General features: G+C 46.7%; 52 protein-coding genes and 1 other annotated feature (1 of these 53 running past the window's edge). Of the genes, 31 read left to right on the top strand and 21 right to left on the bottom strand.

Annotation, left to right across the window (positions count from 1 at the left end; genetic code table 11):
- Positions 1–1,030, bottom strand: the 5' portion of a protein-coding gene (locus tag L4C42_RS03360; RefSeq protein WP_353496462.1) for a PfkB family carbohydrate kinase. The gene continues 92 nt to the left of window position 1, outside the view; 1,030 of the gene's 1,122 nt are visible here — the first part of the coding sequence; it begins with the start codon at positions 1,028–1,030; its stop codon lies beyond the left edge, outside the window.
- Between the two features lie 227 nt (positions 1,031–1,257).
- Between L4C42_RS03360 and L4C42_RS03355 the strand changes: the two genes are divergently transcribed.
- Positions 1,258–2,403 carry an HD-GYP domain-containing protein gene (locus L4C42_RS03355; protein ID WP_418642134.1) on the top strand — a complete coding sequence of 382 codons (1,146 nt, stop codon included), beginning with the start codon at positions 1,258–1,260 and terminating at the stop codon, positions 2,401–2,403.
- Positions 2,404–2,409: 6 nt separating this feature from the next.
- Here L4C42_RS03355 and L4C42_RS03350 read toward each other — a convergent pair whose 3' ends face one another.
- Positions 2,410–3,159, bottom strand: coding sequence for a DeoR/GlpR family DNA-binding transcription regulator (locus L4C42_RS03350; RefSeq protein WP_429759331.1), 750 nt, complete (start codon positions 3,157–3,159; stop codon positions 2,410–2,412).
- Positions 3,160–3,189: 30 nt separating this feature from the next.
- A complete protein-coding gene (locus tag L4C42_RS03345; protein WP_353496465.1) occupies positions 3,190–3,942 on the bottom strand; it encodes a glycerophosphoryl diester phosphodiesterase in 753 nt (250 codons plus the stop codon).
- A 244-nt stretch (positions 3,943–4,186) separates the two neighbouring features.
- Between L4C42_RS03345 and ugpB the strand changes: the two genes are divergently transcribed.
- Genes ugpB through L4C42_RS03320 form a run of 5 tightly spaced genes read left to right on the top strand, consistent with a single transcriptional unit; the run spans position 4,187 to position 9,181 of the window.
- On the top strand, positions 4,187–5,494 hold the full coding sequence (gene ugpB, locus L4C42_RS03340) for a sn-glycerol-3-phosphate ABC transporter substrate-binding protein UgpB (protein WP_353496466.1): 1,308 nt from the start codon (positions 4,187–4,189) through the stop codon (positions 5,492–5,494).
- A gap of 57 nt (positions 5,495–5,551) precedes the next feature.
- Complete coding sequence (gene ugpA / locus L4C42_RS03335; protein WP_353496467.1) at positions 5,552–6,433, top strand: sn-glycerol-3-phosphate ABC transporter permease UgpA; 882 nt, start codon at positions 5,552–5,554, stop codon at positions 6,431–6,433.
- On the top strand, positions 6,433–7,281 hold the full coding sequence (gene ugpE, locus L4C42_RS03330) for a sn-glycerol-3-phosphate ABC transporter permease UgpE (protein ID WP_353496468.1): 849 nt from the start codon (positions 6,433–6,435) through the stop codon (positions 7,279–7,281). Before ugpA ends, ugpE begins: the two co-directional genes overlap by 1 nt.
- Positions 7,282–8,385 (top strand): sn-glycerol-3-phosphate import ATP-binding protein UgpC, encoded by a 1,104-nt coding sequence (locus L4C42_RS03325; RefSeq protein ID WP_353496469.1) that lies wholly within the window; start codon positions 7,282–7,284, stop codon positions 8,383–8,385.
- Positions 8,378–9,181 (top strand): HAD-IIB family hydrolase, encoded by an 804-nt coding sequence (locus tag L4C42_RS03320; protein WP_353496470.1) that lies wholly within the window; start codon positions 8,378–8,380, stop codon positions 9,179–9,181. The genes L4C42_RS03325 and L4C42_RS03320 overlap by 8 nt, the downstream gene beginning before the upstream one ends.
- 42 nt (positions 9,182–9,223) lie before the next feature.
- Here the strand turns inward: L4C42_RS03320 and L4C42_RS03315 are convergent, their stop codons facing one another.
- The gene (locus L4C42_RS03315; protein WP_353496471.1) at positions 9,224–10,597 is read right to left on the bottom strand and encodes a nucleobase:cation symporter-2 family protein; all 1,374 of its coding nucleotides are present in this window, start codon (positions 10,595–10,597) and stop codon (positions 9,224–9,226) included.
- Positions 10,598–10,848: 251 nt separating this feature from the next.
- Here L4C42_RS03315 and L4C42_RS03310 point away from each other — a divergent pair, with 251 nt between their 5' ends.
- Entirely contained in the window at positions 10,849–11,988 is a 1,140-nt protein-coding gene (locus tag L4C42_RS03310) for an acyl-CoA desaturase (protein WP_429759327.1), read from the top strand.
- 105 nt (positions 11,989–12,093) lie between these two features.
- The gene (locus L4C42_RS03305; RefSeq protein ID WP_429759325.1) at positions 12,094–13,296 is read left to right on the top strand and encodes an MFS transporter; all 1,203 of its coding nucleotides are present in this window, start codon (positions 12,094–12,096) and stop codon (positions 13,294–13,296) included.
- Positions 13,297–13,351: 55 nt separating this feature from the next.
- Here L4C42_RS03305 and L4C42_RS03300 read toward each other — a convergent pair whose 3' ends face one another.
- The 7 genes from L4C42_RS03300 to L4C42_RS03270 form a co-directional block, all read right to left on the bottom strand.
- A complete protein-coding gene (locus L4C42_RS03300; RefSeq protein WP_429759323.1) occupies positions 13,352–14,305 on the bottom strand; it encodes a sensor domain-containing diguanylate cyclase in 954 nt (317 codons plus the stop codon).
- Positions 14,302–15,264 carry a response regulator gene (locus L4C42_RS03295; RefSeq protein ID WP_353496475.1) on the bottom strand — a complete coding sequence of 321 codons (963 nt, stop codon included), beginning with the start codon at positions 15,262–15,264 and terminating at the stop codon, positions 14,302–14,304. Before L4C42_RS03295 ends, L4C42_RS03300 begins: the two co-directional genes overlap by 4 nt.
- Positions 15,265–15,601: 337 nt before the next feature.
- Complete coding sequence (locus L4C42_RS03290; protein WP_353496476.1) at positions 15,602–18,703, bottom strand: efflux RND transporter permease subunit; 3,102 nt, start codon at positions 18,701–18,703, stop codon at positions 15,602–15,604.
- On the bottom strand, positions 18,703–19,779 hold the full coding sequence (locus tag L4C42_RS03285) for an efflux RND transporter periplasmic adaptor subunit (protein WP_353496477.1): 1,077 nt from the start codon (positions 19,777–19,779) through the stop codon (positions 18,703–18,705). The genes L4C42_RS03290 and L4C42_RS03285 overlap by 1 nt, the downstream gene beginning before the upstream one ends.
- A gap of 1 nt (position 19,780) precedes the next feature.
- Positions 19,781–20,815, bottom strand: a complete 1,035-nt coding sequence (locus L4C42_RS03280; RefSeq protein WP_353496478.1) for an efflux RND transporter periplasmic adaptor subunit — start codon at positions 20,813–20,815, stop codon at positions 19,781–19,783.
- A gap of 140 nt (positions 20,816–20,955) precedes the next feature.
- On the bottom strand, positions 20,956–21,729 hold the full coding sequence (locus L4C42_RS03275; protein WP_353496479.1) for a carbohydrate deacetylase: 774 nt from the start codon (positions 21,727–21,729) through the stop codon (positions 20,956–20,958).
- Positions 21,730–21,740: 11 nt separating this feature from the next.
- Positions 21,741–23,072 (bottom strand): 6-phospho-beta-glucosidase, encoded by a 1,332-nt coding sequence (locus L4C42_RS03270; protein WP_429759320.1) that lies wholly within the window; start codon positions 23,070–23,072, stop codon positions 21,741–21,743.
- A 101-nt stretch (positions 23,073–23,173) separates the two neighbouring features.
- On the opposite strand from L4C42_RS03270, the gene L4C42_RS03265 reads away from it, so the two are divergent.
- Entirely contained in the window at positions 23,174–24,079 is a 906-nt protein-coding gene (locus L4C42_RS03265) for a LysR substrate-binding domain-containing protein (protein ID WP_429759568.1), read from the top strand.
- A 109-nt stretch (positions 24,080–24,188) separates the two neighbouring features.
- On the opposite strand, the gene pspC is transcribed toward L4C42_RS03265, so the two are convergent.
- Genes pspC through pspA form a run of 3 tightly spaced genes read right to left on the bottom strand, consistent with a single transcriptional unit; the run spans position 24,189 to position 25,493 of the window.
- Positions 24,189–24,608 (bottom strand): envelope stress response membrane protein PspC, encoded by a 420-nt coding sequence (gene pspC, locus L4C42_RS03260; RefSeq protein ID WP_353496481.1) that lies wholly within the window; start codon positions 24,606–24,608, stop codon positions 24,189–24,191.
- On the bottom strand, positions 24,568–24,804 hold the full coding sequence (gene pspB / locus L4C42_RS03255) for an envelope stress response membrane protein PspB (protein WP_042499466.1): 237 nt from the start codon (positions 24,802–24,804) through the stop codon (positions 24,568–24,570). The genes pspC and pspB overlap by 41 nt, the downstream gene beginning before the upstream one ends.
- A 20-nt stretch (positions 24,805–24,824) precedes the next feature.
- Positions 24,825–25,493 (bottom strand): phage shock protein PspA, encoded by a 669-nt coding sequence (gene pspA / locus L4C42_RS03250; RefSeq protein ID WP_353496482.1) that lies wholly within the window; start codon positions 25,491–25,493, stop codon positions 24,825–24,827.
- A 191-nt stretch (positions 25,494–25,684) separates the two neighbouring features.
- On the opposite strand from pspA, the gene pspF reads away from it, so the two are divergent.
- The 6 genes from pspF to L4C42_RS03220 all read left to right on the top strand — a co-directional run bounded on the left by pspF (position 25,685) and on the right by L4C42_RS03220 (position 32,091).
- A complete protein-coding gene (gene pspF / locus L4C42_RS03245) occupies positions 25,685–26,719 on the top strand; it encodes a phage shock protein operon transcriptional activator (RefSeq protein ID WP_418642131.1) in 1,035 nt (344 codons plus the stop codon).
- A gap of 138 nt (positions 26,720–26,857) precedes the next feature.
- Positions 26,858–28,477 carry an ABC transporter substrate-binding protein gene (locus L4C42_RS03240; protein ID WP_418642130.1) on the top strand — a complete coding sequence of 540 codons (1,620 nt, stop codon included), beginning with the start codon at positions 26,858–26,860 and terminating at the stop codon, positions 28,475–28,477.
- On the top strand, positions 28,478–29,440 hold the full coding sequence (locus L4C42_RS03235; RefSeq protein WP_353496484.1) for an ABC transporter permease: 963 nt from the start codon (positions 28,478–28,480) through the stop codon (positions 29,438–29,440).
- The gene (gene sapC, locus L4C42_RS03230; protein WP_353496485.1) at positions 29,427–30,314 is read left to right on the top strand and encodes a putrescine export ABC transporter permease SapC; all 888 of its coding nucleotides are present in this window, start codon (positions 29,427–29,429) and stop codon (positions 30,312–30,314) included. Before L4C42_RS03235 ends, sapC begins: the two co-directional genes overlap by 14 nt.
- Positions 30,314–31,309, top strand: coding sequence for a peptide ABC transporter ATP-binding protein (locus tag L4C42_RS03225; protein WP_353496486.1), 996 nt, complete (start codon positions 30,314–30,316; stop codon positions 31,307–31,309). Before sapC ends, L4C42_RS03225 begins: the two co-directional genes overlap by 1 nt.
- A complete protein-coding gene (locus L4C42_RS03220; protein WP_353496487.1) occupies positions 31,306–32,091 on the top strand; it encodes a peptide ABC transporter ATP-binding protein in 786 nt (261 codons plus the stop codon). The genes L4C42_RS03225 and L4C42_RS03220 overlap by 4 nt, the downstream gene beginning before the upstream one ends.
- Before the next feature lie 86 nt (positions 32,092–32,177).
- Here the strand turns inward: L4C42_RS03220 and rluB are convergent, their stop codons facing one another.
- The 3 genes from rluB to rnm form a co-directional block, all read right to left on the bottom strand.
- Positions 32,178–33,113, bottom strand: a complete 936-nt coding sequence (gene rluB / locus L4C42_RS03215) for a 23S rRNA pseudouridine(2605) synthase RluB (RefSeq protein WP_353496488.1) — start codon at positions 33,111–33,113, stop codon at positions 32,178–32,180.
- 138 nt (positions 33,114–33,251) lie between these two features.
- Positions 33,252–33,872: an L-threonylcarbamoyladenylate synthase gene (locus L4C42_RS03210; RefSeq protein WP_353496489.1), complete on the bottom strand. Its 621-nt coding sequence runs from the start codon at positions 33,870–33,872 to the stop codon at positions 33,252–33,254.
- A 190-nt stretch (positions 33,873–34,062) separates the two neighbouring features.
- Complete coding sequence (gene rnm, locus L4C42_RS03205; protein WP_429759315.1) at positions 34,063–34,959, bottom strand: RNase RNM; 897 nt, start codon at positions 34,957–34,959, stop codon at positions 34,063–34,065.
- A 79-nt stretch (positions 34,960–35,038) separates the two neighbouring features.
- Between rnm and trpL2 the strand changes: the two genes are divergently transcribed.
- The 8 genes from trpL2 to L4C42_RS03170 all read left to right on the top strand — a co-directional run bounded on the left by trpL2 (position 35,039) and on the right by L4C42_RS03170 (position 43,687).
- On the top strand, positions 35,039–35,149 hold the full coding sequence (trpL2, locus tag L4C42_RS23495; protein WP_478207876.1) for a tryptophan operon leader peptide: 111 nt from the start codon (positions 35,039–35,041) through the stop codon (positions 35,147–35,149).
- Positions 35,096–35,198, top strand: a sequence feature (Trp leader region). (Overlaps the previous gene by 54 nt.)
- Positions 35,199–35,351: 153 nt before the next feature.
- Entirely contained in the window at positions 35,352–36,917 is a 1,566-nt protein-coding gene (locus tag L4C42_RS03200; RefSeq protein WP_353496491.1) for an anthranilate synthase component 1, read from the top strand.
- 5 nt (positions 36,918–36,922) lie between these two features.
- Positions 36,923–37,558, top strand: coding sequence for an aminodeoxychorismate/anthranilate synthase component II (locus tag L4C42_RS03195; RefSeq protein WP_353496492.1), 636 nt, complete (start codon positions 36,923–36,925; stop codon positions 37,556–37,558).
- Between the two features lie 28 nt (positions 37,559–37,586).
- Entirely contained in the window at positions 37,587–38,588 is a 1,002-nt protein-coding gene (trpD, locus tag L4C42_RS03190) for an anthranilate phosphoribosyltransferase (RefSeq protein ID WP_418642128.1), read from the top strand.
- Positions 38,589–38,613: 25 nt separating this feature from the next.
- Positions 38,614–39,978 (top strand): bifunctional indole-3-glycerol-phosphate synthase TrpC/phosphoribosylanthranilate isomerase TrpF, encoded by a 1,365-nt coding sequence (gene trpCF, locus L4C42_RS03185; RefSeq protein WP_418642127.1) that lies wholly within the window; start codon positions 38,614–38,616, stop codon positions 39,976–39,978.
- Positions 39,979–40,098: 120 nt separating this feature from the next.
- Positions 40,099–41,289, top strand: coding sequence for a tryptophan synthase subunit beta (gene trpB / locus L4C42_RS03180; protein ID WP_418642126.1), 1,191 nt, complete (start codon positions 40,099–40,101; stop codon positions 41,287–41,289).
- A complete protein-coding gene (gene trpA / locus L4C42_RS03175) occupies positions 41,289–42,107 on the top strand; it encodes a tryptophan synthase subunit alpha (RefSeq protein WP_353496496.1) in 819 nt (272 codons plus the stop codon). The genes trpB and trpA overlap by 1 nt, the downstream gene beginning before the upstream one ends.
- A 341-nt stretch (positions 42,108–42,448) precedes the next feature.
- Positions 42,449–43,687, top strand: coding sequence for a dicarboxylate/amino acid:cation symporter (locus tag L4C42_RS03170; RefSeq protein ID WP_353496497.1), 1,239 nt, complete (start codon positions 42,449–42,451; stop codon positions 43,685–43,687).
- A gap of 91 nt (positions 43,688–43,778) precedes the next feature.
- Here the strand turns inward: L4C42_RS03170 and L4C42_RS03165 are convergent, their stop codons facing one another.
- The gene (locus tag L4C42_RS03165; RefSeq protein ID WP_429759310.1) at positions 43,779–45,608 is read right to left on the bottom strand and encodes a M4 family metallopeptidase; all 1,830 of its coding nucleotides are present in this window, start codon (positions 45,606–45,608) and stop codon (positions 43,779–43,781) included.
- Between the two features lie 313 nt (positions 45,609–45,921).
- On the opposite strand from L4C42_RS03165, the gene L4C42_RS03160 reads away from it, so the two are divergent.
- The 4 genes from L4C42_RS03160 to L4C42_RS03145 all read left to right on the top strand — a co-directional run bounded on the left by L4C42_RS03160 (position 45,922) and on the right by L4C42_RS03145 (position 47,799).
- Positions 45,922–46,506: a septation protein A gene (locus tag L4C42_RS03160; protein ID WP_353496498.1), complete on the top strand. Its 585-nt coding sequence runs from the start codon at positions 45,922–45,924 to the stop codon at positions 46,504–46,506.
- Positions 46,507–46,592: 86 nt separating this feature from the next.
- Entirely contained in the window at positions 46,593–46,994 is a 402-nt protein-coding gene (gene yciA / locus L4C42_RS03155; RefSeq protein ID WP_112461011.1) for an acyl-CoA thioester hydrolase YciA, read from the top strand.
- 83 nt (positions 46,995–47,077) lie between these two features.
- Entirely contained in the window at positions 47,078–47,374 is a 297-nt protein-coding gene (locus L4C42_RS03150; protein ID WP_112461010.1) for a YciI family protein, read from the top strand.
- Between the two features lie 17 nt (positions 47,375–47,391).
- A complete protein-coding gene (locus L4C42_RS03145) occupies positions 47,392–47,799 on the top strand; it encodes a GspS/AspS pilotin family protein (RefSeq protein WP_418642124.1) in 408 nt (135 codons plus the stop codon).
- A gap of 83 nt (positions 47,800–47,882) precedes the next feature.
- On the opposite strand, the gene metE is transcribed toward L4C42_RS03145, so the two are convergent.
- The gene (gene metE / locus L4C42_RS03140) at positions 47,883–50,162 is read right to left on the bottom strand and encodes a 5-methyltetrahydropteroyltriglutamate--homocysteine S-methyltransferase (protein WP_418642123.1); all 2,280 of its coding nucleotides are present in this window, start codon (positions 50,160–50,162) and stop codon (positions 47,883–47,885) included.
- A 199-nt stretch (positions 50,163–50,361) separates the two neighbouring features.
- On the opposite strand from metE, the gene metR reads away from it, so the two are divergent.
- Complete coding sequence (metR, locus tag L4C42_RS03135; RefSeq protein ID WP_353496501.1) at positions 50,362–51,273, top strand: HTH-type transcriptional regulator MetR; 912 nt, start codon at positions 50,362–50,364, stop codon at positions 51,271–51,273.
- Positions 51,274–51,489: 216 nt separating this feature from the next.
- On the opposite strand, the gene L4C42_RS03130 is transcribed toward metR, so the two are convergent.
- Both L4C42_RS03130 and L4C42_RS03125 read right to left on the bottom strand, forming a co-directional pair.
- Positions 51,490–52,986 carry an ArnT family glycosyltransferase gene (locus tag L4C42_RS03130; RefSeq protein WP_418642122.1) on the bottom strand — a complete coding sequence of 499 codons (1,497 nt, stop codon included), beginning with the start codon at positions 52,984–52,986 and terminating at the stop codon, positions 51,490–51,492.
- A gap of 263 nt (positions 52,987–53,249) precedes the next feature.
- Positions 53,250–53,948 (bottom strand): GntR family transcriptional regulator, encoded by a 699-nt coding sequence (locus L4C42_RS03125; protein ID WP_353496503.1) that lies wholly within the window; start codon positions 53,946–53,948, stop codon positions 53,250–53,252.
- Positions 53,949–54,226: 278 nt separating this feature from the next.
- On the opposite strand from L4C42_RS03125, the gene L4C42_RS03120 reads away from it, so the two are divergent.
- The 3 genes from L4C42_RS03120 to L4C42_RS03110 all read left to right on the top strand — a co-directional run.
- A complete protein-coding gene (locus L4C42_RS03120; RefSeq protein ID WP_353496504.1) occupies positions 54,227–55,843 on the top strand; it encodes an alpha-glucoside-specific PTS transporter subunit IIBC in 1,617 nt (538 codons plus the stop codon).
- Between the two features lie 124 nt (positions 55,844–55,967).
- Positions 55,968–57,305, top strand: a complete 1,338-nt coding sequence (locus L4C42_RS03115) for a 6-phospho-alpha-glucosidase (RefSeq protein WP_353496505.1) — start codon at positions 55,968–55,970, stop codon at positions 57,303–57,305.
- A gap of 157 nt (positions 57,306–57,462) precedes the next feature.
- Positions 57,463–57,671: helix-turn-helix domain-containing protein (locus tag L4C42_RS03110; protein ID WP_429759304.1), on the top strand; the 209-nt coding region annotated here is incomplete at its 3' end.

Below are 57,671 nucleotides of genomic sequence, written 5' to 3'. Positions count from 1 at the left end.
CATGTTCACTGTTCGATGCAATGCCCGCTGCAACCATTCCAAATTCGACACTACGTTGCCAATTCGCACTTTGTAAGTAGCCATGTACTAACCCGGCTAACAGCCCTTCTTGTCCGTCGGTTTTAAGGCTCAAACTAGAGTCACTGCGATTGTGAAAGTGTCCCTTTTTTTCCTGACTTGAGTACACGCCCTGCGCACCAAGATTTATTACCAGTTGCTTAACTCCCATCTCATGTAACTTGTGGGCAATTTGGGGCAGTCGAATTCGCTTGGAAGAATCTACGCCTGCTAGCAGTTCCGCCTCAGCCAGTTCCAACTTCAACGTATGTATGCACGATAAGTAAGGCTTAATTTTTTCTGCTTTCAATACCGAAACAGGATCGACAAAAATAGGCTTCGAAGCTTGAGTTTGAAATAGATATTCCAACGCGGAATCACTTAAATTTGCATCGATAGCAATGACAGTAGCACGGTTTAGCAACGGTGCTCGCTTTGCTAGTTGCTGAGCATTGAGTTCGTTAAACAGCGACATATCGTTGAGAGCAAGCTGCAACGTGCCATCTGGCCCGTGAATTGAAAGATAGGTACTGGTAGCTTGGTTCGATGTCACCAAACAGTGTTCTATCCCTACATCCGCATCACGACAGGAGTCTAGTAGCTGTTCACCCCACGAATCATCGCCCACGGCACTGACAAACTCGACTTTAGTTCCGAGTTGCGCAAGACTTTCGGCTATGTTCCTTCCAATGCCTCCTGCACTGGCAGTAAGAGCCCCCGGATTAGAGCTGCCCATCACCAAATCCGAGGTAGCGCGGCCACATAAATCCATATTCGCGCCACCAATTACAACAGCAAAACGATCAGGGGCAATCAAATACCCTTTACCTTGTATGAACCCTTTTCTCGTCAAGTTCATGATATGCCCTGCTACGGCACTTCGACTGATGTTGAGCATATCAGCTAAGGTACTCTGAGCGATCATGGGATCAAGCTTGATTAATTCTAGTATTTGTTGTTCGCGCTCAGTCATTAGACACACGTCCGATTATATAAACATTTATTTGCATATTATTACTCTCGAACACAAACGGAATCAACGCCTTACTTATAAATAGGCAATCTTTTCCCATTGGGTATTGCATCAATACCACAGATATTCACGCAATTGCATCCATAGCTGTGAAACCGATCACTTGTGGGAATCCACTCACACTCGCTACTATTGAGTAACCATATTAAAACTAATGATAATAATGTATGGACTATATAGATTGTATTGCCAGCACGAACAGAGCATTGAGTTGCCGCAACGGTATTGATGATCTGTTTCACACCCTAAGAACCAAGTACCCGCATCTATCGAGATTGTGTCTCTCAGTGACGTCTGCGGATCACCTAGAGAACTTCCACGTCATCGACTTTCAAGATGATTCCGACAAGTTCGACGTTATCTCAATGCATTCGGAGCGCTGCGCTCCTTTGATTAAAATAATCAAGAATCAGGAAATTAGGGTGGTCGACGATCTTTATGAGCTAAAGCCAAACACCCAAAATAAACGCCTTATCGAACTTGGTCACCGAAGCAGTTTTACCATGGGGTTAAACATAGAGAGCGGATTCGGTGCAGTACTCTTTCTAAATTCAACCCAAGTAGATTACTTCAGCGATGGCGCTTTGCACTCAGACCTTTTGTTTATTCGAGAGGTCATCATAAGCCTGCTTTGCCACGACCGTTACAAGCACCAAATGTTCGTCCAAGCTTTGAAGCTAGCATTAAAGATAAGCCACAAACGTGATCCAGAAACAGCGGATCACCTGCAGCGGATGAGCCAGTACAGCAAGCTTCTCGCCGAACTTCTCGCTCACAAGCTGCCCGTCGATCATCGATTTATCCAATGGATAGAGCTTTACTCACCTTTTCACGATATCGGCAAATACCGGATCCCTGACCATATTCTGTTTAGCCCCAACCGCTACACGCCAGATGAGCGTGCCATCATGAACAAACATGTTGATTACGGGGTAGACATTATCGACGAGGTCATCGAAAACATTGACGTGGTCAGTGCGTCCAGTGCTGAGGTCTCTTTCTTGAAGAACATTATCTATTTCCATCATGAACGCTTTGACGGAGTGGGTTATCCCACCAAGATTGGCGGGATTGATATTCCGTTAGAGGCTAGGATCATCACCATTGCCGATGTGTTTGATGCCCTGCTGAGCAAACGCACCTATAAGCAGGCATGGAGCCTTGAAGACACCCAGCATTATCTTGCTGAACAAGCGGGCACCGCGTTTGATCCATTGTTGGTAGAAACACTGCTTAGCAACCTAGAGCGATTCAAGGCGATCTATCATACGTTTCCACCGCAGCCAGAGTCAGAAGCTCATCTGGCTAAGTAAGTCATGCTACCCGGCAGGGCGACCATACACTCGGTCAAAAAAGGATAAAGGGGCAACGCGAGCGCTCGCTTTGCTTTGCCACTTTGTGCTGTTAGCAACCAGCCACCTTTGCTGCGAACCTGCCAAAATCGCTTGACTGATCGCCGCCTCGCGAAGCTCATGCTCCAAAGCAAACTCTTCTTTTTGAGGCTCCAAAACCGGTTGCTCCGTAACGCTCGACGCAAGATTCACCGCCGCGCAGCATACAATTCCAATATCAGCAGAGAACTGCCCGAAAAAGTTGGCAACATGCTCCCCGACCACATCGCCATCATTGGTGCGCATTCGTCCACCAGCAATCCAGGTTTCCACCTGTTCAAACTGCGCCAAGATATGCGCAGCCTGATAGTTATTGGTGACAACGCGAAGATGCTTGTGGCCACTTAAATGCTCTGCAATCGCTGCTATCGTAGTACCGATGCCTAAAAACAGCGTGCAGCCATCAGGGATATTGGTAACTACCTGTTTGGCAATCTGCTGTTTTTCCGTCAAGTTGGTTGCACTACGTGAGGTAAAGCTGCGATTGCTTAGCGTGGTCGGCAAACCTACTCCACCATGATGACGACGAGCAAGGCCGAGGCTGCAAAGTTCATTAATATCACGACGAATAGTCTGAGTCGTAACATCAAAGTGGCTCGAAAGCGCCTCTATGGTGCAATATTCTTGAGTATGTATCAGGTCAATAATACTTTTTTGTCGCAAACTGAGATGGTGCATGATGGTCGTTACCTACTCCTCTATTTCAAATTAGGCATCAACTAAATCTTGCGGTTTTGATGCTGATGACTGTCTTTGATAATCCTGAGGCACGTCGCTTATCATCATATCCACGCCCCACCCCCAAAATGACTCAACCAACACCGGATGATTCGGCGTGTAACAATAGAGCTGGTAGCCCGCCGATTTTATCCATCGAGCCGTTTTCTCATCGAGAAAGTGAAAGTCGCAATGTACGCTGTAAGCATCTAATTTATCGAGAATAGCTAGCGCGTTGTCCGGTATTTGTTGCCACAGTTGCCCACGGCGTATGGACGGCATAATGCGCTGCATAACCGTCAGTGCCTGCGTACTAAAACTAGAGAATAGAACCTGCTCCGTGGCAACACCTAGCTCGGTCATAACCAACTTAACTTGCTGACACAAAAGCTCAATATCATCACCTTCATAATGCTTTAGCTCAACATTGACCGTCAAACCATGTCTTTGAGCCAACATTAGGGTCTCAGCTAATGTTGGAATGCTCTCACCTTCATAGGCATCACCAAACCATAGGCCAGCATCTAAGGCTTTTAACGCCTGAACACTCATATCGGCGACGCGACCACGACCATTAGTGCAGCGGTTTACGGTACGATCATGAATAACGACTGGCACCTTATCTTGACTAAGCTGAACATCAATCTCAATCCATTCTAGTCCTAACAGAGCCGCCTGTTCAAAAGCGGCTAACGTATTTTCTGGTGCGAGGCTAGAGACGCCACGATGCGCTGTGATTTTCATTGATTCCTTTACCATTTTCATTTGCATTCAAATGAAAGGATTGCAACTCTCCGTGACACTATTATTGCCGTTTTATTGCGTTTCCATGGCCATAAAATGTTTCAAATAAGTTCATTTAACTGTCACCCAATCGTCATTTGCTCAGTTTAACTTTCACTTGAACATTTTAAAGCAGTGGCTCTACACCAAGTGAACGTCTGCTTTTGAACTGAAAACCAACATTTTCACATTTAAGGGAAACAATATGTCTATTAAACACCTCACAGGAATGGCGGTGGCAGTGGCGCTAATGAGCACAGGAGCTCAAGCGAAAACTGAGGTTGAGTGGTGGCACGCTATGGGCGGCGCTCTGGGTCAAAAAGTCAATGATATTGCTGCGGATTTCAATGCAAGCCAAGACGAATACGAGATCAAACCGGTTTACAAAGGTAGCTACGCAGAAACCATGACCAGCGCTATCGCTGCTTTCCGAGCAAAAGAGCAACCAGCCATTGTTCAGGTGTTTGAAGTGGGTACAGCGACCATGATGGGTGCGAAACAGGCAATCTACCCAGTTTACGAACTGATGGAAGATACCAAAGAACCGTTTAACCCAGACAACTACCTGTCCGCTGTGACAGGCTATTACACCACCAATGACGGTCAGATGCTGTCAATGCCGTTTAATAGCTCAACACCTGTGATGTACTACAACAAAGATATGTTCGCAAAAGCAGGGATCACCTCAGCGCCAAAAACCTGGAAAGAGATGGAGCAAGTGTCACGCAAGCTGCTTGAATCCGGCGCGCAATGTGGTTTCACGACAACGTGGCAATCGTGGACTCAAATCGAAAACTTTGGCGCTCGCAACAACATCCCAGTCGCAACACAAAACAACGGTTTTGGCGGTTTTGATACTGAATTTAAGTTCAATGCAGCGCCTTATGTGAAACACATTGAGAAGCTCGGTGAGTGGTCAAAAGAAGGCATCTACAAGTACGGCGGTCGCCAATCTGATGGCATGCCACTTTTCTACACCCAAGAGTGTGCGATGACCATGGGATCATCCGCAGGCCTAGCGGGTATTCAAGAAAACATGAAAGGCATCGAGGTCGGTGTTGCCCAGCTTCCATACGATGATGAGCTGATTGCCAAACCACAAAACACCATCATTGGTGGTGCGTCACTGTGGGTACTCCGTGGCCATTCTTCTGAAGAATACAAGGGCGTAGCGAAGTTCTTTAGCTACCTTTCAAGTGCAGAAGTTCAGGCTGATTGGCACCAGTTTACCGGCTACCTACCTATCACCCAACAAGCTTATGAACTGACGAAGCAGCAAGGTTTCTACACAGCGAACCCTGGCACGGACACGGCTGTAGTGCAAATGACCTCGACTGAACCAACAGCCAACTCGAAAGGCATTCGCTTTGGTAACTTCCTGCAAACTCGTGACATCATCAACGAAGAGCTAGAAGCGGTTTGGGCAGGCAAAGCCACGGCAAAATCGGCACTTAACAACGCGGTTCGTCGTGGTGACGAGCAACTACGTCGCTTCGAGCGCACACAGAAATAACCCGTTGTCTTTTTTACGCCGCCACTTCATTTAAGTGGCGGCATGTCGGTATTGTTTATGTCTTCACAAGTAATTTTTAAAAATAAATGGTTGCCCTACGCGCTGATTGCGCCTCAGCTGGTGATCACCCTAGTGTTTTTTATCTGGCCAGCTGGCCAAGCGGTATTTCAATCTTCTCAGTTAGAAGACGCCTTCGGTATAAGTCGAGAGTTTGTTGGACTAGAGAATTTTAGCAAACTGCTAGGCGACAGTTACTACCTTGATTCCTTTTTCACCACCATACAGTTCAGCATTTGCGTCGCTGTTTTGGCTTTGGTGAGCGCACTGATTCTCTCTGCATTTGCCGAGCATATCGTGCGCGGTGCGACTATGTACCGCACCTTTTTGATTTGGCCATACGCCGTCGCACCCGTTGTTGCCGGTTCACTTTGGCTGTTTCTGTTTGATCCAACGATTGGCGTTATTACCGACGTGCTCAAATGGCTTGGCGTTCAATGGAACCCTACCCTCAATGGCACTCACGCGATGTGGATGGTCGTCATTACATCTACCTGGAAGCAGATCAGTTACAACTTTCTGTTCTTTTTAGCCGCGTTACAATCGGTGCCAAAGTCATTGCATGAAGCGGCAGCTATCGATGGTAGTGGTCCGGTGAAGCGATTTCTGACCATCAGTTTCCCACTGATTTCACCAACCAGTTTTTTCTTGTTGGTCGTCAATTTTGTGTACGCCTTTTTTGATACGTTCGCCATCATTCATGCCATGACCCAGGGCGGACCAAGTAACAGCACGTCTACCTTAGTTTACAAAGTCTACAACGATGGATTTATCGGGCTAGATCTTGGCTCATCGGCCGCTCAGTCGGTCATCCTAATGGTTCTTGTCGCCTTACTCACGGTGATCCAATTTAAATATGTCGAAAAAAAGGTGGCGTACTAATGGTAGAAAGAAGACCCCTATTTACGATTTTTTGCCACGTCATTTTAGCACTAGGCATCATCTCTATTGCACTCCCTGTATGGATAGCACTGGTGGCAACGACACATGAAAACACCGCGTTTGCTACGGGTACACCTCTTTGGTTTGGCGACCTTGGATTTAGCGTGTTTGGTGAGCTACTGACTAACCAAAGTTCGTTTAACAACAGCGCTCTGCCGATCACCCACATGCTTACCAACTCGCTGATCATGGCGCTATGCATTACCTTCGGTAAGCTGGTTATTTCGATCATGTCAGCGTATGCAGTCGTGTTCTTTCGCTTTCGCGGTCGAATGGTGGCGTTTTGGATGATCTTTTTCACCCTCATGCTGCCAGTGGAAGTGCGGATCATGCCAACCTTTGAGGTGATCACTAACCTCAACATGCTCAATTCATTCTATGGACTTACGATTCCATTAATTGCTAGCGCAACGGCTACGTTCTTATTTCGCCAGTTCTTCATGACCATTCCCAATGAGTTAGTTGAAGCGGCGAGAATCGATGGTGCCGGGCCGATTAAATTCTTTTTCGATATTTTGCTGCCCCTTTCTCGCACCAATATCGCAGCTCTGTTCGTGATTACTTTCATCTATGGCTGGAATCAGTATTTATGGCCACTACTCATCACCACTGATGCTCAGTACTACACCATTGTTATGGGTATCAAACAGATGCTTGGTGTGGTTGATGGCGTCATCGAATGGAACAAAATTATGGCAACCACCATTATCGCTATGTTGCCACCCGTCATCGTTGTGATTGCAATGCAAAAAGCATTCGTCAAAGGCTTGGTAGATTCGGAGAAATAAATGTCTACACTCACTCTTTCAAACATCGCTAAATGTTACCCAAACGGCTACCAAGCGATCCCAAACATCAATTTGAACATTGAAGACGGCGAAATGGTCGTTTTGGTTGGTCCCAGTGGCTGTGGCAAGTCTACACTGCTGCGCATGCTTGCCGGTCTAGAGGAAATCAGCGCAGGTACGCTGCAGATCGATGAGAAGGTCGTCAACGACCTAGAGCCTGGCGAACGTGACATCGCGATGGTGTTTCAAAATTACGCGTTGTATCCCCACATGACGGTATACGACAATATGGCCTACGGACTAAAAAACCGGAAAACACCAAAAGCAGAGATCAAACGCTTGGTCAGTGAAGCGGCTGACATGCTAGAACTCAACGGCTTGCTGGATCGTAAGCCTAAGCAGCTTTCTGGTGGTCAAAGGCAGCGTGTTGCTATGGGGCGTGCAATTGTTCGCGAACCAAAAGTCTTCTTGTTCGATGAGCCGCTTTCAAACCTGGATGCAAAGCTTCGGGTGCAGATGCGTTTAGAAATAAAGCGCCTTCAGCGCCGACTAGGCACCACCTCGGTTTATGTAACACATGATCAGGTAGAGGCTATGACGCTTGCTGATAAACTGGTCGTTTTGAACAAAGGTAATGTCGAACAGGTGGGTACGCCACTTGAAATCTACGACAATCCAGCCTCACTGTTTGTGGCGACCTTCATTGGCTCACCATCAATGAACATCTTCGATGCCAATGTATCCATTGAAGGTATTGAACTCGATGACGCGCGGCTGAATATCAACACTTCTTCGCTTGGGCTTGGCGATATTAAATTAGGCCTAAGGCCTGAGCATCTAATCCTGAATGAAGACAATCCTTGGTTCCATGTTGAAGTTGAGCTCATCGAAGCTCTTGGTGCCGACTTGCTTCTCTATTGCAAAACACTTGGCCCGCACTCTCAAAAACTTGTCGTACGTGTTGAGGGGCACTCAAAAATCGCTATTGGCGACAAACTTGGCCTTGATATCGATGTAGAACACATCCATCTTTTTGATAGTGAAACATCAAAACGCATTCACTTTGATAGCAAAACGCAACAACAAGAGGTTATGAATGCCTAAGTCTTTAGCAGCGCTATCTCACGCTCAGGCAAAAGAGATCCAATGGCTACTAACAGATGTCGATGATACTTTGACTTGGCAGGGGCAACTCCCGCCAGAATCACTCGATGCTTTATCGAAACTGCAAAAAGCAGGCATTAACGTTGTCGCCGTAACAGGTGCGTGTGCTGGTTGGTGTGACCAAATTGCGAAACTGTGGCCGCTTCACGGTGTCATTGGCGAAAATGGCGCTTTTTGGATGCAAAAAAAACAGTCTGGGTTCCAGACTCAGTCACTCAGCCCAATGCTCACGATGCGAGCTCAGCAGCAAGCTCTCATTAAACAGCTGACACAGCTGCTACGTGACTATCCAGGGATTGGCTTTGCCAGTGATCAGGACTTTCGCTTTTGCGATGTCGCCATTAATCTTAGACAAGATCGCAAACCTGTTGAAGCCGATGTTGCAGCAAAACTACTCAGTGACATTTGCCAACTGACATTGAATGGACAGAAGGTGAAAGCCACGCAAAGCTCTATTCACATCAATGTTTGGGTTGGAGAGCACAATAAGCGTGTATCAAGTGAGCGCTATCTAAAGCAACAGCCAGATTTTGACACTTTGAGTTTGTCTAATGTGGCTTATATTGGTGACTCACTCAACGATGAAGCCATGTTTGAGTGGCTGCCGGTGACATTTGGAGTAAACAACATTACGCCTTTGCTAGGAAAACTCAGCACGCCACCAAGCTTCGTTACGGCGGGTAACGGGGGTTATGGGTTTGCCGAGTTAGCCAAAATCCTCATCAACGCTCGCTAAGTGGAAACGAAAGAGACATCCCGCTGGATGTCTCTTTTTAGATTATGCCTCAGAAGCTTCAACTCGCTTCGGCAACTTTTCCGATTCGGGAAATAGCGATAGCAAGCCAGCCATTGTCAGCGCCGCAATACCGGACATAGTGACAGGCGACCCCAAGACGGTCTGCACCAATTTAGGTGCCTCCTTCAATAAGTCTGGAACTAGCATGACGCCTAGCCCTAAACCAAATGAGATAGCAATCGTCATAATTTTACGTCTATCGAGTTCTTCATTAGCGATGATTTTAATGCCCGCCGCCGCAACGGTGCCAAACATAACCAGGGTCGCTCCACCAAGGACAGGTTTAGGAATAGTCATCAATACCGCACCCAGTATAGGGAACATACCAAGCACAAATAAAATCCCAGCAATGAAATAGCCAATGTATCGACTAGCAATCCCGGTTAAGTGGATCACGCCATTATTTTGACTGAATGTTGTGTTCGGGAAGGTATTAAATGTCGCAGCAATCAAAGAGTTGATACCGTCCGCCAAAACGCCACCTTTAATCCGCTGCAGATAACCACTTCCACTAATAGGCTGCTTTGAGAACATACAGTTAGCTGTCAAATCCCCGGTAGACTCGATAGCTGTGATCAAATAGATAAACGCAATTGGTACAAAAGCATGCCAATCGAAAGCAAAACCGTATTTAAACGGAACCGGAATACTCAAAAGTGGCTGAGAGGCAAAATCGACCATCGATGCTTTTCCAATCATCAAAGCCACTAACCAACCGACGAGAAGTCCAACTAAAATTGAGGATAGCCTTACCATAATATTGCGGCTCATATTGAGCGCTACGATCGTGCCTAGTACTAAGCTGCCTAGTAGAAGATTGGTTGCAGAGCCAAAATCCTCTGCACCGACACCACCGGCTATGTCGGTCACACCCACTTTAATCAAGTAGATACCAATCGTAGTAATCACAATCCCGGTTACAACAGGAGTAATCACTATTTTTAGTTTGTCGATAAATCGTGACAACACTATCTCAACAAAGGCGCCAAAAAAGCAGACTCCGAAAATCGTCGCCAACATTTCATCAGGGCCACCTCCATTGGCTTTGACCAAGAACCCCGCACCTAACACTGAGCCTAAAAACGCAAAGCTCGTACCTTGGACACAAATCATGCCTGCGCCCACAGGACCTATACGCCTAGCTTGAATAAATGTACCTACGCCCGAAACCATCAACGCCATACTAATTAAGTAAGGAACGTGCTCGCCCAAACCAAGTACACCGCCGATAATAAGTGTCGGTGTGATAATCCCTACAAAGCTTGCCAGCACATGCTGCAGCGCCGCATAGCTTGCGGCTTTGACTGACGGTTTATCGTCCAATCCATAAATGAGATCGCCTTTGTCGTGTTCCATATGACTTCCTTTCTGTATTTTTAATTGTATACAAACCTACGACAGTATGGTGAGCAATATGCGTGCCATGCATGTGAACCCAATAAAGTCAGTAAGTTACAGAAAATCACTATCCAAGAATGCACTGAAAAGTTGCATGGTTTTTCTCAATTGATGCAAATATCGACAAACAAATTAACATCTTACTCTTTGACTTACACGTGTACGCTGATATTCTAGCGAACAGTTGTAAGCTTAAATGGAGAGAGTTGATGGATACGGTGAAAAAGCCCCCGGTTATTTGGTTAAATGTGACGATATTTCTAGGTACGTTTATTTTGGCGACAGTGGGTGTGATTTGGTACGGCATGGTTGAAGGCTACAGCGCAGCTCACTGGGTTTGGCTCGTGATTGCTTTTATATTTTGCGGCATGTCAATTACCGCAGGCTATCATCGCCTTTGGTCTCATAAGACCTATCAAGCTCATCGCTCACTAAGACTCCTCTTCGCGATTGGCGGAGCATTTGCGCTACAAAACAGTGCGTTACATTGGTCTTCCGACCATCGGGTTCATCACAAGCATGTCGATAACAACGACAAAGATCCCTATTCTGCCAAGCGCGGTTTCTGGTACTCACACATAGGTTGGATGCTTCGAGAATATCAAGCTGAGCGCTACGAAGACTACAGAAACTGTCGCGACCTACAAAAAGACTCGATTGTAATGTGGCAACACAAGCATTATGTATTACTGGCTCTGGCGACGAACTTTGGTATCCCTCTAGCCCTAGGGCTTTGGTACGGTGAAGTTTTGGGCTTTTTATTGATTGTTGGCGCTTTACGTTTAGTACTCAGTCACCACACCACCTTTTTTATTAACTCTCTGGCGCATATCTGGGGCTCTCAACCATACACCAGTAAAAACACGGCTAGAGACAATGGTATTTTGGCCTTTTTCACTTTTGGGGAGGGTTACCACAATTTCCATCACATTTTCGAGCACGACTACCGCAATGGCATTCGCTGGTGGCAATTCGATCCTACCAAATGGTTGATTCGTTCTTGCGCGAGCTTAGGTCTAACCTCAAACCTAAAAACCGTGTCAGCATACCGAATAGAGAAAGCGAGGTTAATTCAGACCATGGCAAACGCTAAAGACAAAATATTTACTTTGCCCAATGCCGACCAGCTCCAAGCAGCCTTAGAGCAAGAGTTTCAGTTACTGCTAAGTAAGTTGACGGAATACGATCAATTGCGAAGCCAGGTTATCGACTCAGCGAAATCCAGCGTAAAAGAAAAATATGAGGAAGCACTTCTGCGTGTCCGACTCGAGCAGCTCGATTTAAACCTAAAAGAGCATAAGAAGCGTTGGCGGCAAATTGTTTCCAACCCACGCCTTGTGCTGAGCTAATAACAGCTCCTTTAATTAGGCTTCAATTTTATTGACAGTGAGCGAGCACGTCCCCGTGCTCGCCTTTTTATATAATCGTGGTTCAATTCTTCAGCCATGATTATTATGCAAAAAAACAGCCTTTGGCAGTTCTCTCAAGCCTCTATGGGTATTGTCCAGTGGATTGGTGTCGCGATCATCATCGCCCCAGTTATTTTGTCTCGTACCGGCAGTGCGATTTTAGTGGGTCAAGTGATGCTCATTCTTGGGCTCGTTGGACTAATTGCCCCCCTACTGGGTGCTATGGCTGATCGCTTTTCATGGCACAGGCAACTGCACTTCTTCGCCCTTACCTGCCACTGTATAGCGCTATTGCTACTGCTCTGGGCAAGTCAGACTGTATGGCATTATTGGCTGATTGCTATTTTGGTGGGATTAGGCAGCAACCTCATTCTTATTCTAAACCCGACATTTGCACTCAAACTGAATACTCGACCGGCGATGCAAACTCGAGCGCTCAAACGCCTATTCCAGATCCAAATGTTGGGTGTCGCTATTGCTGGGGTATCCGTCGGAACACTCAACTATTTTGGTTTGTCGCAAACGGTGCAAATTGTGTCGCTCATTGTGTTTGATTTTGCTTTGCTCATACTCATCGCGATTGCTCCACCTGCTGACATCAATTTTGAACTAGCTCATGACGAAGAAGCAGTATCGCAAACCCGTAAGCCATCTGCTGCAATTTGGTTTGGCTTCGTTTTGTGCGTTGCACTGTCGATGTTTATCGGCTCCAATATGGTTGAACTTGGCCCCGTCATCATTGAACAAGCATTTGGAGTCAGCGTTGCAAGTAGTGCATTTGGAATGGCAATAGCAGCCATGGTCACGCTGGTTTCTCTGGCGCCAGCGGGTAAGTGGATGGAAAAGCATGGCTCTCAAGCGCTTTGGCTGGTCACCATTCTTATCAACCTGTTTGTTGCAGCTGTCATGTGGGGAATGTATGGCAATCACGTCGTAACGATACTGCCTCTTTCTCTTATCTTACTCTCAATCATAAATGGCGCTTGGAATGACATTTCCATCGCAGCGCTCGCGGATCAAATTAGCCCTTATTCTCCTGCAACGTCACAAGGTTATATGGCCGCTGCAGTATCACTGGGATTTTCGGTAGGCACTTACTGTGTAGGAGTACTGATTGATGCGAAAAACATATTAGGCGTGATGAATTTCTTATTGATCAGTGGTGTCGTCATTACAGTATTGGCACTGATCATTATTGGACTTAGGCGCAAGCAGCAAGCTGTTGTCGCAACGAGCAGTCATTCTTAGCGGATTCCTCGCGCTCAGGCAGTAACGCACTAATAACTAGACTCTAATGATTAGTTTAAATCACTGACGTTTTATTTCTGCCAAGCTCTTTAGATTGATAAAGAGCTTTGTCGGCTCGCATTAGCCATTGAAGGTGATTGGCATCATCGGTACGACACTCAGTAATACCCAGACTAATGGTATAATTAAGCTCATTGCCAGAGAGCACCACGGGTGTCTGCTCAATATTTTTCCTTAGGCGCTCAGCAAAGTACATCGCCTGGTCGGCTGTGGTACCTGACAGCAATACTGCAAATTCTTCACCGCCGTAACGACCACACACGTCGGTACCGCGAGCAGCTTTCATCAATTGTTTGGCGGTTTCTTTGATCACCTTATCGCCTAACGCATGACCATAGGTGTCATTGACTCGTTTGAAACGGTCAATGTCGAACATCACCAGTGAAGAGACCTGCCCTGTGGTCTGTACCAAATGGAATTCATCTACAAAGTTGGCTTCCCAAAAAGCGCGATTAAACAGTCCGGTCAGACCATCGGTACGGCCAATCTCGGTGAGTTTTTCGTTTGAGCGCTTTAGGTGCATTTTACTCTTCGCTACGTCGCTCACGTCTTGAAGCATAATCGCAAAGTGCGTCACATCACCGGTCGGAGATTTTAGCGGAGTGATCACCATGTTCTGGTACATTTTCAGTAAACCTTGGGATACAGGTGAAAAGTTCTTGAACTCAAACACCACCGGTCTATCTTCCCAGTTTGAAAACCCTCGAGTCTTCAGTTTACTTGCGGACTCTAACTTTGCACGTAGCCAACTTTCCGGTAAATCTGGACAACTGTGGAATAGACTCTTCCCCATAATAGCTTCAGCATGAATACCGCTGTAGTTCTGCATAAAGCTATTCCACGCACAGACACGATAGTCACGATCAATCACCACAAGCCCTGCATCCAAAGTATCCAGTAGTTGCATTGTCCAATGGAAATCGGAGAGATCTAAGGTCATGGTTGTCATTGTAGAAGCTCCATTTGACGACGAATGATATCCACGGACTCTTCATCAAACATAAACAGTACCGAACAAAACAGATCTAACGCTTCAGCATCATAGGTGTACTCAACCGTGAACACGTGCTCGTTATCACTTAACATCGAATTATCTGGACTAAAATCGGTGATTCTCAGTGGCTCACGAAGCGAAAACTCCAGGCACAGCTGCTCAGATAGAGAAACCAAAAAAGACGACACGAGCACGTTCACTAAATTGACGACGACTTCATCATTTGAAACATCGCCATCCGAGAAACCAAGACGCTCCCCAATCTGACTAATCGAGTCCCCTTCAATACACACTAAGGCCTCACCATGAAGGCCACCGCCAACAAACCTTTGCGCGGCTGCACAGCTGTTGTCTCGTGTCAGCGTATCTTGGATCATCATTGTTAATTCACTAAACGACAGCTCACCAACCGTCGGTACGGGGAGGATAATAAACTCTTTGAGCAACGTGGATATTGTTGCCGCTCCGGCACCAAGAGCAATATTGGACGTCTCCTGAAATCGCTCAAACATCTGAGCTTTAGAAAACTGAGCGCCAACAGAGGCTGGGCGGTTGAAAGGTAAATGTAAATCATCAAACAGGGGTGTCGCTACTTCTGGCGTTAACGGCTTTTGTATAAAGGCATACGCCCCAAGCTCAAAACAACGCTCTTGCGCCATTTCTTGAATATCACCAGACACCATGACGACTTTTGAACGACACTCGCGCTGACGCAATATTTCGAGAACCTCAAAACCATCCATACCCGGCATAGTAATGTCGAGAAATACGACATCTATCGACTGATTGTCGATAATTTCAATGGCTTCATGCCCATTTGCGGCAAACACAATTTCGCCTGCGAAACTCGCATCAATACAGCTTGCTAAACTTTTTCGCGCAACCTTGGAGTCATCGCATATTAGTATTTGCATGAACCTATTCAAATTCTTGATAAATCACCCAAAACTATCTAAACAGAATTTCATCTTGGAAGCTAGGGGAATTCTGAACCGAAATCACACTTTTATCGTTAATTGCGAGAAGGACTAAGTTACTGTTCAATAAAGGGATGTATGAGCCAATCTAGCTCGCAAAAATATGACCTAACGCTCATATTGTAGGGAGTATAGAACATCAATCCTAATGGGAAACAATTATAAAATTCAGAGGGTTAAACAACCTATTTGATCATACTTTTAACTCAAGTTAGATAAAAAAGACTTGGTACTACTCAAATAGTACCAAGTCATAATAAGACAACAGCTCAAGTTAGATCGGTTTGACCCTATGGAATATCCGATACAACACCGGAACCACAATCAGAGTAAGTACCGTCGCAAAACCCAACCCAAACATGATCGTTACCGCCATTGGTTTAAAGAAAATATCCGGTAGCAGAGGAATCATACCCAGTATGGTTGTGATCGCCGCCATACAAACCGGACGCACACGACTTAATGCAGCATCGACCACAGCCAAATACGGCTCTTTGCCCGACTTCATCTCAATCTCAATTTGATCCAGCAGTACGATACCATTTTTCAATAGCATCCCTGACAAGCTCAAAAATCCAAGCAATGCCATAAAGCCAAACGGCGTATTGAGTGCCAACAACCCAGTCGTGACCCCAATTACTGCGAGTGGCACAGTAAACCAGACAATCAATGCCTCTTTCACGGCGTTGAACAAGAAAATGGTGATTAAGAACATGAATAGGTAGCCAAGCGGCATGGTCTGGAATAACGACTCCTGCGCATCACCTGAAGACTCATACTCACCACCCCACTCTAACGAGTAACCTGGCGGTAATTCTATCGCTTCAATCTGAGGTTGCAGACGTTTTTGTAACGTTGCTGCCGTCTCTTCTCCAAGCAGGTCAGGATCCGCCATAATGGTCAGCATACGCTTACGGTTTTTACGCACGATGATTGGATCTTCCCATCGAGTATCGTAACCCTGAGTCACTTGCTGGAACGGTATAAACTCGCTAAGTGCTGGACTCCAGATCATCATGCCTTCAATGTTGCGGATATCCACACGCTCTTCATCTGGCAAACGTGCCACAATCGGCATCAAGGTTGTGCCATCGCGATACAAACCAACGTTTTTACCTGAGAACGACATCATCAACACATCATCAATATCGGATTTTGTGATGCCGTAACGTCTCGCCTGGCTTTCATTGAAAATAGGCTCTAACACTTGAGTTCGTTCACGCCAGTCATGTCGAATATTATAAGCGCCAGGATCGGCGTACATGATATCCATCACTTGCGATGCAATGCCACGTAGCACGGTTGGATCAGAGCCGATAATGCGCGCCTCTATTTTCGCACCACCGCCAGGACCAAGCTCAATTTGCTTAAGCTTGTAGTTGATTTCAGGGAATGTCGCATCCAAATACTCTCTGAATCGCTCCATTAAAGAATTCAAGTCTTCATAGCTGTGCACACGCGTGGTGATTTCCCCATAAGCGGCATAGCTTTTCTCAGGCGCATAAGTCAGCATGAAACGTTGCAAGCCTTTGCCCGCAGTCGTCGTGATGTGGTCCGTTTCTGGCTGGTCAGCAATCCATGCCTCTATCGCTTTGAGCTTAGTGTTCGTTGCACGAATGTCTGTCCCTTCAGGTAACCATACATCCACTTGGAACATCGGCGTGGTTGAGGCTGGGAAGAAGGATTGTTTCACCTGAGTAAAGCCGTACAACGCTGCCACCAGTGCCACAACCAATACCACAACAGTCAGCCACGCTCTGTGCATACAAAATTCAAGGAACTTACGATACATGACGAAGACAAAGCCGTTATAAGGATCTTTCCCTTCTTCGCCCTCTTTCACCTTTTGACCTCTAAAGAAAATGTCAGCAAAGAATGGCGTAAGCGAAATCGCGGTGAACCAACTGAGCATTAGAGAAATCAATAGCACCGAGAACAAGGTGCCACAGTACTCACCAGTTGAGTCTTCGGAAAGACCAATAGGCGCAAAGGCTGTTACCGCAATCACGGTTGCACCAAGAAGCGGCCACTTGGTTTGAGTGACGATGTCTGTTGCCGCTTGTAGTCTCGTTCGCCCTTTTTGCGTCCCTATGAGTATCCCTTCGACCACCACAATGGCATTATCCACCAGCATCCCTAACGCAATAACAAGCGCTCCAAGTGAGATACGTTGCAAATCGATGGCCATGTACTGCATGAAAATAAAGGTGCCAAATACCGTGAGCAGCAATATCAAACCAATCAACAACCCAGAGCGCAGCCCCATAAAGAACAGCAGTACAATGATTACGATAGCAACCGCCTGCCCCAGACTCACCACAAAGCCACGAACCGATTTATCCACCTCTTTGGGCTGGCTATACACTTCGTTTATCTCAATACCAACAGGCTGCTGAAACTTAAGCTCAGCAAGCCTGCGATACAAGCGATCGCCCACTTCCACCACGTTAACGCCGGTCGCGAAAGAGATACCGACGTTTAGCGCAACGTCACCGTTGTAAGTAATGATATTGCTGGGTACTTCTATAAAGCCGCGTTTTATTTCCGCTACGTCTTTTAAGAAGATGAGACCTTGCGCGCCCCCTTCCGTCAAAATCAAATCGCCAAGCTCGGAGACATCAGTAAACTCGCCCGTTGGCTGGATACGAATATATTTATCACCAATCCGTGTAGCCCCGGCATTGGAGACGATGTTCTGAGTTTGTAGGAGATTGAAAATGGTGCTCGGCGCGATACCCAAGGCACTAATGCGCTTAATGGAGATCTCGATAAAGACCTGCTCTTGCTGATCGCCTGTGACCGAGACTTTGCTTACGCCATCCACTAACTCGAGCTCTCGGCGTAGATAGTCCACATAGTCGAGAAGTTCTTTGTAGTTATAACCTTCGCCCGTTAACGCAAACAAGACACCATATACATCACCAAAGTCATCAATCACTGAAGGTTCATTGACCCCGGGGGGTAACGAGCCCTTCACATCATTCACTTTTCGGCGGAGTTCATCCCAGATCTGCGGTAGGTCGTCCGGCCCATAGTTGTTTTTCATGGTGACGGTTATCTGCGACAACCCGCGACTAGAGATAGAATTAATCTCGTCGACATAGGTCAGTTGCTGAATTGCTTTCTCGATAGGATACGTTACCTCTTCTTCAACTTGCTGAGGCGTCGCACCCGGGTAGGAAGTCACTACCATGGCATCTTTGATGGTAAATGCCGGATCTTCGAGTCGACCCAATCCAAAGAACGCAGATACCCCACCAATCAAAAAGATCAGCGAAACCATCCAGCTGATCACGCGGTTGCGAATGAAATACGCCGCTACACCCGTGATTTCATCATCGGATTGCGGTAATGATTTTTGTTGTTCTTGGCTCATTACTTCGCCTCCTGCGGCAATACTTCAACCTTCATGCCTTCTCTAAGCCTCGCAATCCCTGCAATGACAATCTGCTGCGACTGCTCAAGCCCATTAAGGATCTGAATAGTCGATTGAGACACTTTGCCTGTGGTCACTTTTTGTTTTGTCACCGTACTATCACCATTCACAACCCAGACAAATTTCTCATTCGCCGCTAAGCTGTCACCATCTTGATTGAAGACCGCTTCGATAGGTACGCTCACGCCAACACCAAAGTTGATCCCTACATCTTTCGCTTTCGATGTTACATCCACTGCCATCCCATCAAGAATGAATTCATTCTCTGGCATCGGTAACACCAAGGTTGCGGTGAAGGTGCCAAGTGCAGGATCTGGCTCTGTGGTAAATTCTTTCAGCGATGCGGTGTATTCATTGCCAGAAGGCACTCTGACCAGCGCTTCTACATCGGAAATATCTTTATGCTTCGGCTGATTGAGTGAGAAGCTGTCTGGCATTTGCACGACCACTTCCACCTCTTCAACACTGTGAATATTCACCACTTGTTGCCCAATTTGAACATTTTCAAACTTCTCCGCAGAGACACGTGAAATGATGCCATCCACAGGAGCTTTTAGTTCAGTGAACGATAAGCGAAGTTTGGCAAGATCCAGCTCCGCCCGCGCATAGGCACGCTGCGCCGCTATCTCATCAAATTGCGACTGTGCCAACAGCCCTTTTTTTACCAACGGGCTAGAGCGGCGATATTGACTATTGATGACGCTATAACGTGCCTGAGCATTATCAACCGCGAGCTGATAATCAGTAGGCTCTAATGCCGCCAATACATCACCGCGATTAACAAAGTCTCCTTCTTTAAGATCGATTGAGTTTATCTCGCCTGCTACGCGAAAACTCAAATGAGAACGGTCTGCCGCACTCGCTAACGCAGGGAAATAGAGTCGACTTTTCAGCTCAGTACGACCGATTTCTGCCACGCGAACTTTTGGCGCCTCGTTGCGTTCACCGACTTCCGGTTTACTGCAACCGACAAGCGTCGCTCCAATCAAAAGAGCTGTAAGAGTGTGTAACTTCATACTAGAGCCCTCTCTCTTTGATCCATTCGCGAACCTTGATACCAGCATCGATGCCTTGCACCCCGGAAATAACGATTTGGTCGCCATTATTGAGTCCACTGATCACTTGGCGCTTGTCATTAAGCTCTACCGCTACTTTTTCAACAATACCTTGCTCATTCACACGCCATACACACTGCTTTTCGCCTTCCATAAATAATGCTGATGTTGGTATCACCGTCGCGGCGCTACTTTTTGCCACAACGAGAACTTGACCCGCCATACCGGGCAGAATCCCCACATCACTTGGGCGCTCCATGACCATGGTGACTTTATACGAGCCAGTTTTCGGATCCGCCTCTGTATCAATTTCTTGGAACGTCAGCTCATAGCCACTGGATGGGTGAGCATCAAATGTCATCGTCGCTTCCACCTCTGCACCGCCTTGGAAGCGATTAAGGAGCGTATCTGGCAGTTGGAAGTTCACTTTGAGAAGCTGATTGGACTGAATGTTCATCACGCCTTCTTTGGCCTGGATGTATTCATAATTGTCCGCGGGAATAATGGAGATAGTGCCATCGTAGGGCGCGAGCAATCGCGTATAGCTTAGATTTGCTTTCGCTTGCGACCAGTTGGCACGAGCAGAATTCATGTTTGCCTTAGCTTGGTCAAAGTCCTGTTCGGACACCACTTGCTCTTTGCGAAGCTTCAAAGCTCGTTGATATTGCACATCCGCCAAACGGAAGTTAGCTTGTGCTTGTTTTTCAAGCTGCTGATATTCATCCGGATTGAGTCCAGCTAAGAAATCCCCTTTGGTGACTCGCTGGCCTGAGCGAACGGCAATTTCTTCAAGTTGTCCTGGAACACGAAACGCTAGCACTGCTTTATCTCCCGCTTCCGATGTGGCAGGAAAAGTACGTTCAAATTGGCTGTTGCCGACAGCAACGGAGAAAAGCTTAGCGGGGCGAGATTCGGGCTCGGGAACGGGAGGCGGCTCCTTACCACACCCACTGAGAAGGCCAGTGATAACCACCAGCAAGGTAAACTTACTATTCATTCTCTAACTACCTTGTTTTAGTTGTACTTTTAAACATAGTCTAGAGAGTCAGCACTTACCACCAAGTTATTAATAATTAATGAATTTGTGGCAAAATAGCGTAGCTCAAGCGATCTATGGTCGCTTGAGCTAGTGTTTTATCAGTCGTTAGAAGCAATATCGTTAAAGCCAATGCATTGTATTTGATTCGTTTCGAGCCACTCTTTTAGTGTTCTGCTGGTTAGAATCTCCCACTCATCAACACGTTGCTGCCTATAACCAGATACCGCACAAAGCTCTTCCGTCACTTCCGTTGCCGGGTGGCACATCAACTCTACGACTCCGGTTGGCATTTTGTGCTTATAAGCTGTCAACATGGCTTTTAGATGTTCAAGGGTTGCACCTTCTGCATAAAAGCCCATACCGAACGCATCGGGAGTTGCGCTTCGTAGCATCTCTTGACCGAGCACCACATTGTCAATACGTCTTGCTGGAAGGCCTATCTCATTGATTCCCTCAGTAAAGCCAATTTTTAAAGCACGAAATGCGCCTGCAAAATGGTGACTATCAATATGGTTAATCTCGAAACCTGCATCCAATGCCGCTTGGTACTGTGCTTTAAGCTCGATAACCACTTCCTTTGGACAAATATCTGGTTTATTGAACAAAGTTGCTCTGTCATAAAAGCAGCCTGACGCATCCACTAAACTTGGTATTAGACTCGGCTCTGCAATCGGTTTGCCACTTGTTAGAGTGAAATGCAATCCAACATCAGGAATCAGCCCTTGCGCATTCAGCGCAGCGGCATGGGCCGTGCCGGGTTGATTCATCATCACCGTGGTCGATTTCACGACACCCGCTTTAATGCAATCAACAATCGCCAAATTTACGCTTTCAGTGAGCCCAAAGTCATCGGCATTGAGGATGAGTTTCATAATAAGACCCCTTATTGATTCAATGCGTGAGCAAATTTTGGCATGAAGTCTAGGTTCTCACGAATGGTTTCTTGCAAAGCTTCATCAATATGCGCACCACTATCCACTATTGGATTAAGCATTAGCGCTCGTTTTGCGAGATTAATATCACCGCTGATTGCCGCTTCAACCGTCAGAGTCTCAAACTCTTTCATCAACTGGATGAGTCTTAGCGTGCCTGTTTCAAAAGGCTCAACATTGAGAGGAATAATTTCACTGCTAGTGATGAGCGAGCTCACCTCTACCGCGCAGTCATCCGGAAGGCCTTGAATCGCTCCGTTGTTACGAGTGTTAACGTGCATGATTGAGCGCTTGTTGTTGTAGATACTATTCATAAGCTCACAAGCCGCTTCTGAGTAATAAGCTCCACCTCGCTCCTCAAGGAGTTGTGGCTTAGTATCCAATGTTGGGTCTTTATAGATTTCAAGCAGTTCGGCTTCTACTTTTGCAACCAAATCCGCACGGTTACTCTTATTTGACGATGCGGCAAACTCTTTGTCTAAAAAGTCTCTTGATTGGTAGTAGTAGCGAAGATACGCGCAAGGCACCATGTCTAAGCTTTTCAGTAATCCTTCGTCCCAACGAAATGGTGGGATGTTCTTAGGTGTCATACGGTCATTACCGGCAACCAACTGCTCAAGCACTTCACGACTGCGGTCTTGCCCGTTATGCAGCACTTTTCTCGCCCACACCAAGTGATTCAAACCCGCAATTTGCATAGTAATTTCATCGCGAGGTACACCCAACATTTCCGCTGCGCCTCGCTCCATGTTGACGGGTACGTTACATAGACCCACTGTTTTGATGGTGGAGTATTTTGTCAGCGCTTCCGTTACCATACCCGATGGATTAGTAAAATTGAGCAGCCATGCATTTGGACACAGCGCTTCCATTTCTTTGGCAATCTCTAATGCGATTGGGATGGTACGACACGCATTGGAGAACCCACCTAGGCCATTGGTTTCTTGGCCAATTACGCGATATTTAAGTGCAATTCTTTCGTCACGTAACCGCGCTTCAATACGCCCTGCTCGAAACTGAGAGCAAACAAAGTCAGCGTCCATCAAAGCTTGTTTGCGATCAGTAGTAAGGAAGACCTCTATGTTACAGCCTGTTTTAGCGATCATACGCTTAGTGAGATCCGCAATCACTTTGGCTTTTTCCATTCCCGCATCAATATCCACCAGCCAAAGTTGGGAAACAGGCAGCTCGTGATGTCTTGCCAACAAGCCCTCTACCAATTCCGGTGTGTAACTAGAACCACCACCAATCACAACCACTTTCAGTTTTTTCATCTCAGTCATAATCATCATTCCTCTTCAAAAGATTACGTGATTTAATTTATAGGTGAGACTAGAATCAAACAAACCAATAAAACCCTCTTATGAATTAGCTGGAGTAATGCATAGTGGCTATTCACAATCGTCAGCAGTTATTGTCATTGCTGCACACATTTAGTGTCGCAGCCCGCCACCTCAGTTTTACTCTCGCGGCGGATGAACTGTTTGTTACCCAAGGCGGTGTCAGTCAGCGAATCAAGAAGCTCGAAGATTTATTGGGGTTCAGCTTGTTCGTGCGAAAAACGCGAAAGCTTGAGCTGACGCCCGAGGGGCAACGCGTACTGATGATGCTCAACCTATCGTTTGAGACCATTTTCTCCGAGATCTCTGATATTCAAACCGGTGAACTGTATATCGCAACCTCACCTTATTTCGCTTCCGCTTGGTTAATGCCAAGATTACCCGATTTTAAAGCTCGCTATCCGAAACTTGCCATTAAACTGCAAGCCAAACAGAATCAATCCGACTTTCAGTTTGAACCCTACGATGCGGCTATTTTCTACAGTGAGGGTCACTACCCTAACCAATTCAGCGAGCGGTTATTTGCGGGAGTAAGAACGCCGCTGTGCAGTCCTGATTATGCTAGGCGTCTGGGTTTGGATCTGGACTTAGATACCAATATGGATGATGGGTTAGAGACTCTCGCTAAGGCCAATTTTATTCATAGCGGCGACAGCAGTGCTTGGCATCGGTGGCTGCAAGCCATGGGCGCATCGGTGGACTGTCAGCAGCATTGTGATTATTACAGCGACAACCGTCTTGCGATGGATGCGGCAGTGCTCTCAATGGGCGTGGTGCTCGGGCGATTGGAGTTCGCTCAGAATCAAGTGGAAGAAGGCACTTTGGTTGCGCCTTTTGCCAAGTTGGCATCGGGCAAAGGCTATGATTTAGTTTGTCCTAAAGGCATGGAAAATCGGGCGAAATTTACTGCATTCTCGCGCTGGGTGAAAGATCACATCACTGTTACGTGAAAAAGCCCTGCCAATCTGAAATTAGCATCAAAGCACTAGCTATAAATTACAGTACACAAAAAAGGCGCCTTAGCACCTTTACCATTCCAAACAAGCTGTGCCTGTTTGATTACAACTTACTGAACTCGCGATTGACCTTAAACGCTTCGGATGTGACATACGCTTCCATGTCTCGCACTTTATGCTCCATTGAGTCAAAGTCACGTTCCAACGTATTAATGAGATCCTTAGCATTCTGTCCTTGCTGCCAAGGTTTACTCTTTAGCGAATGTTCCTGTTTGGACTTCATCGCCTGAACAAAATTGTCTGGCTGCTTTTCCAGCATCAAACTCATTGCCACATAGGCGAGTAGGACAAGGAAACTACCACCCAAGAGTGCCGCTGAAATCACCAAGATTCTGACCAGCCACACCTCGAGTCCAAAGTAATTAGCAAGTCCTGCACAAACACCAGTGAGCTTGCCGTTAACCGGATCTTTATACAGCTCTCTATGAGTCATAAGTTTGCCTCCAGTTTGGTGCCTCTGCATCTAGAATTCGTTCTAAGTTGTCAACACGAGCTTGCATCTTTTCAGCTCGCTGCGACAAAGACTGCAATTTCTGAAACTCTTGCTCAGATAATCCATTATCGGCTTTGCGTTTGCTGCGGTAGTGGAGAAAAAGCCACAGCGGTGCGACAAAAATCAGAAAGACAATTAATGGACCCGCAATTAAAAAAGTCGACATGTTTTTCTCCTACTCCGTTGTTATTTGTCTTTGTTCATCTGCTCTTTAAGTTTGGCGAGCTCTTGATCTATTTCATCTTGAGCCTGCAGCTCTGCGAACTCTTGATCGAGTGACTTAGCGTTCCCCGTCTTCGAATACAGATCAGCTTCCGCTTCAAGTTCATCGATTTTACGCGAGTACTGCTCAAACTTAGCCATCGCTTCGTGGGTGCGGCTCGTGTGTAGATGTTTTTGCACATCGCGACGGTTACTGGCTGCTTCCGAGCGAATCACGAGAGCTTGCTGCTTAGCACGAGTTTCTGTGATTTTAGATTCTAGCTTAGCAATCTCGTTCGTCAGTTTGTCAATGGTTTCTTCGACCAAGGTTTGCTCATCGTGCAAGCCTTTCACAACGTTTTCAAGCTTTTGCTTTTCAATGAGCGCTGCTCTTGCTAGGTCTTCACGTTGTTTTGTGAGTGCTAATGTCGCTTTCTGTGCCCATTCAGCAATTTGTTCTTCAATGGCCGTGACCTTGCGCGCTAACTCTTTTTTGTCGGCAATCGCTTTTGCGGAGTTAGTACGTACTTCCACTAGCGTATCTTCCATTTCCTGAATGATGAGACGAATCATCTTTTCTGGATCTTCCGCTTTATCAAGCAAGGCACTAACATTTGAATTTACGATATCGGCAAAACGAGAAAAAATACCCATAATACATCTCCTATCTGGATGAGTTCGCCAATGAACTCTTTGGTTGTTGATAACAGTAATCCAAGTACCGTGCCAACATTTTCATTTCTTACATATCAATAACTTAACTTTAGTCACTCGCTTTCATCCAATGCCGTGCTAAGATGCATAAGCCAACAATTGGTATTTTTTACCAACATTGAGAGGAAATCATGGCGCAAAACTTAATTGGTGAATCCCCCGCGTTTTTAGCGGTGCTCGATAAGGTCTCAAGGCTTGCTCCTATCGACAGGCCCGTACTGGTGATTGGTGAGCGTGGTACAGGTAAAGAGCTGATCGCACAGCGACTTCACTATCTGTCGAGGCGTTGGGATCAACCTTTAGTCTCATTGAACTGCTCTACTCTCAGTGAAGGACTCATTGACTCAGAGCTGTTTGGCCATGAATCCGGTGCCTTTACTGGCGCCAAAGGACGTCACCAAGGCCGCTTCGAACGCGCCGAAAACGGCACATTATTCTTAGATGAGCTCGCTACTACGCCGCTTTCTGTTCAAGAAAAGCTGCTTCGCGTAATTGAATATGGTCAGTACGAAAGAGTTGGCGGAGCCAAGGCACTGGAGGCGAACGTTCGATTGGTCTGCGCAACTAATGAAGATTTGCCAGCACTCGCCGAAAAAGGAAAGTTTCGCGCCGATCTCCTCGATCGTCTCGCCTTTGATGTTATTCATCTTCCGCCTTTAAGGCACAGACAAGAAGACATTCCCCTGTTGGCCGAATTTTACGCGATTAAAATGTGCCGCGAGCTAGGGTTACCCTTTTTCGTAGGCTTCACCGAACAAGCGTGGCAAAGCATCTATGACTATCATTGGCCTGGCAACGTGCGAGAGCTGAAAAACGTGGTTGAGCGTGCTGTGTATCAGCAAGGCACCACTGAAGCGCCTATTGAATCTCTGTTATTCAACCCTTTTGAAAATCAGTTTAGTCAACCGAGTCCTATAGCAAGAAGAGATCAGGCGGATAACAATACAAACGGTGATAGCGCCTCGTCAGAGGATTCCGATGCAGCCGAACCATCACCGGACTACCACTTTCCATTAGACTTTAAGTCTTGGCAAGATGAGCAGAATATTAAGCTGATAAATGAAGCGCTTAAACAAGCTCAATACAATCAACGTGGTGCAGCCAAACTGCTAAGCTTGAGTTATGACCAGCTAAGAGGCTTAGTGCGAAAGTATAAACTGGTTTGATGTTGATGGGTTACTTGGCTTTCTATACGACAAACTCAGCGATAAGTGCTTGTCGTTATTGGTTTAGCAAGCGAATTAGTGGTAAATTACCCTGATCTCAATATAGATAATACGTTCGCCAACGAATGTAGCGTGTTTATGAAGGCATTAATCAAATTATCACTCGGGCTCTTTGGCTTAATTTTGCTCGCTGGATGTGAAGACAAAGTCGACCACTCCAAAATACGACAAGACGGTTTCGTCTATTGTGACCAAGGCCGACCGAGTACATTCAACCCGCAACTCGTAGACGGTGGCATTACTGTCGAGTCGATTGCACCGCAATTATTCGACACCTTGCTCACGCTAAACTCAGGAACGCATCAGCCTGTGCCTAACCTAGCGAAAGCCTGGAAGGTCAACAAGGCGGGGACTGAGTACACCTTTACACTCCGAGACAATGTTCAATTTCAGAGCACGGATTGGTTTACGCCGTCTCGCGCTTTGAATGCGGATGATGTGGTGTTCAGCTTTAGCCGTATTATCGACCCTAACCACCCATTCCATGATGTGGGTGGCAGTGTGTACCCTTGGTTTGCCGGTATCGACTTCGCCAACCTAGTCGAAAAAGTGGAAGCCATCGACGGACTGACGGTGAAATTTACCCTATCAAGACCAGACAATTCATTCTTATCAAATATCTCTACCGCACACGCGCCTATCTTCTCTGCCGAATATGCAGACCAGCTGGTTACAGGCGACAATAAACTGAATCTCGATACTCACCCTGTCGGTACGGGGCCATTCTACTTGGATGAGTATCAAGTTGCGGACTTGGTTCGTCTTAAACGCCATGAAGACTATTGGCGTGGTTCCGCTCAAATGTCACAAGTGGTTTTTGATATCTCACACCGGGGTGCTGGTGCTCTAGCCAAACTGCTACGTAATGAATGTGATGTTCTAAACTCACCAATTTCAAGCCAAATTCCGGTAATACTTGAAGAAGACTCGGTCGTACTGCAAGCCAAACCCGCCATGAACGTGGCGTTTGTTGCTATGAATACTCAGCACCGAGCACTTAGTGACCCTCGCGTTCGTAAAGCACTGAACCTTGCCATTAACCGCGACACTATTTTAGAGGCCGTCTATTTCGGCAGCGGGGAAGCCGCCTACAGTTTGCTTCCACCAAGCTCTTGGGCCCATCAAAAAGACACGGTACAAGTTCGCTATGACCGTAACTATGCGATGGCACTGCTTCGTGAGGCCGGGTACGGACACGGGCTAGAGCTTACTATGGCAGTACCTCTTGAGCCACGTGTGTACAACCCAAGCCCGCGCAAAACCGCAGAGCTTATTCAGGCAAACTTTGCCAACATTGGCGTCACACTTAATTTGCTAACCGATGATCGCGTTGATCGCCTAGAATTGTCCAACATCGAATCTGTCGATATGCTTCTAACCGGCTGGGTAGGCAATACGGGCGATCCGGATAATTACTTAAGACCACTGCTCTCTTGCACCTCAAAGCGTGAAGGCCTAAACCTTTCTATGTGGTGTAACGATGACTTTGACTTTATTTTGGACTTAGCTCTTGAAGTCAACCAACCAAGATATCGTCTAAATCTATATCGCCAAGCACAAAATATTCTAAATGAGGAAGTGCCGGTGCTGCCTATCGCTCACGGACAAAAATACCAAGCGCACAATGACAACTTGACCGGTTTTAGAACCAGTCCGTTCAATGCTCAACCTTTTGATCAAGTGATGAGGTTGAAATAAATGTTCTGGTACTCAATACGTCGCCTTAACCTATTTGTCATCACGCTGTTGATTCTCACCTTTGTGGGATACAGTTTGGTGAGACTTGAACCGACTTCGCAATGGGCATCTGCACCTATGCTTGAGGGTTGGTTCGAATACCTTAGCAGATTGCTTCAACTCGATTTTGGTCTGACGAAAGCCGGTGTGCCAATCACCCAAGAACTCGCCTCCGTGCTACCTGCAACATTAGAGCTATGTTTTGCGGCGTTTACTATTTCGGTATTTATTGGCATTCCTGCGGGTACCATCGCCGGAATGCGCAAAGGCAAGTGGCTGGATAACGTGATCTCATTTTCCTCTATGGTCGGCTATGCCGCACCACTATTTTGGATCGCGCTATTGATGATCATGTATTTCTCGCTCAATTATCAATGGTTCCCAGTGGCCGGGCGCTATGACCTACTTTATGAAATTGATCATGTGACTGGTTTTGCACTTATTGACGCGATCCTATCGGATGGCCCGTACCGCAAAGAAGCACTTCAAAGCGTTATAGAACATATGATCCTACCTTGTTTGGTCTTGGCATTGTCACCAACGATGCAGGTTATTCGTATGATGAGAACCTCCGTAACCGAAGTTATGGCACAAAACTACATTCGTGCGGCGCGTATTCGTGGTCTATCCAACTACGAAATCGTCATTGAACACGTGCTGCGCAATGCGATTCCGCCAATTATCCCTAAACTGGGCGTGCAGCTTTCAAGTATGATCACCTTGGCTATCATGACCGAGTCTATCTTTAACTGGCCGGGCGTTGGTCGTTGGCTGTTAGATGCACTATCAAACCAAGACTACGCGTCAATTCAAGCTGGCGTTCTAGTGGTGGCGACGATTGTATTGGCGGCAAGTATCGTCTCTGATCTTATCGGCGCGATGATCAACCCGTTAGTAAGGAAGGAATGGTATGCTGTCAGATAACGTTTATCAGGAAGAGCGTATTCCTACTCAGCTTGAGCGCTTTTGGCGCAGCTACCGCTCAAACAGCTTATCGATGTTTGGTCTGTGGTGTTTGGTTTTTATCATCCTTATCACCCTACTATCGCCATTCATTACTCCTTATGATCCAATGGCACAGAGCTCGAACCTACTAGTGCCACCATCATGGGATCCAAAAGGCACGGTAGATTTTTTCTTCGGCACCGATGATTTAGGCCGTGATATTTTGTCTCGCATCATCGACGGCTCTCGCTTGTCATTTGGCGCAGCGGTGATCATAACAGTGATCGCAACGTTGGTCGGTTGCTTAATTGGTATCTTGGCTGGTATGACGCGCGGGCTACTATCGAGCACACTCAACCACCTGCTTGACACTGTCATGTCCATCCCATCGCTGCTGTTGGCAATCATCTTCGTTGCCTTCTTAGGCCCTGGTGAGTTCAATATTATGCTGGCGATTTGTCTCGCATTGATCCCACGGTTTATTCGTTCCATTTACATGGCTGTCCATACCGAAGTAGAAAAAGACTACATTATGGCCGCTAGACTTGATGGCGCTAACGAGTTTTACCTACTGTGGAACTCCATTCTTCCAAACCTATTAACTGTGATTGCAGCTGAGGTTACTTTCGCTTTGTCTATCGCTATTCTTGATATCACTGCCTTAGGCTTTTTAGGCCTTGGTGCCCAAGCGCCAAGCAGTGAATGGGGTGCTGTACTCGGTGATGCAGCCGAGCTACTTTACCTTGCACCATGGACCGTTATTCTGCCAGGTCTTGCGATTCTGTGTACGGTTGTTGTGGTGAACATTGTGGGTGAAGGCATCCGAAGTGCATTGAGTGCGGGGATCGAATAATGCCAGTATTAGACATTCGACATCTCACTATCGAAATCGAAACCCCGCAGGGGTTAGTGAAAGCCGTCGATCGCATGAGCTTCACCATTAACGAAGGTGAAATCCGCGGTCTTGTGGGTGAATCGGGTTCAGGTAAGAGCTTGGTAGCTAAAGCGATTGTTGGTGTAACCAAAGATAACTGGAAGGTCACAGCCGACCGCATGCGCCTTGGCAATATTGACCTGCTTCAGTTAACACCGCGAGAGCGGAGGCGAGTGATTGCTCGTGACGTTGCGATGATTTTCCAAGAGCCTACGACCTGTCTCGACCCTTCTGAGCAAGTCGGGAAACAGCTTATCGAGTCTATTCCGGCTCGCTCATTTGAAGGCAAATGGTGGGAGCGATTTAAGTGGCGTAAAAAGCAAGCTATTGCCCTACTGCATAAAGTGGGTATTAAAGAGCACACCCGCGTGATGCACAGCTACCCATACGAGCTCACCGATGGTGAATGCCAAAAGATCATGATTGCGATGGCCATTGCAGCTAAGCCAAAACTGCTGCTTGCCGATGAACCAACCAATGACTTGGATCCCATTACTCAGTCGCAGATCTTACGTTTATTGAGTCGTATGAATCAGCTCAACAACACTACCATAGTGTTGATTGGCCACGATTTAACGACCATCACCCAATGGGCGACGCGCATTACGGTGATGTATTGTGGTCAGTCGGTAGAGTCGGCTGACACCGCAAAAATTTTGGCAAAACCAAAGCATCCATATACCGTTGCGCTTCTAAAAGCGATGCCTGATTTTGGAGAATGGATACCGCATAAAGAGAAGCTTCAATCGCTTCCTGGCTCTATCCCCCCACTTCAGCACCTGCCTATTGGCTGTCGATTGGGTCCGCGTTGCCCATATGCGCAAAGGCAGTGCGTAGAAATACCTGAAGCTAAACGAATTAAGAACCATAAGTTCAGTTGTCACTTCCCGCTGAACACGGAGAAAAAAGCATGAGTTCGTTGTTAGAAGTCTCCGACCTTAAAAAAGACTTTGTCACTCGCTCAAAGCTGTTCCAAAGAAACGTGCAGCATGCCGTTAAACCTGTCAGCTTTAGCCTTGAGGCTGGCCAGACTATTGGTTTTATCGGCAAAAATGGTTCCGGAAAATCAACGCTGGCACGTATGCTCGCCGGCATGGTCGAACCGACTTCAGGTGAGATACGAGTCAATGGCGATCTACTTGAGCACAAAGACTACTCCACGCGCTGCAAGCTGATTCGCATGATTTTCCAAGACCCAAATACGTCTTTGAATCCGCGGATTCAAATCGGTCGCATTCTCGAAGGTCCCTTAAAACGAAACACTAACATGCCTCCAGAAGCGCGCATGCAACGTGTGAAAGACACGCTCATTCGCGTTGGGCTGTTACCGGAGCATGCCTATTTCTATCCGCAAATGCTGGCAACCGGACAAAAACAGCGCGTCTGTCTAGCACGTGCATTGATCCTTCAGCCATCTATTATAGTTGCAGACGAAGCGTTGAATGGTTTGGACATGGCGATGCGCTCACAGATCATTAACCTGTTTCTCGAGCTTCAAGAAGAAATGGGAGTCGCGTTTGTTTATGTGTCTCAGCACCTAGGCATCGTGAAACACATCACTGACAAGGTCATGGTGATGCATGAAGGTGATGTTGTAGAGTATGGGAACACCAATGATGTCATTACCAACCCTCAGCACATCGTCACCCAGCGAATGGTCGAGAGCCACTTTATGAAAAGCCCAAACCACCGCTAACTTCCCTTCGCGATAAAAAGGGACTAAACGCCAGACATAAAAAAACCAGCTTACGCTGGTTTTTTAGCATTCGAGAAATGTCGTGATTAACGGCGCGTCTTATTACGTGAGCCCTGCTCACCAGAAGACTTTTTGTTGCGGCGCTGTTGGTTGCTACGACCTTTTGGTGCATTTGCACGCTCTTCGTGGCGACGTACTGCACGACGGATTTTCTGGCTGCGAGAACGCTCACGTTGACGAGAAGTATTTTGACCTTGCTGATCGAGCATGGTCTCTTTCTCTGGACGAAGTTCTACTAGTTCACGTAGGTAGTTTACTTCTTTAAGAGTTAGCTCCATCCAACCGCCACGAGGCAGTTTCTTGTCTAGGTAGATGTCACCATAGCGAACACGTTTCAGGCGGCTTACTGTGGTCTCTTGAGATTCCCAAAGACGACGAACTTCGCGGTTACGGCCCTCGTTGATAACAACGTAGAAGGTGTGGTTCATACCTTCACCACCTGCGTACACCACGTCTTCGAAACGTGCCATTCCGTCTTCAAGCTCGACACCGTTTACCACGTTGCGAACTTTTTTCTCGTCCACGTCACCGAAAACGCGAACTAGGTATTCACGCTCAACTTGGCGGCTTGGGTGCATTAGGCGGTTAGCTAGCTCACCATCCGTCGTGAACAGAAGCAGACCTGATGTGTTAGCATCAAGACGGCCGACAGAAATCCAGCGGGAACCGCGGATTTTCGGCAAACGATCGAATACAGTACGACGACCTTCAGGGTCGTGACGTGTACATAGCTCACCTTCTGGCTTGTAATAGGCCAGAACTCGACAAACCACTTCTTCTTGTGCTTTGGCAGAAACAGTATGACCATCGATACGGATGACCGCATTTTCGTCTTCCAGACGTTCGCCCAGTCTTGCTACCTGACCATTCACACTCACGCGCCCTGTCTTAATCAGGGTTTCAAGTTCACGACGAGAACCGTGGCCTGCGCGAGCAAGCACTTTTTGTAATTTTTCGCTCATTTACCTACCTATAATGTCGTCTTCACAGACGTCGAAACCAGATAATGCGACCTAAAATCGCGGTCGCGTATTATCGCAAAGAAACCTGGTTCACGCACCAAGTTTCTTCATAAATTTAGTAAGAAAACATTCAAAACTCTACTCGAACGGTTCAGGGTCACCCGCACCAATACGCAGAACTTTGGCTTCGTCATCACTAAAGTCAATCACAGTCGTTGGCTGCTCACCCAAATAACCACCATTCAAGATACAATCGACCGCATGCTCTAGCTTGTCGCGAATATCTTCCGGATCCGATTCTGTTACTTCGTTACCTGGCAAAATCAGAGACGTTGACATCAACGGCTCACCCAACGCTTCAAGTAAATCTAGGGCAATTTGGTTGTTTGGAACACGAATACCGATAGTTTTACGCTTTGGATTCATCAAACGGCGAGGGACTTCTTTAGTGCCTTTGAAGATAAAAGTGTAAGGTCCAGGCGTATTGTTCTTTAGCAAGCGGAATGCAGTATTATCTACACGTGCATAAAGTGATAGCTCAGACAAATCACGGCACAACAAGGTGAAGTTGTGTTTGTCATCAAGACGACGGATCTGGCAAATGCGCTCCAGCGCTTGTTTATTTTCTAGCTGACACCCCAGTGCATAACCAGAATCGGTGGGATAAATAATGACACCGCCGCTACGAATAATAGCTACCGCTTGAGTGATCAAGCGTGCCTGCGGGTTGTCTGGGTGTACATAAAAAAATTGGCTCATTGTTATTCCTTCAAACTTAAGGACGCTCTCGGCACGACCTTCCCTGTCGTTCGACTTCAAGAGCTGTCGCTTTAATACAATATATAATCAAAAGAAAGTGCGGTGAAGATGCTTATTTCAAGGTCGACTTGTTTCAAGGTCAACATGGTTCAAGGTCAACGTGGTTCAAGGTCTAAAACTGTCGGCTTCGTTATTCTTTTTCACCATCTTCAGTACCACTCTCAATTGTAGTGGTCGTCAGCGAAGTTGCTGTTTTTAATGGTAGGCGATCCCATACAGGCTCAGCCCCCGAAGGTAGCCATAGGTTTCTACCTAACTCCATCCAAGGAGAAGGATAGTGGAAATCTGACCCTTGTGAAGCTAATAGATTGTATTGTATCGCATAATCCGCGAGGTTGCGCCTTTCTTGTTGACTTTGTTGTGGCTGAGCGACTTCCATTGCATCACCATTCGCTTCAACAAATGCCGTCAGTAGACGCTTCAGCCATTTAGCCGTTAGCTGGTAACGACCAGGATGTGCCAGCACGGCTACCCCACCCGCTTGATGAATCGCGTCCACCGCTTCGGACATCGTGCACCAGTTTGGCGGCACGTAGCCGGTGTTATTACGAGTCATGAACTTCTTGAACACTTGCTGCATGTTTTTGGCGTAGCCATTGTCTACCAGCCATTTGGCGAAATGAGCGCGTGTTCTCGGCGCATCACCCGCGATCGCTTTTACTTCCTCAAGCAAACCTTCGCGAGTCGCTTTTTCTAATCGATGAGCGATGAGCTCCGAGCGTTCTACTCTTCTTGCTTGCTGAGCTCGAATCAACGTATTTAACTCTGGGGAGTCAATGCCTACGCCAAGCCCGACAATATGAATATCTTTATTCTGCCAAACCGTCGAAATCTCGATACCGTTCACCAACTCAATTGGCAAAGATTGCTCTTCAATTAACTGATGAGCAACAGGCAATGCATCTAAGGTATCGTGGTCGGTAATCGCCAATACTTTCACGTCAAAGCTTATGGCTCTTTCCAAAAGATCAGCAACCGATAATCGGCCATCAGAGGCGGTAGTGTGACTGTGTAAATCTATCTTCATTTTTTCACATTTTCGGTTGACTTTTACAGCGCGAACTAGTTAACTAGTACGCAGATACAGATTTTGAGATTAGGCACGTATGTTACTCGATATTCAACCATTCAAAAAACCTTTAAACCGTAGGGTTAACGCTCTAGTAGGTTGGTGGCGCACTTGGACACAATCCGAGTGGGCTTTTTTGCGTGCATAATCAAACCTAAACTTGATTAAAGCCCACTCAACTGAGTGGGCTTTTTTGTTTTTCGATTCATCTGACAAAGAATTCAATTTAAACGATTATTTTAGCAACAATTTGGGAACATTGAACGTTGGGCAAACGTTTTAATTGTGCGACTATAACTCGGTGTACCAAGATTGTTGCAACAGCAGATTCAAGATTAAAAGGAGCTTTTGTGAATAAAGCCATTAGCATCAATAAACAGGGTCGATTGGAAGTACTTTCTCTCCAAGTGCCGTACGCACAAGACCCAACCAGACTGTTTCACACCTTGTGTAAAAACAAAACCGATAGTCTGCTACTTGAGTCTGCTGAAATTGACTCAAAACAAGACTTACAGAGCCTCCTCATCGTTGACTCGGCGGTTCGTATTGTCTGTGAAGGACACAAAGTACGCTACGAAGCACTAACCAATAACGGTGTGAACCTGCTGCGCGTTATCGCCCAAAACCTTACTGACGATATCGAACGCACAGTGACCGATAGCGAACTTATCGTTCAGTTCGAAATGCCAGACGACACACTTGATGAAGACTCTCGCCTTCGTGAGGCGTCATCGTTTGATGCGCTGCGTCTGGTTCAGCACAGCTTTGACCTAACGGGTCTTGATAAAAACGCGATTTTCATGGGCGGTCTGTTTGCCTATGACATCGTGGCAAACTTTGAGCCACTTGGTGATGCTGACAAAGCGAATCAATGCCCAGACTTTGTATTCTATGTCGCTGAAAGCCTGCTGATTGTAGACCATCAGAAAGAATCTTGTGATTTACAAACAACACTGTTTAACCACGATGATGCTGAACTAACGCGCATTCGCGGTCGAATCACAGAGATTAGCCAGCAATGCAAAAACCTTAAGATGGTACCCGCGGCAACCAAAGTCGCTGGCATTGAAGAAGACGTGAGTATTTCAGACGAAGACTTCTGCCAAATTGTTCGCGACCTTAAAGAATACGTGGTTCGCGGCGATATTTTCCAAGTGGTCCCTTCTCGCCGCTTTACCCTACCGTGCCCTTCTCCACTTGCTGCATACAAAGAACTCAAGCAAAGCAATCCAAGCCCTTATATGTTCTACATGCAAGATGAGCTGTTTACTCTGTTCGGTGCGTCTCCAGAAAGTGCACTGAAGTACGGAAAAGATTCTAACCAAATTGAGATCTACCCGATCGCCGGTACGCGCCGTCGCGGTAAAAATCCAGATGGCAGCATCAACAAAGATCTCGATAGCCGCATCGAACTTGAACTGCGTAGCGACATGAAAGAAAACGCGGAGCACATGATGCTGGTTGACCTAGCACGTAATGACGTGGCTCGCATTGCTGAGCCTGGCTCTCGCCATGTGGCAGATCTTTTGAAAACCGACCGTTATAGTCACGTGATGCACTTAGTATCTCGTGTAGTCGGCCAGCTTCGTGGTGACCTAGATGCGCTTCACGGCTACCAAGCGTGTATGAACATGGGGACGCTAACTGGCGCACCTAAGATTCGTGCTATGCAGTTGATTCGTCAATTTGAAGGTCAAACTCGCGGCAGCTATGGCGGAGCAGTTGGTTACATGAATGGCGCCGGTGATTTAGATACCTGTATCGTAATCCGCTCAGCGTATGTTGAAGACGGTATTGCTCAAGTTCAAGCAGGTGCTGGCGTCGTGTTCGACTCTGACCCTCAATCTGAAGCGGATGAAACTCGTGGTAAGGCGCAAGCCGTCATTTCAGCAATCAAAACGGCGCACAAGGGGTAATCACGATGTCTAACAATCCAAAGTCAGTAAGCAACGAACTCGCTAATATTGTTTTTGTCGATAACTTTGACTCGTTTACCTACAACCTGGTGGATCAATTCCGAAGCCTAGGCCACAGCGTAAAAATTTATCGTAACCACATCTCCGCGGATAAAATTGCCAAAGCGGTATTAGATCTAAAGAACCCTGTCGTCGTGCTCTCTCCTGGTCCTGGTGCACCTTCCGACGCGGGCTGTATGCCAGAGCTGATTAAAACATTGCGTGGCAAAGTACCAATGATCGGTATTTGTCTTGGTCATCAAGCGATCGTTGAAGCCTATGGCGGTGTCGTTGCTGGCGCGGGCGAAATTATTCACGGCAAAGTGTCGATGATGGCGCATGACAATCACACTATCTACCAAGGTTTACCTTCACCGCTAGCCATTGCGCGTTATCACTCACTAGTGGCAACGAAAGTGCCTGACTCATTGGAAGTAACTGCACAGGTTGATGGTCTAGTAATGTCAGTGGCGAATGAACAAGATCGTATCTGTGGCTTTCAGTTTCACCCAGAATCAATTATGACAACATATGGCGCGACACTGCTTAGCAATGCCATCGCATGGGCGACTGAACAGTCTGTCGAAACAAAATCTGCTTAAGAACTCAAACAACTAAGGAATCGTAATTATGGAAAATATCATCAACAAACTTTACGACCAACTGGATCTAACTCAAGAAGAGAGCCAGTCGTTGTTTGACACTATTATCCAAGGTGAGCTAGACCCAATCCTGATGTCAGCAGCTCTAACAGCACTCAAAATCAAAGGCGAAACGCCGGACGAGATCGCAGGTGCAGCCAAAGCACTGCTTGCCAATGCGAACCCATTCCCTCGTCCTGATTATGACTTTGCTGATATCGTGGGCACAGGTGGCGACGGTGCCAACACCATCAACATCTCAACCACAGCGGCATTTGTGGCAGCGGCGTGCGGTCTTAAAGTCGCAAAACACGGTAACCGTGGCGTATCAAGCAAATCTGGCTCTTCGGATCTTCTTGATTCATTTGGTATCGATCTGGCGATGTCTGCTGAAGACACTCGCAGCGCAGTCGATGAAATTGGTGTCGCTTTCCTGTTTGCACCTCAGTATCACGGCGGCGTTCGCCATGCGATGCCAGTACGCCAAACCATGAAAACTCGAACCATCTTCAACATCCTTGGTCCGCTCATTAACCCAGCGCGCCCTAACATAGAACTGATGGGCGTATATGATGCAAAACTGGTTCGTCCTATTGCGGAAACCATGTTACAAATGGGTATGAAGCGTGCAGCCGTTGTTCACGGCAGTGGCTTAGATGAAGTCGCTATTCACGGTGAAACTCTGGTCGCAGAGATTCAAGATGGCAAGATCACCGAATACACGCTAACGCCTGCAGATTTCGGTTTAGAGTCTTACCCACTCGAAACTATCAAAGGTGGTGAGCCAGAAGAAAACCGCGCCATCATCACTAATATGCTAACGGGTAAAGGAACGGACGCGCAGTTAGGCGCTGTTGCGGTAAACGTCGCGCTTCTAATGAAACTATTTGGTCATGAAGACCTCAAAGCCAATGCAGCGCAAGCCATTGATGCAATGAACTCAGGTAAAGCTTACGAGCTGGTTCAAAAGCTTGCGGCACACGGCAAGTAACTCGGCGAATCAACAGGAAAAGATAATGGAAACAGTATTAGCAAAAATCGTCGATGATAAGAAGATTTGGGTTGAGAAGCGTAAGCAAACTCAGCCACTAGAGAGCTTTAAAGCGGATCTTGTTCCATCAGACCGCAGCTTCTATGGCGCGCTGTCGACAGGCAAAACGGCGTTTATTTTAGAGTGCAAAAAGGCGTCTCCATCGAAAGGTTTGATCCGTGATGACTTTGACCTCGACTACATCGCCTCGGTCTACAACAACCACGCTAGTGCAATTTCTGTACTGACTGATGAAAAGTACTTCCAAGGCAACTTCGACTTCCTTCCACAGGTACGCCGCCAAGTTAAGCAGCCAGTACTGTGTAAAGATTTCATGATAGATACCTATCAAGTGTATTTAGCTCGTCATTACAACGCAGATGCTATCTTGCTCATGCTGTCAGTGCTGAATGATGACGAATACCGTGAGCTAGCAGAAATCGCGGAGTCTCTTGAACTAGGCATTTTGACCGAAGTGAGCAACGAAGAAGAGCTAGAGCGCGCAATTGCGCTTGGTGCAAAGGTAGTAGGTATCAACAACCGCAACCTTCGTGACCTTTCGGTTAACCTAGATCGCACCAAAGAATTGGCACCGAAACTGCCGGAAGGCACCATCATCATTTCGGAGTCTGGTATCTACAACCACCAACAGGTTCGTGACCTTTGCCACTATGCGAATGGCTTCCTCATTGGTAGCTCGCTAATGGCTGAAGACAACCTTGAACTTGCAGTACGTAAAGTGCTGTTAGGTGAAAACAAAGTATGTGGTCTCACTCATGCCGATGATGCTGCAAAAGCTTATCAAGCTGGTGCGGTAAAAGGCGGCCTGATCTTTGTTGAAAAATCCCCTCGTTACGTTGATGTTGAGTCAGCTCGCATGGTAATGAGTGGTGCGCCTCTTGAGTTTGTCGGCGTCTTCCAAAACCACAATGTCGAGTTTGTTGCCAACACGGCTAACCAACTAAAACTATCAGCGGTTCAACTTCACGGTGACGAAGACCAAGCTTATGTGGATACGTTAACCCCTCTTCTAAGCGATGACGTAAAAATCTGGAAAGCACACGGCGTGACCGATGCCATCCCTGATTTAACGGCCATGAAAGTAGACCGCCACCTGTTAGACGCCAAAGTCGGCGAGCAATCAGGCGGTACGGGTCAACGCTTTGACTGGCAACTGTTGAACGATACCAACGATGTGATGTTGGCCGGCGGTCTATCTCCAGACAATGTTAAGCAAGCCAGTACACTTGGCTGCATCGGACTAGACTTAAACTCAGGAGTTGAGTCAGCACCGGGCAAGAAAGACGCAAAAAAACTGAATCAAGCGTTTGCGCTAATTAGAGATTATTAACTTAGAGAATACTAACTTAGAGAATAGTAACTCTCTGCAAACAACTAAGAATTATTAAAACTTGCTCGAGAACAAAGACAACGCGAGTACTCGAGCAAGTTGACTATTGAGGAATTAACCATGTCTAAATTAGATGCCTACTTTGGCGAATACGGTGGACAATTCGTACCACAGATCTTGGTGCCAGCACTGGATCAACTAGAGCAAGCTTTTATCGACGCTCAAGAAGACCCAGAGTTTCAATCTGAGTTCATGGAGCTACTGCAAGAATACGCAGGCCGTCCAACGGCGCTAACACTGACTCGCAACCTAACAAAAGGTACTAGAACCAAACTGTACCTAAAGCGTGAAGATCTCCTTCACGGTGGCGCGCACAAAACTAACCAAGTACTTGGTCAAGCACTGCTTGCTAAGCGCATGGGCAAAAAAGAAATCATCGCAGAAACAGGCGCAGGTCAGCACGGCGTAGCAACCGCACTCGCGTGTGCTCTACTTGACCTCAAATGTCGAGTTTACATGGGTGCGAAAGACGTTGAGCGTCAGAGTCCGAACGTGTTCCGTATGCGTCTAATGGGTGCAGAAGTGATTCCTGTTCACTCAGGCTCTTCAACACTGAAAGATGCATGTAACGAAGCGCTACGTGACTGGTCAGCAAGCTATGAAGACGCGCACTATCTACTAGGTACTGCGGCAGGTCCCCACCCATTCCCAACCATCGTGCGTGAGTTCCAACGCATGATTGGTGAAGAGACCAAAAACCAAGTATTGGCCCGTGAAGGCAAACTGCCAGACGCCGTGATTGCTTGTGTTGGTGGAGGCTCTAACGCTATCGGCATGTTCGCAGACTTTATCGAAGAAGAATCAGTACGCCTGATTGGTGTTGAGCCAGCAGGTCTAGGCATCGATACTGACCAGCATGGTGCACCACTAAAGCATGGTACTACAGGTATCTTCTTCGGAATGAAAGCACCACTGATGCAAGATCCAAATGGCCAAATTGAAGAGTCGTACTCAGTATCTGCAGGTCTAGACTTCCCATCGGTGGGTCCTCAACACGCCCACCTAAATGCGACAGGTCGTGCTGAATATGGTGCGATTACCGATGATGAAGCATTGGATGCATTCCAGGAGCTAGCGAAGCATGAGGGTATTATACCTGCGCTAGAATCTTCTCACGCCCTAGCTTACGCACTTAAGATGGCTCGTGAGAACCCAGAAAAAGAACAACTACTTGTCGTCAACCTATCAGGTCGCGGTGACAAAGATATCTTTACTGTACACGATATTTTGAAAGACAAAGGAGTAATGTAATGAGCCTGAATCAAGATCGTTATAAAGAGATGTTCACTCGTCTAGGCGAGAAGAACCAAGGCGCATTCGTACCTTTCGTTACTATGGGCGATCCTAGCCCAGAATTGTCACTGCAAATTATGGAAACCTTGATTGAGTCTGGTGCCGACGCATTAGAGCTAGGTATGCCATTCTCAGATCCGCAGGCAGACGGCCCAACGATCCAAGGCGCAAACATCCGTGCATTGGACGCGAAAACAACGCCAACTATCTGCTTCGATATGCTAGCTAAGGTTCGTGAAAAGCACCCAGAGACGCCAATCGGCTTGCTAATGTATGCCAACCTAGTTTATTCCAAAGGTGTTGATACGTTTTACAAGCAGTGTGCAGATGTAGGCGTGGATTCAGTGCTTATCGCTGACGTTCCGACTAACGAGAGCAAAGAGTTTGTCGAAGCAGCACATAAGCACGGCGTACACCCAATCTTCATCGCTCCGCCAACGGCAAGCGAAGAAACGATCGAGCAAGTAGCGAAACTTGGTGGCGGTTATACTTATCTGCTTTCTCGCTCCGGTGTTACAGGCACTGAGACTAAAGCGAACATGCCGATGAACACTCAGCTAGACAAACTCAATAAATACGATGCTCCACCATCACTGCTTGGATTTGGCATTTCTGAGCCAGAGCAAGTGAAACAGGCATTGGATGCGGGTGCAGCAGGTGCAATTTCTGGCTCTGCTGTGGTAAAAATCATCGAGAAAAATCTTGATGCGCCAGAAACCATGCTTAGCGAACTGTCTCAGTTTGTTAAATCTATGAAGGCCGCTACTCAGCGTTAATCAGCTAAATCCTCCCCTGATAGGTTGCACTTCCAGTGCAACCTTTTTTTTACATTTCGTTCTACCCACCTCCGTCAAAGTCATTGCCCAATATAGAATTCAACCGCTAATCATTCTCAAAACCAATAGCAAACGTTTGCTTTCGGGTATTCGTTCACCATTTATTCGGTTTTTTCACGCTTTTTCTCATGATTTCGGTTTCTGCTGTTGCGCAAAGTGCTAAATAAGTGTAAAAATTGCCATCGACGATTAGTCTAATATTTACCGTTCAAATAGAAGACTACACTAGGATTTGACAAATAATCAGCACAGGAGTTAAGGAAGTGTTAAAAGAAAAGTTGATGCTAAATAACATTGGCGTCCAAGTCGTGATTGCAATGATCCTCGGTACCTTTATCGGTGCTATGATGGGTGAATCTGCTTCTATGTTTGCTCCACTGGGTACTATCTTCATTAATCTAATCAAGATGTTAGTGATCCCACTGGTTGCAGTTGCTTTGATCTCAGGTGCAGCCGGTCTTGGCAACAGCAGCAATGCAGGTAAAGTTGGCGTAACAACGCTTGCTTACTTCGGTCTAACGTCAGCACTTGCAGTCGCACTTGCTCTGATCATGGGCGAAGTATTCCAACCAGGTGTGAACATCGATACAGCGGGTATCGAAGGCATGTTCTCAGCTGAGTACGCTTCAAAAGGTGAACTACCCACTTTCTGGGCTACCGTCACTGGTATGATCCCAACCAACGTTTTCCAGTCGCTAAATGAAGCAAACATCCTTCAGATCCTAGTGTTCTGCCTGTTCTTCGGCATCGGTCTATCTAAGCTAGAATCTACTCGCCGCGACCCACTACTTAACGGTGTAAACGCGATCGTTGACGTCATGGTTTGGATGATCAACAAGGTAATGGTCATCGCACCAATCGGTGTATTTGGTCTTATGGCAGAAGCGGTAGGTACGTTCGGCTTTGGCGCACTAATGGTCGTGTTCAAGCTGTTCGTGGTTTACATCGCCGCGATCCTAATCTTCGGTTTCGTTGCTTACCCACTGATGATACAACTGTTCACTAAGACATCTGCGAAGAAGTTCATCAGCGCAATGAAAAAGCCACAGGCAGTTGCCCTATCAACGGCTTCGTCAATGGCAACACTACCAGTTACAATGGACACCGTTGAAAAAGAGCTTGGCGTTAAGAACTCAACCGCATCGTTTGTTCTGCCGCTAGGTGCGACAATCAACATGTCTGGTAACGCTATCTACTACGGCCTAGTGGCAATCTTCTTTGCGCAGCTGTTCAACATTGACCTTTCAATGGGCGCTTACATTGCGATCATCGTGACATCAACATTGGGCGCAGTTGGCCAAGCTGGTGTCCCTGGTCCATCATTCCTTGTTGTAGCCGTTCTACTAGCTGCGGGTATTCCAATCGAAGGTCTACCACTTCTGTTTGCTCTTGACCGTATCTTCGACATGATTCGTACTGCGCTAAACATCACAGGTGATGCTGCGTGTGCGGTTATCGTTGATGCATTGGTTGAAGAAGAAGCTGAGCAAGAAGCACAGCTTGAGAAACAGCAAGCCTAGTATTAACACTCAATACCAAAACGGGTTGTCACCTTTAGGGACAACCCGTTTTTTATTATGTCCTGTGTAAAAACTTACCTAGTACCCGCTGCTAGTTGAGCGACAACGTCACGTTTGAGTAAGCACGGTAACCTCGCAGCATCACATGATAAGTGGTATTTGCTACCGCACTTACCGAGCAAGACTCTACGTTGCCGTCACGGTATGGTCGACAATCAAAATCGGAAGTCGTCGGTTTCGCGCCTTTCTTCACATACAGATCCGCATCACCAGTACCACCCGTGATCGCTACCGTCACCATTTTGTCCGTATCGACACTAAAAGTGTAATAGTCCGTGCTGTTGTAGCTGCCACTTAGCTCAGTAACCGGCTGACCCATTACCAGTTCATTACCAGGAGTCGGCGTCGTAGTGCCACAACTCGCATCCACCCCAACCTCCGCAAACGCATTCACGACATCACTGCGTTTAAATGACAGATCGTCCGCGGCCTTCGCTACACCACAGCCACCTTGGTCAAAAGTACTATTCGCTCCCCAGTACATTTGGTTTGCTAGTGTAAACACCTGAAAACCTGACTTAATGTCCCAATTGTACTTAGTGCTTAGCAAGTAGAACGCACGATTGAACACACCGCTTGAGTAATGCACATTCAGCCCGTCGTAATACTGCGAGGCATTATCGATACTCTTGCCATCTTTAGATGGCTGATCAAAGTAGCGCAATCCACCATTTCCTTTAAAGATATCCGCGCCCACCAGCCAATCGACGCTGCCACGCATGTAGTATTCTGCAGCTTCACCGGCGATATCTGAATAAGCTTCGTTCATACCGCCAGACATGTTTTTGTATACCAATCCTGAGTTTTGCTCAGTAAAACCATGGCTCACCTCGTGAGCACTCACGTTAATATCAACCAAAGGGTAAAAGGTGTTTTTCCCGTCACCGAAAGTCATGGATGACCCGTTCCAAAAGGCATTTTCATAGTTGTTACCATAGTGGACACGCATGGTTAACTGAAACGTGAGTGGTGCGGTCTGCATCCAATCTTTGAACATATCAAACACTACATTACCGAAATATTGCGCATCATTAATCGGTGAATAAGCACCGTTCACGGTTTTGTAGTCGTTATAGTTGGTTGAATCGTTGCAGGTATAGCTAAACGCTGAAGACCCTGACGTACTGCCATTAAGGTTGACTGTCTTAACATTGCTGTTCGACATGGTGCAGGTATTCCCCGACTTACTCATCAAAATAGAAGGAAAGTCCTGACCAAAATAGTACGCACCCGTTTTCTCATTGCCGCCTGGCCCTGTCGCCATCGCATGGTTTATTCCATCCCAAGACTCAAGAATGTCACCAGATTCTGCATCCACAAACATAAACGGCCTTTCTGGTTCATCGCCAGCGACAAAAAAGTCCACTAGGTAAACCATGCGTGCCACTTGGTCTTCACCAACGCGAACCATCAACTTCGATTTTCGGTTCTCGACCTCTGGTTTCGTATCAACAAATGACGGGTGAAGACTAAAGTGATGACGCTCTGCAAGTTGCAGCGCTTCATCGCTGGATATATTCGGTTTCACAACAGGTAGATCACTTGCTAAACCTTGCGCCATCACCCCATAAACCTCAGAAATCCCCTGCTCTCCTTTGGTTGAGGTGATCGTCGCATCATAGACAGGTAGCCCTTGATATAGCTGCTGATATTTTACCTTAGTCTTCCCATTAAGCAGCGTTACTCGCTTTACTTCGGTATAAGCATCTACTTGAGGAGCGATACTAAACTGCGCTTCGATAAGCGCTTGTGCCTTGGTTGCATCTGTCATCTCGACAAACTCTGCGGCGTTGACGGATAGCGCCATAACAGCGGTAGAGGTTCCAATGAGCCACCTAGCTTGACGTGTTACATGATTCATTCTGTATTCCTTGAATGTTATTGATATTATTAGTACTTATAATTCAATCAGTTACTACAGGTTCGATCGAAAGTAAAAACATATGCAACAATTTCGCAACACTCAATAATAGAGCAAAAACTCAGCTTTAACATTCTGTAAACATTTTCAGGCGCCAATTTATCAATAGCTGCTGCTTTATGGTGCAATTGACGTGCTAGTCAGTACGAGAACTGAAAACTGTGTTCTTGTTTCCAAGAGATAACAGCCGTTTGCTCTTAGGCGGCTTTTGGTTACACTAGCGACTCAATTTATAAAAAGGTCTTTCTGAGCCATGAAGCAGTTGCTCGATTTCATCCCTCTGATTATTTTCTTCGTTCTGTACAAAATGCAGGATATCTACGTCGCTACCGGAGCGCTTATCATCGCCACCGCAGTGCAAGTTGCAGTAACATATTGGCTATACAAAACTGTCGAGAAGATGCAGTTGATTACCTTTGCGATGGTCGCTGTTTTTGGTGGTATGACCTTGTTCTTCCATAATGACAACTTCATTAAGTGGAAAGTAACCATTGTTTACGCGCTGTTTGCGATAGCGCTTGCCGTGACACACGCAATGGGACGTGGCTTGATTAAAGGCATGCTGGGCAAAGAGATCACACTACCTGAGCGAGTTTGGGCTAAAGTTAACTTCGCATGGGTGGGTTTTTTCTCGTTCTGCGCGGGCCTTAATATTTACGTAGCCTACGCCCTGCCCCTTGATGTTTGGGTCAACTTCAAGGTGTTTGGATTGTTGGCTGCAACCCTGCTCTTTACTGTGTTTACTGGCATTTACATCTACAAACACATGCCTAAAGACGCATCGAACGAAGAGCAAGATAAAGCCTCTAAAAATGAGAACCAAGATCATACACCTTGATCACCGGTGGATCTTTTGTATACTCCGCGAACGATTAAGAATCAGCGACCTACGGGTCGCTGTGCTGTTTCTGGAAGACAATAAACATGACAAATACAACATCGAACACTCCTAAAGGCCAGTTAATCATTCGCACGCTGGCAATGCCTGAAAACACCAACGCCAATGGCGATATTTTCGGTGGTTGGATCATGTCTCAACTCGACTTGGCGGGCGGTATTCTTGCCAAAGAGATTTCTCACGGTCGAATTGTTACTGTGTCTGTATCGAGTATTACGTTTAAGCACCCAGTTAAGGTCGGTGACGTTGTTTGCTGCTACGGTGAGTGCACCAAAATTGGTAATACTTCTATGTCCATTAACTTGGATGTATGGGTGAAACCTGTCAGCGTCGAAGGTGTTGGTGAACGTTATCAAGTCTGTGACGCAACCTTTAACTACGTAGCAATTGATGCAAATGGGCGCCCACGTCCAATTAATCCAAATTAAGCAACGGCCAACGATGACTTTTCAGTGAAAAAATGACATCTTATAGAACAATTAAGTTACTGAACTATTTGAAGGATACAAATATGTGGTACGTTATTTTTTCTCAAGATGTCGAGAACTCGCTAGAAAAGCGTCTGAGTGTACGCCCACAGCACCTAGAAAGACTTCAAGCACTTAGAGACGAAGGTCGTCTATTGACCGCAGGTCCGATGCCTGCCATTGATAGTGATAATCCAGGTGAAGCTGGGTTTACAGGATCCACAGTCATTGCAGAGTTTGACTCACTAGACGCTGCACAAGCATGGGCAGATGCCGATCCATACATTGAAGCCGGCGTTTATGAGAACGTAATCGTCAAACCATTCAAGAAAGTATTCTAAAAGCGATAAATAGCACAATGAAAAAAACATTAAGTTGGCTAGCAATCGCTGCGCTTACCGCGCTGGCTGGTTGTTCAAGCAATGGCGACGATGAACGCCGTAAACTCGAGCTGTTAGCGCAAAGCCGAGCGAGCGTTATTTCCTCCGGATTACCGATTGAGCAAGGCCCGCTCTCAATTATGAAAGCATCGGCAAGCAAAGGCATTGTTGAAATCATGATGATTTATAACACCGATGCCAAAGGTGCACTGCCGTTAGATCAAGTTTTGCGTAACAGCATGAACTACTACTGTACTGATCGTGAAGTGAAAGCCAACCTAGAGCTTGGACTGGGCTATCGCATTATGATCCGTAACGCTCGCGGTCAGTTAATGATCGACCAAATTGTCAATCAGCAGTATTGTCAAAAGCCGCTACCACAGTAGCCAAACGATCATAATCAATTGACGATCAAAACAAAGAGGCTTGCATTAACAAGCCTCTTTTTCATTCTACAATCTACACCCTATCACAATAAACGCTCTCGCAAGTTCTTCGCCGCTTGTACCAAGTTCGTTAGCGACGCTTCTGTCTCTTCCCAGTTACGCGTTTTAAGGCCGCAATCTGGGTTAACCCAAAGTCTCTCAACCGGGATACGTTTCGCAGCTTTTTCAATTAACTGTTCAATCCACTCAACTTTCGGAATGTTTGGCGAGTGAATATCGTACACACCAGGACCAATCTCATTCGGATAGTTAAACTCTTCAAATGCGTTCAACAGCTCCATGTTAGAGCGAGATGTCTCAATCGTAATCACATCAGCATCCAATTCCGCCACCGACTCGATAATCTCGTTAAACTCGCTGTAACACATATGAGTGTGAATCTGGGTTTCCGGCCTTGCACTCGCCGCTGAAACCTTGAACGCTTTCACCGCCCAATCTAAGTATTCTTTGTGGTCGCGTTTTTTCAGCGGCAGGCCTTCACGAATCGCAGGCTCATCAATTTGAATGATATTGATGCTTGCTTGCTGCAGCGCATCGACTTCATCTTGCAACGCAAACGCCAATTGGTTGGCAATCGTCTCACGAGAGACATCTTCACGCGGGAAGGTCCAGCACAAAATGGTCACAGGTCCAGTTAGCATGCCCTTCATTGGTTTATCAGTCAGTGATTGCGCATAGGTAGACCAATCCACAGTAATTGATTTATCACGCTCAATATCAGCGACGACAATTGCCGGTTTAACGCAGCGCGAACCATAGCTTTGTACCCAGCCAAATTCTGTGGTTTGGAAGCCCGATAAGTTCTCGGCAAAGTACTCCACCATATCATTACGCTCAGCTTCCCCGTGCACTAGCACGTCCAGACCCGTCGCCTCTTGGCGCTTCACGGTATCTTTGATGAAGCCTTTCATGAGTGATTCATACTCCGCGATGGTGATATCACCACGCTTGAAAGCGGCGCGGCTTTTACGCACTTCGGCAGTCTGAGGAAACGAGCCAATCGTCGTCGTTGGGAGCTTAGGTAACTTAAGTACTTCTTGTTGATGATGGGCACGCTCAGCATACGGAGCGCTGCGGTCGCCATGGGTAGAAGCTAGCGTCGCGACACGGCTTTGAACTTGGGGTTTATTCACCCACGTTGAACGAGCACGATCTAAGATAGGTTGACTATACTGGGCGCAGTGCTCTATTGCTTGTTTATCACCATCAAGTGCTTTGGCAAGCCAAGAGACCTCGGATACTTTTTGCTTGGCAAACGAGAACCAGTTTTCGGTACCTTGAGGCAACTTAGTTTCTAACTCAGCATTCACAGGGCTGTGGAGCAAAGAACATGAAGACCCCACCCAAAGGCGCTCACCCAAGATTGCTTTTACTGGCTTTAATGTCCGCAAAGCGCTGTGCAGATTAGCACGCCAAACATTACGACCATTGATGATACCCGCTGACAGCACCCAATCACTTGGCAGACGATTAACCACTTCATCCAATTGGTTTGGCGCGGCAACGGCATCAACATGTAAACCGTCAACCTCAAGCTCAACAATCGCGTCAAGTGAGTCCACAACAGAGTCAAAGTAGGTCGCAAGCAGTACTTTCACATCACTGCGGATCACCTGATAAGCGAGCTTAAAGCTGTCCAACCACGGCTTTTCAAGCTCCAGCGCTAAGATAGGTTCATCCACTTGTACCCATTCAATGCCGAGTTTTTCAAATTTAGCGAAAATAGCCTGATAAGCAGTCAGTACTCGTGGTAGTAGTGACAAGCGATCAAAGCCCTGTTCTACTTCTTTACCCAGGTAAAGGTAACTCAACGGACCAAGCAGTACCGGCTTCACTTTATGACCTTGCTGCTGCGCTTCATTAATTTCATCGAACAGCTGAGTCCAACTCACTTTAAACTGATCTTCTGAGGAAAACTCTGGAACAATGTAGTGGTAATTGGTGTTAAACCACTTAGTCATATCCGAAGCGGCTTCCCCAGCACAGCCACAATCCGTTTGAGACTGACCTCGGCCAATACGAAATAGCGTGTCTAGATCCGGGAAACCGTTATTGTGTCGCTTTGGCACGTGACCTAAAAGTAGACTGGTACCAAGTACATGGTCGTACCATGCAAAGTCACCGACGGTTACATAGTCGAGGCCGTCTTGTTTTTGGCGTTCCCAGTTTTGTTTACGGATTTTAGCAGCGACCAGCTTCAAGCCTTGCTGGTCAAGCTCGCCACGCCAATACTGTTCTAAAGCAAATTTCAGTTCACGCTTTTCACCGATACGCGGGTAACCAAGAATATGAGTTGCTGTCATGATGTTGTCCTTTTTATTCATTAGCAGTCTGGATGGCTAAAGCATCACCCAGCAAAGCAATATGAACAATCGCAATTCATTCACAAAGAATATGAATCTTTCTCATGCAATAAGAAAACATCATTTAGACGTCTAGACGTTTACTTATACTCCAAAGCACGGTAAGTTAATGGAAAGGGATTAAGGATGAGGGATTTTCATGATAGAGCTTAAACACTTAAAAACACTGGCATCACTGCGCGATACCGGCTCACTAACCGCTACCGCAACCTCACTGCACTTAACGCAATCAGCACTCTCTCATCAACTGAAAGATCTCGAGGCTCGTATTGGCTCGCCACTATTCATTCGCAAAACTCGACCAGTGAAATTCACCTCTGAAGGCGAGATCCTGCTTAATCTCGCTAACGACGTTCTACCACGCATCGCCCAAGCCGAAGGTGACTTAGCCGGACTTAAAGAAGACGTTAACGGTCGCCTCCATATGGCTATCGACTGCCATTCTTGCTTCCAATGGTTAATGCCAGCCCTGAAAGAGTATCAACTTGCTTGGCCACATGTTGAGTTGGATTTCTCCTCAGGCTTTGGCTTTGAACCCATCCCCGCTCTCGTAGGCGGAGAGCTGGATTTGGTGATCACGTCAGACATCCAACCACGCTCAGAAATCCACTACGAACCCCTATTCGACTTCGAAATGCGCCTTGTTACCTCAATCTCTCATCCTTTGGCAGGAAAAGATCATATCGAGCCAAGCGATCTAGCGGACCAAACCCTTTTGACTTATCCGGTGCAAAAGCAGCGCCTAGATGTCGTTAAACACTTCCTCACGCCAGCAGGCGTAGAGCCAAACAAGTGGAAACAAGCGGACAACACTCTAATGTTGGTACAAATGGTCTCTGCTGGTCTTGGTGTAGCCGCTCTACCAAACTGGGCAGTCAGTGAGTTTTCCCGTCAAGGCTTGATCACCAGCAAGCCATTAGGTGAAGGACTATGGCGCAGACTGTTTGCAGCTGTTCGCAATGGGGAAAAGGATAAACATTATCTGCAAGCATTTTTTGGTACCGCAAGAGCGCAGTGCAAGCAGCATTTGGATGGGATCAAAGTGGCTTGATGGTGGGCGTTGGTTCTAGATCAGGCGACACGCAGTGAGCCAGTTTGCTCCTCCTCTTAATAAGGGGAGGCTGGGAGGGGTGCTCTTTGCTCTTCGTTTTTATCTCTGTAACACATTAAATTAATGAGAAAAAATCAAGAGCACCCCCCTCTAACTCCCCCTTATTAAGGGGGAGAACTACAGGCTCGCTCCTATCGTCGCATCGCCAAAACTAAATCACTCTTTCGGCGCTATCATCCCCAAGCAAATCTGCTGTACCGGCTCTTGAGAAGAATCTTGATAGGCAATCTGCTTAGTCACTGTCACTTCAAACTGCGGCCATTCTTCAGTAAAACGTCTAAACGTCTGACCTTCACAACCTTCACCTACATGACTCAGCAACAACACACCTTGTGATTCAATCTTTCCCGCTGTGACATGGCGGTTGTAAACATTCGGTAGCGTCTCGTTGCTCCAGCGGTTTGACATTTCTGGGTGCGGTGCGATGTAGAATGTCATCCATTCTGAGATTTCTGCGCCGCCCACCAGCTTGAGGGGCTTATCCGTGTTCTCATACCAGAATGTTTCTGCATCATGCGCTAACACTTTAACGCCTTCAAAATTCTGGCCTGCATTGCGTACGTTACAAACCATAACTGAGCTGTAACCAACGATCATCAGCAGCGCCATTGTCACCAGAACTTTGTATGCGCGTGACAGCTGACCAATCACATCTTTGGCTAAAAACGCGACCAATACCGCCGGTGCTGGCATAAAGAATGGATGCAACCACTCAACGAGTCGGCCGCCTTTATGGAACGTAAACCACGCCATAATCACCACCAGCGGTGCCAGCAAAACAAATGTAGTTAGCCAAACCTTTTCCGGTACATTTTTAGTAAAGCGCAGACCACGTTTACCTAGCAAACCTGCAAGTAAAATAAGCGGGTAAAAGACCGACAGAAGCGCCAGCCAACTGCCCGGGCTAAGTTGAGCCGAAACTTGGCCGCTCACCCATTTCACCGAAGAGAAATTATTAGCAAACATCCAAAAGAAGTTTGGAGTGACCAAAGCGAGAAAAGCCGCGATACCAATATAGAAATTACGATCGCTCCAGTTACGACGGACGCTCGGTACTGCCAAGCTTAAAATGAAGACCATCGCGACAGGTGCAAACGTGGTGTATTTCGCCATCGCCGAGCAGCCTGCCAAAATTCCATACGGGATCCACCATCTTGAGTCTTCGTAAACAGCCTTAACGAACATCAGCAGTAGCCAAGACCAAGAGCCAAACAGAAGATAGTTATCATTGTAAGGAATGGCATCGAAATTGATGACCCCTGACAAGTTCAATGTCAGCATACCAAGCCAAGCTAACGCGATTGAGTCCGTCAGCTTATACGCCAAACGGTAGCAACCTAGCATACCTACAGCAACCACACTAAAGTGGCCTACATACCAAAATGCCGATGCAAACTCCGTAGACGATGAAATCAGCAAAATACGCGCTACAAAACCCACAAACCATGGGTTATTTGGGCTGCCCCACTCTCCATTGCTGGCCCAGTTTAACGCCTCAACAGCATCATAAGGCACTGTTGGATCAAGGTGATAAGAAACCAATGACCAAGCCACAGCGTACACAAAACACCAGATCAACGCAGCGCGATGTGAGCGAGCAATATCAGTTGGAGTGTTTGTTGATTGGTCGAAATGAAGAATTGTAGACAGCATAGACGCCCTTGGATTCGGTTAATTTCAGGGGTTTGGCGGCAAACTTTACTCAGGTTGAGCGTATGAGAAAAGCATACTAAGTCAATTCTCTGTAAATTCCCCATGAATTCATAAATAAGGAGAATTGGAGCCCGCACTTCAACAATTAGTCTATATATTTATGCTGTCAAGGCCTGTAATGCTTTGTATAGAGTTAGGTATGAGAGAGTCAAGAAAGGAGTGTAGGAATCAATGCCAAGAAGAATTCCTCGGCATTGGTCTGGTTAGCGCTTTAGATAATGCTTGTACGAATACGTGTTCGGTTTGAAGTACAGCTTAGTGTATTCAAAGATGCTGCCATCGCTGAGCTTACCTGTCGAAAGAAGGCGAATAATAGGCACCTCTGGAGATAGCTCAAACACTTCGCATAAGTGCTCGTCTGGCATAACCGCTTCAAAATCCTGGAGTGCACCGTCTATATGCAAGCCCAACTCTTTTTCAAGATATTGGTACTTCGAGCCTTGCAAAGACATGATGTTCATTTGCGGGAACATAGCGACTGGCATGAATGAGTCTTCGTAAATGGAAGGGACGCCATTTATCAGCTTAAAGCGGCGGATAAAATACACTTTCTCATCGGAGCCAATTTTTAGCGCAGCAGCCACCTCTTCATCAGGATCCATCAGAGTAAACTCGACCACTTTGTACTCGAGCTTAGTCCCTGCATCACTCATGTATTCGCTAGTGCTACGCAAATTCGACATCGAGCCAGTCATGGTCTTACCGATAACCGTAGAGCCTGCGCCTTGGCGCTTCTCAACCAAGCCCAGCTTCACTAGTTCTTCTATCGCCTTGCGCACCGTAATACGACTCACTGAATAGGCGTCGATAAGATCTCGCTCGGTAGGAAGGGTATCGCCAATGGCGAACTCTTCTGAGTCAATGCGGGACTTTAAATCCTGCATTACCTTTTTGTATAACATGTTTTCACCTCTTAGGTACCACGCTATCACCACTAAAAGTACAAATCAATAACCAATCGTACTAACCTCGTCACAACTCAGCGCTATCGCCACAAAACATCCTTTATAGGTCTCTTTTTATGCTCCAAATCACATAATACATGCTTTATTTGTACTCAATCACAATTTACTTATTATTGATTTGTTATGTTTTATTTTCAGGAGTAACTTAAGACCTGTCGAGAGACACAAGAATTACAAAAACAAAAATCTATACCAATAACAAAAAGGACCCTTCCATGTTAAGTGCTATACAACGCTTAGGTGGAGCAATGTTTACCCCAGTTTTGCTGTTTCCTTTTGTCGGGATCTTAGTGGGACTGACCATTGTTCTCAAAAACCCCATCTTTGTTGGCGACCTCGCTGATAAAGACGGTTTGTACTATCAAGTTTTACAAGTCATTGAAGAAGGTGGCTGGACTATCTTCCGTAACATGGCGCTACTTTTTGCCGTAGGCCTGCCGATTGGCCTTGCTAAAACCGCTCATGCTCGTGCCGTTATGGTGGTCATGGTTTCCTACCTAACCTTCAACTACTTTGTTGGTGCGATGGGTGGATTCTGGGGTGAGTTCTTCGATGTCGATTTCTCTCAAGCGATTGGTGGTACATCGGGTCTGACTGAAATTGCAGGTATTAAAACGCTGGACACTGGTATCTTTGGTGCCATCATCATCTCTGGTTTTGTTACCTGGATCCACAACCGTACTTTTGAAAAACAGCTACCTGCTTATCTAGGTATCTTCCAAGGTGCGTCATTTGTTGCCATGATTTCATTCTTTGCCATGCTGCCAGCGGCTTGGTTAACGCTTTACATCTGGCCTTCAATCCAGCACGGCATTCTTAACCTGCAAGGTTTCTTAGTTAGCTCAGGTTCATTCGGTGTGTGGCTATACACCTTCCTAGAACGCATCTTGATCCCGACAGGTCTGCACCACTTCGTCTACGCACCATTTGTATTCGGTAACGTAGCGACGCCAAATGGCATCACGGTTGACTGGTTTACTAACTTAGAGGCGTTCACGCAATCAACCCAATCAATGAAAGATCTCTTCCCTGCTGGCGGCTTTGCACTGCACGGTAACTCTAAGATCTTCGGTTGTACTGGTATTGCGCTAGCAATGTACCACACCGCAAAACCTGAAAACCGTCAAAAAGTTGCGGCACTTCTTATCCCAGCAACGTTAACCGCAGTATTGGTAGGTATCACTGAACCACTTGAGTTTACCTTCCTATTCATCGCGCCTTGGCTATTCGCAATCCACGCGATTCTTGCAGGCACTATGGCGATGGTGATGTACACCTTTGGTGTGGTCGGCAACATGGGTGGTGGCTTGATTGAATTTGCAACAGGTAACTGGATCCCACTACTGGGCAACCACACTGGCATGGTCGTGACTCAAATTGCTATCGGTCTGTGCTTCACAGCCATCTACTACGTGACGTTCAAATACCTCATCGTCAAGTTTGATGTGCCAATTGCAGGTCGCGGCGAAGCAGAAATGAAGTTGCACACTAAAAAAGACTTCAATGAGAAACACGGCATTACTGGTAAAGGTGGTGCAGGTACAGCAACCCCACTACAAATCCAAGCAGTAGAAACCATCGAAGGTTTGGGCGGCGTTCATAACATCGAAGATCTAAGTAACTGTGCGACCAGACTTCGCGTCACGGTCAAAGACCCAAGCAAAGTTCAAACAGCAGAATACTTTATGGAAACTGGTGCGGTGAACCTCGTGAAAAACGGTAAAGCCATCCAAGTCATCATCGGACTGAATGTCCCTCAGCTTAGAGAAGAGTGCGAAAAAATCTACAGCGCTTCTAAAACTGTCGACATGACACTGGCTCCGGTCACTTAGTCCAAGAGAAACGAATAGCAATACCTAGATAATCCATCTAGTCCAATAACGTAAACAAAACAGATAATAACAACATACTACCAAAGGGCGGTAGCGTACCGCCCTAGTCCAAGTGAGGCATATCATGAAAAAAGAATTCTCAGTAGTTATCGCAGGCGGCGGCTCAACTTTCACTCCTGGCATCGTTATGATGCTGCTTGAAAACCAAGAGCGTTTTCCAATCCGCAAACTGAAATTCTACGACAACTTCGCTCAGCGCCAAGAGACTATCGCTGAAGCGTGCAAAATCTTGCTAAAAGAGCGTGCACCGCACATTGAGTTCTCATACACCACCGATCCTGAAGAAGCATTCACAGACATCGACTTCTGTATGGCTCATATTCGTGCTGGTCTTTACGCAATGCGTGAGCAAGACGAGAAAATTCCTCTACGCCACGGCTGTGTAGGCCAAGAAACCTGTGGTGCTGGCGGTGTGGCTTATGGCCTTCGCTCAATCCCTGCAGTTATCGAAATGATTGACTACATGGAAAAATACTCGCCAAACGCTTGGATGCTGAACTACTCAAACCCAGCAGCTATCGTCGCTGAAGCGTGCCGCGTAATGCGCCCTAACTCAAAAGTGCTTAACATCTGTGACATGCCAATTGGTATCGAAACTCGTATTGCAGAGATCCTTGGCTACGAAGACCGCAAACAGTTCGACATCATGTACTACGGCCTAAACCACTTCGGTTGGTGGAAAGAGTTCAAAGATGCGAAAACGGGTGAAGACTTGATGCCACGCATCAAAGAGTACATCAAAGAGAACGGCTACTTGCCACCAAGCGCAATGAACGGTGCACAGCACACAGACGAATCTTGGAAGCAAACCTTCATCAAAGTTCGTGACGTGTACGCACTTGACCCAGAAACGATTCCAAACACGTACCTCAAGTACTACATGTACCCAGACTACGTAGTAGAGCACTCTAACAAAGAGTTCACTCGTGCAAACGAAGTGATGGAAGGCCGTGAAAAAGAAGTGTTCACAGAATGTCACCGCATCATTGCCGCTGGCACAGCGGTAGACACAACCATCGAAGTCGAAGAGCACGCGTCTTACATTGTTGACCTAGCAACAGCGATTGCATTCAACACCAAAGAGCGCATGCTGCTCATCGTTCCAAACAACGGCGCCATCGCGAACTTTGACCCAACAGCCATGGTAGAAATCCCATGTATCGTCGACAACACAGGTGCGAAGCCGCTGCAAGTTGGCGCGATTCCTGAGTTCCAAAAAGGCATGATGAGCCAACAAGTTTCGGTTGAGAAGCTGGTAGTGGAAGCGCACGTTGAGGGCTCTTACCAAAAACTATGGCAAGCGCTAACGCTGTCAGCGACGATTCCAAGCGCAACGGTTGCGAAAGCGATTTTGGATGACCTGATTGAAGCGAACAAAGAATACTGGGTTGAGATGAAGTAATTGGTGTTTAGCCAGTTTCACTAACTCAAATTTATCGTCACCCCTGCGCAGGCAGGGGTCTTCTTTAAGCGGGTATTGACCGGGCTCATAGGTAACAGTTCTAACCAGGCACATGGGTAACAAGTGCTAATGTGTAAGCTTCGAAGAGGAGAAGCTTATGCCATGGGAAGAGACTTGCATCATGAGCCAAAGAGAACTTTTCATTGAAGATTGGCTTAGCCATCGATTTTCTATTAGCGAGCTGTGCCAGCGTTATGGCATAGCTCGTAAAACAGGCTACAAATGGATCAACCGTTTCCGCGAGCAAGGAATGACTGGTTTAGCTGACTTGAGTCGAGCTAGACATACCCATTCCAATCACAAACG

The organism is Vibrio wakamikoensis (assembly GCF_050337275.1).
In the GTDB taxonomy this organism is placed as follows: Bacteria; Pseudomonadota; Gammaproteobacteria; order Enterobacterales; family Vibrionaceae; genus Vibrio; species Vibrio chaetopteri.
The sequence above is the reverse complement of the archived record's forward strand: the minus strand, read 5'-3'. Positions and strand labels throughout refer to the sequence as shown.

Coding starts and splice junctions, on each gene's coding strand:
- L4C42_RS03240 (WP_418642130.1), top strand. CDS start 26,858: ATGAAGGCATTAATCAAATTATCACTCGGGCTCTTTGGCTTAATTTTG.
- pspB (WP_042499466.1), bottom strand. CDS start 24,804: ATGTCGACTTTTTTAATTGCGGGTCCATTAATTGTCTTTCTGATTTTT.
- L4C42_RS03345 (WP_353496465.1), bottom strand. CDS start 3,942: ATGAAAATCACAGCGCATCGTGGCGTCTCTAGCCTCGCACCAGAAAAT.
- L4C42_RS03125 (WP_353496503.1), bottom strand. CDS start 53,948: ATGTTATACAAAAAGGTAATGCAGGATTTAAAGTCCCGCATTGACTCA.
- L4C42_RS03195 (WP_353496492.1), top strand. CDS start 36,923: ATGTCTAACAATCCAAAGTCAGTAAGCAACGAACTCGCTAATATTGTT.
- yciA (WP_112461011.1), top strand. CDS start 46,593: ATGACAAATACAACATCGAACACTCCTAAAGGCCAGTTAATCATTCGC.
- pspC (WP_353496481.1), bottom strand. CDS start 24,608: ATGCAGAGGCACCAAACTGGAGGCAAACTTATGACTCATAGAGAGCTG.
- L4C42_RS03325 (WP_353496469.1), top strand. CDS start 7,282: ATGTCTACACTCACTCTTTCAAACATCGCTAAATGTTACCCAAACGGC.
- L4C42_RS03270 (WP_429759320.1), bottom strand. CDS start 23,072: ATGACTGAGATGAAAAAACTGAAAGTGGTTGTGATTGGTGGTGGTTCT.
- ugpA (WP_353496467.1), top strand. CDS start 5,552: ATGTCTTCACAAGTAATTTTTAAAAATAAATGGTTGCCCTACGCGCTG.
- L4C42_RS03160 (WP_353496498.1), top strand. CDS start 45,922: ATGAAGCAGTTGCTCGATTTCATCCCTCTGATTATTTTCTTCGTTCTG.
- L4C42_RS03295 (WP_353496475.1), bottom strand. CDS start 15,264: ATGCAAATACTAATATGCGATGACTCCAAGGTTGCGCGAAAAAGTTTA.
- L4C42_RS03275 (WP_353496479.1), bottom strand. CDS start 21,729: ATGAAACTCATCCTCAATGCCGATGACTTTGGGCTCACTGAAAGCGTA.
- L4C42_RS03225 (WP_353496486.1), top strand. CDS start 30,314: ATGCCAGTATTAGACATTCGACATCTCACTATCGAAATCGAAACCCCG.
- L4C42_RS03285 (WP_353496477.1), bottom strand. CDS start 19,779: ATGAAGTTACACACTCTTACAGCTCTTTTGATTGGAGCGACGCTTGTC.
- L4C42_RS03290 (WP_353496476.1), bottom strand. CDS start 18,703: ATGAGCCAAGAACAACAAAAATCATTACCGCAATCCGATGATGAAATC.
- L4C42_RS03320 (WP_353496470.1), top strand. CDS start 8,378: ATGCCTAAGTCTTTAGCAGCGCTATCTCACGCTCAGGCAAAAGAGATC.
- sapC (WP_353496485.1), top strand. CDS start 29,427: ATGCTGTCAGATAACGTTTATCAGGAAGAGCGTATTCCTACTCAGCTT.
- trpB (WP_418642126.1), top strand. CDS start 40,099: ATGTCTAAATTAGATGCCTACTTTGGCGAATACGGTGGACAATTCGTA.
- L4C42_RS03130 (WP_418642122.1), bottom strand. CDS start 52,986: ATGCTGTCTACAATTCTTCATTTCGACCAATCAACAAACACTCCAACT.
- L4C42_RS03220 (WP_353496487.1), top strand. CDS start 31,306: ATGAGTTCGTTGTTAGAAGTCTCCGACCTTAAAAAAGACTTTGTCACT.
- L4C42_RS03300 (WP_429759323.1), bottom strand. CDS start 14,305: ATGACAACCATGACCTTAGATCTCTCCGATTTCCATTGGACAATGCAA.
- L4C42_RS03120 (WP_353496504.1), top strand. CDS start 54,227: ATGTTAAGTGCTATACAACGCTTAGGTGGAGCAATGTTTACCCCAGTT.
- trpA (WP_353496496.1), top strand. CDS start 41,289: ATGAGCCTGAATCAAGATCGTTATAAAGAGATGTTCACTCGTCTAGGC.
- ugpB (WP_353496466.1), top strand. CDS start 4,187: ATGTCTATTAAACACCTCACAGGAATGGCGGTGGCAGTGGCGCTAATG.
- L4C42_RS03235 (WP_353496484.1), top strand. CDS start 28,478: ATGTTCTGGTACTCAATACGTCGCCTTAACCTATTTGTCATCACGCTG.
- L4C42_RS03305 (WP_429759325.1), top strand. CDS start 12,094: ATGCAAAAAAACAGCCTTTGGCAGTTCTCTCAAGCCTCTATGGGTATT.
- pspA (WP_353496482.1), bottom strand. CDS start 25,493: ATGGGTATTTTTTCTCGTTTTGCCGATATCGTAAATTCAAATGTTAGT.
- trpCF (WP_418642127.1), top strand. CDS start 38,614: ATGGAAACAGTATTAGCAAAAATCGTCGATGATAAGAAGATTTGGGTT.
- L4C42_RS03310 (WP_429759327.1), top strand. CDS start 10,849: ATGGATACGGTGAAAAAGCCCCCGGTTATTTGGTTAAATGTGACGATA.
- L4C42_RS03150 (WP_112461010.1), top strand. CDS start 47,078: ATGTGGTACGTTATTTTTTCTCAAGATGTCGAGAACTCGCTAGAAAAG.
- L4C42_RS03350 (WP_429759331.1), bottom strand. CDS start 3,159: ATGCACCATCTCAGTTTGCGACAAAAAAGTATTATTGACCTGATACAT.
- L4C42_RS03115 (WP_353496505.1), top strand. CDS start 55,968: ATGAAAAAAGAATTCTCAGTAGTTATCGCAGGCGGCGGCTCAACTTTC.
- rluB (WP_353496488.1), bottom strand. CDS start 33,113: ATGAGCGAAAAATTACAAAAAGTGCTTGCTCGCGCAGGCCACGGTTCT.
- L4C42_RS03170 (WP_353496497.1), top strand. CDS start 42,449: ATGCTAAATAACATTGGCGTCCAAGTCGTGATTGCAATGATCCTCGGT.
- trpL2 (WP_478207876.1), top strand. CDS start 35,039: ATGTTACTCGATATTCAACCATTCAAAAAACCTTTAAACCGTAGGGTT.
- ugpE (WP_353496468.1), top strand. CDS start 6,433: ATGGTAGAAAGAAGACCCCTATTTACGATTTTTTGCCACGTCATTTTA.
- L4C42_RS03210 (WP_353496489.1), bottom strand. CDS start 33,872: ATGAGCCAATTTTTTTATGTACACCCAGACAACCCGCAGGCACGCTTG.
- L4C42_RS03315 (WP_353496471.1), bottom strand. CDS start 10,597: ATGGAACACGACAAAGGCGATCTCATTTATGGATTGGACGATAAACCG.
- L4C42_RS03145 (WP_418642124.1), top strand. CDS start 47,392: ATGAAAAAAACATTAAGTTGGCTAGCAATCGCTGCGCTTACCGCGCTG.
- metE (WP_418642123.1), bottom strand. CDS start 50,162: ATGACAGCAACTCATATTCTTGGTTACCCGCGTATCGGTGAAAAGCGT.
- L4C42_RS03165 (WP_429759310.1), bottom strand. CDS start 45,608: ATGAATCATGTAACACGTCAAGCTAGGTGGCTCATTGGAACCTCTACC.
- L4C42_RS03280 (WP_353496478.1), bottom strand. CDS start 20,815: ATGAATAGTAAGTTTACCTTGCTGGTGGTTATCACTGGCCTTCTCAGT.
- pspF (WP_418642131.1), top strand. CDS start 25,685: ATGGCGCAAAACTTAATTGGTGAATCCCCCGCGTTTTTAGCGGTGCTC.
- L4C42_RS03355 (WP_418642134.1), top strand. CDS start 1,258: ATGGACTATATAGATTGTATTGCCAGCACGAACAGAGCATTGAGTTGC.
- rnm (WP_429759315.1), bottom strand. CDS start 34,959: ATGAAGATAGATTTACACAGTCACACTACCGCCTCTGATGGCCGATTA.
- trpD (WP_418642128.1), top strand. CDS start 37,587: ATGGAAAATATCATCAACAAACTTTACGACCAACTGGATCTAACTCAA.
- metR (WP_353496501.1), top strand. CDS start 50,362: ATGATAGAGCTTAAACACTTAAAAACACTGGCATCACTGCGCGATACC.